This is a genomic window from Pseudoalteromonas sp. 78C3 (assembly GCF_002836695.1).
GTDB lineage: Bacteria > Pseudomonadota > Gammaproteobacteria > Enterobacterales > Alteromonadaceae > Pseudoalteromonas > Pseudoalteromonas arctica.
In genome coordinates, this window is the sequence record NZ_PJAV01000145.1 from 56,755 (window position 1) to 100,773 (window position 44,019).

A 44,019-nucleotide genomic window follows, 5' to 3' on the forward strand; every position below is an offset into this window, starting at 1 on the left:
CAAATGAAAGCTTTCTGCAAGCAAATAAAAACACCGCGTTTAATTTAAACGCGGTGTTTTTATTTGTAGGTGAGGTTTTATACCTCGCTTTTTATAAAGTTAAATTACATGAGCGCGAAATAAATTCGCACCTACAGATTTAGCGTATATTGTTGGGTTTGATGTTTATTGTAGGTGAGGTTTTATACCTCGCTTATTTATAAAGTTAAATTACACGAGCGCGAAATAAATTCGCACCTACAGGTTTAGCGTATGTTGTTGGGTTTGATGTTTATTGTAGGTGAGGTTTTATACCTCGCTTTTTTATAAAGTTAAATTACACGAGCGCGAAATAAATTCGCACCTACGGTTCGCGTTTACACTTTATTTGTAGGTGAGGTTTTATACCTCGCTTTTTTATAAAGTTAAATTACATGAGCGCGAAATAAATTCGCACCTACAAATATTCCACCTACGCCGACAGGCTAAGCATCACGCTCTTTGAACATCAAAAGCTATTACGTCTTTAATTTTCTCTTTATTTGTTGCGAGCATTACCAACCTATCAATCCCCAAAGCCACCCCTGCGCACTGTGGTAATCCATGCTCCAATGCTGCAATCAAGCGCGTATCCATTGGCACTTGCTTTAAACCGTTGTTAGCGCGGTATGTGTTATCTTCATTAAAACGTTTAGCTTGCTCACTGGCATTTGTTAGTTCGTTAAAGCCGTTAGCCAATTCCATATTTTTGTAATAAAGCTCAAAGCGCCCTGCTACGCGTGCATCATGTTCACAAATTTGTGCAAGTGCCGCTTGAGAAGCTGGAAAATGATAAACAAAACACGGTTTTTCTTGTCCTATTGTTGGCTCCACTTTCATACAAAATAATAATTGCAGTAAGGTATCTTTATGCGTTTCATTTTGGGCTATATCAGCAAACCCCTGCTCACAAGCAAGCTGCTTTAATTGCTCTATATTTGCGGTTAACGGGTCAAGCCCGAGTGCTTTTTCAAACGCTTGCTGATAGGTAAGTCTAGTTGCAGGCGCGACACCTAAAACAAGCTGCATTAGCTCATCCATTTCATCCATTAAAGCAAATTCATCAAAGCCTGGGCGATACCATTCCAGCATTGTAAATTCAGGATTGTGATGGCTACCGGCTTCTTCATTTCTAAATGCTTTACAAAGCTGAAAAATAGCGCCTGAGCCTGCTGCTAACAAGCGTTTCATGGCAAACTCTGGAGATGTTTGTAAAAACAGAGGAAGCCCACCAGCATGCCCTGGACCTACAAATTTGGTATTAAAACTAGCTAAGTGCACATCGGTTACACTGGCAGCACTTAAGCTTGGCGTTTCTACTTCTAAAACATCACGTACATAAAAAAATTCACGGATGCTACGTAATATCGATGCGCGTTGTTTTAGTGTTTCAATGCTTGCGCTTGGGGCCCAAAGATCTGCTGACATATTTTCTCCAAAAAAAATCCCAGCGTAAGCTGGGATTTTATAAACAATGTTAAAGCTTACTTAACACGGCTTACGTATTCACCGTTACGAGTGTCTACTTTAATTACTTCGCCAATTTGTACGAATAATGGAACTCGTACCACAGCGCCTGTGCTAAGCGTTGCTGGTTTACCACCAGTACCCGCTGTATCGCCTTTAAGGCCAGGATCTGTTTCAGTGATCTCAAGCTCAACAAAGTTAGGTGGTGTAACAGCAATAGGGCTGCCGTTCCATAATGTAATTGTGCATAAATCATTTTCAACTAACCATTTTACTGAATCGCCTAATGCTTTTTCGTCAGCAGCAATTTGCTCAAATGTTTCGTTGTTCATGAAATGCCAAAATTCGCCGTCTGTGTATAGATACGCTAAATCAGTATCCATTACATCAGCACCTTCAACTGATTCACCCGATTTAAAGGTTTTTTCAAGCACCTTACCAGAGATAAGTTTACGGATACGAACACGGTTAAACGCCTGGCCTTTACCAGGTTTTACCATTTCATTTTCTAAGATACTGCAAGGCTCGCCGTCCATCATAATTTTTAGGCCGCCCTTGAACTCGTTGGTGCTATAATTCGCCATCGTTTCCTCTATTTATATTTTTTCGAGTAATCTACATGCCAATGATACAAAGAAATGAAGCAAATTTGCATAAAAACTGGCAAAAAGAATTAGCAAATGTAGTTACCTGCCCAAAAACCTTGCTTGAAATGGTCGGTTTATCGAGCCAAGTCCATGAAAACGACCTAAAAGCCCGTAGTTTATTTCCGGTACGCGTGCCTATCCCTTTTATAAAAAAAATACGCAAAGGCGATCCAAACGATCCTCTTTTGCTACAAGTTATGCCACGCCATCAAGAATTTTTGACTAAATCGGGTTTTAATAAAGATCCCCTACTTGAGCAAGATAACGACCAACCAGGCCTTTTACATAAGTATAAATCACGTGTTTTGGTGATGTTTAAAACCGGCTGTGCTGTCAATTGTCGTTACTGCTTTAGAAGGCATTTTCCGTATCAAGAAAATCAGCTCAATAAAAAAAGCCTGCTAGAAACACTGAGCTATATAAAATCAGATTGCAATATAAACGAAGTGATTTTAAGTGGTGGCGATCCACTTATGGCCAAAGACGACGCAATAAGCTGGTTTTTAGATGAGCTTGAGCAATTACCACAAATTAAACGAATGCGAATTCATAGCCGTTTGCCAGTAGTTATACCTGCGCGAGTTACCGATGAGTTATGTGAGAGATTAGCAAAGTCGCCATTAAAAATTATTTTTATTAATCACATAAACCACGCCAACGAAATAGATGCTGATTTTAAAGCTGCCATGCAAAAGCTTAAACAAGCAAACGTAACGCTTCTAAACCAAGCTGTAATTTTAAAAGATGTGAACGATACGGTTGATGCGCAAATAAATTTAAGCGAAGCGTTATTTGACGCAGACGTATTGCCGTATTATTTGTATTTGCTAGATAAAGTTGAAGGGGCGAGCCACTTTGATATTAATGAAGCGCAAGCAATTGAAATAATGGCAGAGCTATTAAAAGCTCTGCCTGGATTTTTAGTGCCTAAATTAGTAAGAGAGATCGGTGGTCAAAAAAGCAAAACACCTATCGATCTTAAGCTAATTTAAAACAGCATTTAAACGTATATATTTACGTTGTTACCCAATGATGCTGTTACCGATTTAGCCGGTGTTTGCGCACTTGACGATTGTGCAGCACCTTCAATAAGTGCAAGAGCCGCCGCGCCATCTGCTAACTGCTGCTTTTTAGATAAAGCAGCGCTGTAAAGCTCACTGCCTTGGCCTGAGCCAGAAACAGCGGGTAAACTTGTGCCTGATATATTCATATAACAAACCTGACTTTTAAATGTAATCCAAGTATTATGTCGGCAATGCAGTGCAAAGCTTTAGGAAAACCATGGATTCTATTATTGAACAACTCAATGCCAACTTAAAAATTGTTTATCGTCAGGCACTTGATGCTGACAAAAAACTCGACGAGCTTCAACAGCAAGGTCACGGTAAGTTTAAAGCCTTATTTACTGCCGATTCAGGCTTTAGCTTTGAAGCTAAACGTTTTAAGCCTTACGTACTCGACGTAGCCGCTGATGTTGAAAGCTTATCTAACGATGGTTTTGAAGAAGAAAAACTGAAAACAACCGTTATTAAGTTACAACAAATACTCACGTTGTTAGCTACCTTTAAGTAATACCAATCAGCTTAAAAATAAAAATGCCGCTATTTAGCGGCATTTTTATTTTCAGTTAATCTAAACTTGGTAATATTTGTTCACCAAACCACTCTGTTAGTAAGCGTTTTTCGTAATAAAATGATTCGTCGCGGCCCATTTTAATTTTATCCATAAAGCCCATATCTTTAAGCTCCACATCAGTATCTTTACTTAGCACTGTACCGTCGTTATCGGTTAACGAATAATTTAACTTAATGCGTGGAAAGTAAATTGGTTTTACTACACGAATTTCGTCCATACCGCCATAACGCACATCACCTGCTAAATCTAAATCTGTAAACTCTACGTTTAATTTATAATCTTTTGGCAATTGCTCGGCTAGTTTAGCCATATGCTTTTCGAAACTTGCTGCCACACTTTTGTGATATGAGCTCTTTGTTTGGTTTGACGCTCGCACATCACGATAATCATTAAAGTCATGCCATTTAACAACAGACTCACCAGCATGGGCAAGCGCAGGTAATGCGATACACATTGTTGTTGCTATTTTTTTAACTAAATTCATATCTTTCTCCAAAGAGGTAGACCAATCACAAAAGTGTAGATTGGAGTAAACCTAGCATTAGCTATTACTAGACTCATTTTAGCACTTGTTTATTAACTATAACTTAATCTTACGTATAAAGTGTTACTTGTACTGAGTAAAATGTAATCAAAAGTGATTAATTTACCGTTATTAAAAAAAGATGTTATTTAAACTATAGAAATTACAGATAAAGCATGTAAATCACCTCTATTTATGGTGAAATTAACTCAATTGATAAAAGGTACCCACGGAGCTTTCATGACTATTTTAGTAACCGGTGGCGCTGGCTATATTGGCTCGCACACTGTTTTAGAACTTTTACAGCAAGGTAACGATGTTGTTGTTATTGATAATTTAAGTAACTCATCACAAGAATCACTTGCGCGCGTAAAGAATATTACAGGCAAAGAGGCCACTTTTTACCAAGGCGATATTCTCGATAAACCCTTTTTAGATTCAGTATTTGCAAAACACACGGTTGATAGTGTTATACATTTTGCGGGCTTAAAATCAGTAGGCGAGTCGGTTGCAAAGCCCATTGAGTACTATCAAAACAATGTACAAGGTACGCTTACGCTTGTTGATGCAATGCGCGATGCTGGTGTATTTAAATTAGTATTTAGCTCGTCAGCCACAGTATACGGCGACCCTGCAAGCTTACCAATTAAAGAAGACTTTCCTGTAGGCGGTACTACTAACCCGTACGGCACATCTAAGCTGATGGTTGAGATGATGCTACAAGATATCGCCAAATCAGATGAGCGCTTTGCGTTTGCTATTTTGCGTTACTTTAACCCAGTGGGTGCACATGAGTCGGGCTTAATTGGTGAAGATCCTAATGGTATTCCAAACAACCTTTTACCGTTTATCGCACAAGTAGCGGTAGGTAAATTAAAGCAACTCGCTGTATTTGGTGATGACTACGACACAGTTGATGGCACAGGTGTACGCGACTATATACACGTTGTAGATTTAGCTATTGGTCATTTAAAAGCGCTTGATAAAATTGCCAGCAGTACGGGTGCATTAGTTTATAACCTAGGTACTGGTAATGGTTACTCTGTACTACAAATGGTTAATGCATTTATTAAAGCAAGCGATCAAGCTGTACCTTATCAGGTTTCACCTCGCCGCCCGGGTGATATTGCAGCGTGTTATGCAGCGCCAGAAAAAGCACTTAATGAACTTGGCTGGGAAGCAGTGCGCGGTATTGATGAAATGATGCAAGATACCTGGCGCTGGCAGTCAAATAACCCTAACGGTTATAAGGGTTAAGTAAAACAAGCTTTGCGCTTACAATAAGTGCGCGGCATCAAGCCGCGCATACCGAGTATTTTAAACACCGAATTCAATTTTATGGCTGCGTCGTAGGCGTAGAGCTTACTCACGCGAAAAGCGCAGCTTTTAATTACTTATATCTAATATCCAATATTTAATATTTAATATTTAATAACGAGTATCTTCGTTATGTCTGCGCCCACTGTCTTAGCAAGTTATGATAAACCCCTGTTAATTGAATAATCTCTGGGCTATCTTCTACTTTGCTGCGCAAACTTTGAATCGACATATCTAAATCAAAGAGTAAACCACGTTTTTCGTCGCTGTTTACCATGCTCTGTAACCAAAAGAATGAGGCTAATCTGCGCCCACTTGTTACTGGCATTACACGATGTAAACTCGTTGAAGGGTACAACACCATACTGCCTGCTGGCAGCTTTACGCTATGTGAGCCATAAGTGTCTTCAATAACAAGTTCACCGCCCTCATAGTCTTCGGGGTCATTAATAAATAACGTCATTGATACATCTGTACGAATTTTTACTGGCGTACCCGGCACTTGTCTAATCGCATTATCTACATGCACTCCAAACGATTGCCCACCTTGATAACAGTTAAAAAGCGGAGGAAAAATTTTTGCGGGGAGCGCTGCCGACATAAACAAATTACTACGCGCAAGTGCTGCCATAATAATGTCGCCAAGCTCTTGGCATTCAGGGCTATTTTCAGGTAGCTGTAAGTTATTTTTTGCTTTGGTTGATTGATGCCCTGCGGTAATACTGCCATCGGCCCACTGCGCTTTAAGCAAAACCTCATGGCAATACGCCACTTCTTCTTTCGTTAATAGCTCTGGAATTTTAACTAGCATGTGCGCCCTCTCACATTTTCATCAAATAATTAAGGGCAGAGTTAACTCTGCCCTTTTATGCCGTACTTATTTTACTCTTAGAAAGAGTAGCTCGCTGTTAAGCTAAACTTACGACCATCACCTGGTACAAAGTGTCCACCACCTAACTGATCAACGTAATCTTTATCACCTAGGTTTTCACCATTAAACTGCAGGCTCAAATCTTTTGATATGTCATACGCAACCATCAGGTCAAAAATAGTATAACCTGGCGCACGAGAGCGTGTTGAAGTAGTCCCGTTGTAACGCTCACCTACATATTGCGCACCTAAACCAAACGATAATTTATCCGACATATCGTACGTAGTCCAAACACTCGCGCTATTTTTAGGCGTACGTGCAAGCTCGTTACCAATTTGAGTTGCGTCGTCGCCTAATGCTTTAGTTACTTCGCTATCTTGGTAAGTGTATGAAGCAATTACAGTCCACTCTTTAGTAATTAGTCCCGTTGCTGAAAGCTCTAAACCTTGTACGCGCTGTTCACCACCAAGTATTTCGTCACTTGAGCTATCTGCAAATGGGTCATCAGTACGGGCATTGGTTTTTTCAGTACGGAAAAGTGCAGCATTAGTTTGCAGGCGGCCATCCATTAGGCTCCATTTAGTTCCTAATTCATAACTGCGGCTTTCTTCTGCGTCTAAATCAGCTGCATTTGAACGCGTAGATACCGTTAGACTTTCCGCTGATGGATTGAATGAATTACCTGCGCCAAAATATACACTGCCATTTTCTGTAGGTTTATAAACTACAGCTGCATTCCAGCTAAATAAATCGTCACTTGTAGAAATTAAAGCGCTTGGATCATTGTAATCGTTGTGATAATCCGTAGTGAAGCTATCAAAGCGAATTCCGCCTGTAACTTCCCATTGCTTGTTAAGCGTCACTGTATCAAATGCATAAATAGCTTGGTTTTTAGCTTTAGCTTCAATGCTTGTACCGTCACGGCCGTACACACCCGTAAATGCAATTGTTGCATCAGGGTTGTATAAGTCGTTGCGTATTCCATCTTCAATTAGGTTATCAGGCGTAGTTGCAACAAAGTTATGGCGTGTAAACGTTTCGTTTGCAAGTTCAACACCCACTACTACGTCGTGAGTAAAGCCAGCAAACTCATAGTTACCAATTAAATCAACTTGAAGTGCAGCAAGTGAATTTTCAGTATCACGTGTTTTTTCATCTGCAAAGGTAATATCAGTGTCTGTTGTAACCGAGAAATAACGCGGTGCAGTTGTTACTGATTCACGTTTTACTTTACCTAAACGACCTTGCACACGTAACGTAGTATTTTGAGAAAAATCATACTCATAACGAGCTGTTGTTGAGTAGGCTTCAATATCTTCGTAATCACGATAAATATTACCGTAAAAGTTATCAAAATCGACAGGAGAAGGTGAGCGCGCGCTATCTGCAAGTTCAGCTACAGGCGTATCGCTGTAAACCCACGGAATGCCGTAATCTGGTAAATTATCTTGGCGTTGATACTCTAGGTTTAAATCAAAACGGCTGTTTGTACCAAGCCCTGTTGCAAATGCAAACGCAACAGCATTTGTTTCGTTTTCAACATGGTCACGACCTGCAACATCACCTTTATCAGTAAGAAGGTTTATACGTAGTGCGCTTGTGTCGTTTACTTGAATGTTAGTATCAAAACGACCACGGTAATCGTTTTCTGTGCCTAAACGTAGCGAAACGTCGTTAAAGCTGTCTAACTTCGCCTTTTTACTTTCTAAATTAACACTACCACCTGTTGCGCCACGACCAGAAACTGCTGAGCCAGGGCCTTTTGCAACTTCAACGGCTTCAATGTTGTAAATATCGCGTGTGTAACCTGCAACATCACGAATACCATCTACAAAAATATCATTTGTAGCACTAAAACCACGAATCGACATGCTATCGCCAGTAGGTGAGCCCCCCTCACCTGCTGCTAAAGAAATACCTGAAACATTACGCAAAGCATCACGTAGGCTATCTACGTTTCTGTCTTTCATTACCGCTTGGTTAATTGCCGTTACAGTTTTAGCTGTATCGAGTAGCGGTTGAGTGTATTTATGCGACGTTGATTTTTCAACAACATAGCTAGACTCAGTTTTAGTTTCTGCTTTAGTTACCGATAGTTCTTGGACATCCTGTGCACTTGCCCAAGTTGAAAGCGTTGCCGTAACAACCGCTGCAATTGGCTTTATGTAGGCATTCCCTTTATTCGATGGCTTACTCATGGTTACTCCGTAGTTTTTATTAAGCACTTAACTATTGTTAATTTAAGGTACATATTTAATTTCGGCGAAATCCTACCACTCAAACAACGCAATGTAAACGATAACTGTTATCAATTGCATTGTTATGTGAATTCCTATATTGTATACACACTCAAAAATTAACAGTAATTACGTCCCTGTAATTGCTTGTCGTAACTTTCAGGATTGTTGTTAAGTAATGCGAAGCTTAATTAAACCAATTAGCGTAGTTATCGCGCTTTGTAGCACCATGGCAGTAAAAGCCGACACTGTTAGTGAGCTAGAACAACTCGTTAATAAATGGCTACAAATAGAAAATCAAAACACAGAATTAAATACTCATTGGCTTGAACAAAAAAGCAGCATGGAGCAAACCTTAACGCTTCTAAATGCTGAGCAGCAGCAACTTAGCGAGCTTAATCAGCGTAGAAAAAAAAGCACCAGTGAGCTTGCCCAAAAACGCGAACAGCTTGTTACTAAGCAATCAGAACTTGAAAATGAGCAACAGCAATTAAATGATCAACTAGCGCGTATTTCTCAGCAATTACTTTCATTACAAGTGCAACTCCCCCCGCCACTTTTAAGTAGTTGGAAAAACACTGGTGATTTAAGCGACTCACAGCTCAGTACAACTGACAAATTACAAACAGCGCTAAAAATGCTGACTCTACTTAATGATTTTCAACAACGTATTTCAATTCACGAAATGGCTATTAAGCATCCTGACGGGCAAGAAGTGTGGGTAAAGCAGCTTTATTTAGGTGCAGCACAAGCATGGTTTGTAAGCGAAGATTTAAGTTACGTAGGTATTGGTTTTCCAAGTGACTTAGGTTGGCAGTGGGAATTTGACTCAAGCATTAATGCTGAGCAAGTTGCACTGGGTATTGCTGTACAGCAAAAAAAGCGCGCTGCTGATTGGGTAACACTCCCAATATTAAGTTATGTAAATAAAAACCAGCAAGGGGCTAAATAATGGCTACTAACAGCATAATTAAAGTATTTAGCGCCACAGTGTTACTTTTTAGTGCAAACATTTCTTTTGCAGCTAGCAGTGATGATGCTAAACAAAGTATTTTAAGTGATATAAAAACAGCGCAACGTACTCTAAATAAAACTCAAAATAGTATTTCAAAAGAGCAAGCTACCCTTGCAAAGCAAATTTTTACCAAGCAGCAATCGCTCAGTAAATTACGCGAACAAGCCGCAGTTAATCGCCGCCTAGCTGACGAAAACACATTAAGCCTCGATCAGTTACAAACCCGATTAGACACTTGGCAACAGCAGCAGCAATACCAATTAAACTTACTTAGCCGTTTTGTACGCCAAAATACCAGCAATAGTGCGAGCAGTAACGAGTCGACTAATAACCAAAACGAGTTATTAAGCCGCGTTATATCGCAAATTAATAATCAAGAACAGGCACTTTATCCACAGTTTAAAAAGCAATCGGTTGTGCTAAGTAATGGCGAATTAAGCCAAGCTAATACCCTTCAAGTCGGGCCTGTTGCATGGTTTAGTACGCAAACACCTAAACTTATGGGTTTATTAGATTTGGATGATGAATCTAATGCATTAAAAGTAGCGTTAGTACAATCAACAAGTGACGACAACCCACTCGATAATACTTTAAAGCAAAACGGTGTAGGCTCAACATTACTTACTTTTGATCCTAGTTTAACGCACTTAGTAACTAGCCAAGCCCAACAAGAAAGTCCGCTTGAACACCTAGAAAAAGGCGGTTTATGGGCTATCCCTATTATTTTATTTGCCTGCTTTGCACTAACCATTGCGCTATTAAAAGCCGCACAACTACTGCGTTTAAGTAAAATTAAAATGCACTCTCAAATGCAATTACAGCAATTTTTTAAAGCTGAAAATAGCAGTGAATTTGCAGGTATGCAGCAGCAGCTATTTAACTTAACGCTGCAAAGCGAAAAAGGCCAAGTACGAGACGATCAGTTATTTAATCAGTTAATTCACGATAAGCATAAACTCGATAACTTTATTGGCGCTATTGCCGTTACGGCTGCAGTAGCCCCATTACTCGGGTTATTAGGCACTGTTAGCGGCATGATCGAAACATTTAAAATGATGACTTTATTTGGCTCAGGCGACCCAGAAGTTGTATCGGGCGGTATCGCACAAGCACTTATAACAACCGAACTGGGTTTAGTCGTGGCCATACCTGCATTGGTATTAAATGCACTGTTATCGCGTAAAGCAAAAGCGTACTACAGCCAACTAGAAGGCTTTGCATTACAGCTTAGTCAACTAGAAAAAGGAGAAACCAATGTTTGAGAAAATCGTTAGTAACCCTATTTGCTGGTGTATTCTTTTACTCGCTTTATTTGTATACCAGCTGATTTTTCATGACTTGCTGCACCTTAAACAATACCAAGCGCAGCGTAAAGGTTACTGGCAAGAGGTAAGCTCTATTTTAACTGCCGCTCTTCCGCTACTTGGTTTATTAGGTACCATTGTTGGTTTACTTGATACATTTAAAGTAATGGCGCTGGGCCATAACGAGTTAATGAGTGACGCCATTGGTGATGCATTACTAACAACTCAATTGGGCCTTGTGTGCGCTATTCCCGCGTGGTTAATGCAAGCGTATTTAGCGTATTCGCAGCGTAATCCTAAATTACATACGTTAAGTAAACAGTTAGGGTAACACTATGCAATCACGATTAAAGCACAAGCTAGAGCAAGAAGCGGGGCAACATATTGATATGTCGCCGCTACTTGATGTGGTATTTATATTGCTAATATTTTTTATTGTTACAACCGTATTTGTACGCGAAAGCGGTGTTGAGGTTGATAAACCACAAGCCGTATCGGCCAGTCGTCTTGAGCAGCAAGTCATTTTTTTAGCAATAACCGACAACCAACAAGTATTTTTTGATGGTAGCCAAATTGGTGTTGCTGGTGTACGTAGTAGTGTCGAGCAAATGTTAAAACAGCAACAACGCCCTGTGGTAATTCAAGCTGATAAAACAGTACCTACAGAGTTACTTGTTCAAGTAATTGACGAAGCAAAGCTGGCAGGTGCGGCGAAAGTTAACTTAGCTACGAAGCAATAATATGCACACGATTGACTCGCCTCAAAAAACAAAAAACAATCGCCATCCACTTTTTGCATTTGGCCTTAGCCTCATTGTACTTAGTGCTGCATTACTGCTTTTATGGCTTGGGCAACTTGCTGAACATCATATACAAGACAAAGTGGTTGTACGTGAGATTGCCATGGTGGCACTACCACCGCCCCCTCCTCCATCGATATCGCAACAGCAAACAAGTGAGCCAATGCAAAGCTTAGCGGTAGAAGGTGCAGGCGCGTCTATTCAAGCCGTAAAAATTAAGATCAACAGTAATTTAAGTATTGTAAAACCCGATACACCTAGCGTAAAAGTAAGCGCGCCACAATGGCAATCAATGAGTGTAAATTGGGATGCATTTAGCTTAAATCAACTCGATGGTCTCCCCACTTTGCTTACTCCCGTCAAGGCCGTTTTACCAAAAAGCTTAACCCGCCGAGGTGTTGATGTATTTACTGTAAAACTCGATGTATTTATTGATGAAAGTGGCAAGGTAAGTTTAATTGAAGTAGTACAAAATCCATACCCTGAACTTAAACCAGCTATCGACAAAATTATTAAACAAAGCCGCTTTAGTGCACCTAAAAAAGAAGGTGAAACCGTACGCGCTCGCTTTATTTGGCCAATCGAATTTAAACCTTAAGCCTATTAAAATGAAAAACATGAATATATTTAAAACGCTAAAACCATTAACTCGCGCAGTTATCACTACTTTAATGTGCTCATTCCCTTTATTAGGTGTAACTAGCGTGCATGCAAGTGCCATGAGTACGCCTCTAAAAGTAACTTTATCGCCTAGCGATCCAACATGGCAGTTAACTATAAATAATAAATTACTGGGCCCTACAGAAGTTCTGATTGAGCCTAACGAGCGCGGTTTTGCTCGCCAAGTACAACCACTCTTACAAGCCGGTAATTACAGTGAAGTCGCTGCGCTATTTAAAGGCCGTGATATAAGCGAAGATAGCACTGCTTTAAACTTATTACGTGCACAAGTACTGCTTTCAACAAAAGACTTTAACAACGCTGAACTAGCTTACTTAGCGTGTTTAAAAGCCTCACCTGATTTAGTAAAAGCACACCAAGGTTTGAGCCTTTTATACATGCAACAAGCAAAGTATGACAAAGCACAAACACACCTAGTTCATAGTATTGAGCTTGGCCAAGCTGATGCACAAAGTTATGCGCAACTTGCTTATATACACGTGCAGCATAGCCAACCTTGGAGCGCAGTAGCGGCGTACCGCCAAGCGCTGATGCTAGCGCCAGAAACAAGCCAATATCAACAAGGGCTATTGTTTGCGTTAATTGAATCGGGTGATTTAAGTCAGGCAAATGCATTATTAAAAGAATTACTCAATAAAACCCCTGATAAAGCTGAACTTTGGTTGCAACGTGCACAAATAGCATTACAGCTTGATCAAAAAAAGCAAGCGCTTGCTGCTATTGAAGTGGCCCTAAAAATCAACCCTAAAGATACCAGCAACCAGCTTTTAGCAGCCCAGCTGCACTTAAGTGAAGGTAGCAGTGAACGCGCTGTTAGTTTATTAAAGCAAGGTTTAAAATACGCCACTAAACAGCAGCAAGTTGAGGTTATTAATACCACGATGCAAACTTTAGGCTGGCTTGTATCGGAGCAAAAATGGGATTTAGCTAAAGATCTAATAGGCAGCGCAAAAAGATTAACTAAGCAACTACCCCGTGATGAACAGGCCCAGTTTTCTGTATACAGCGCACAAATTGCTATGCAACAAGGTAATACTAAACGTGCTCTTAAAAGCTTAAATAACGCACTTAAAATAAACCCGAATTTAGGTGATGCCCTACTTAGTTTAGCGAGTATTTATCGCGGTAAAAGCCAACTTACCCAAGCAAAACTTATGTACGTTCGTGCACAAGCCCTACCTGATTACCAACTATCGGCATGGCTTGGATTATCGCAAATAGCGATTGATTCTAAAGACTACCCGAGCGCGCTAAAGCATCTTAGAAAAGCATTACAAGCTAACCCACAACGCCAAGACTTAATTACTAATATTCGCGCCCTTGAGAATATAGTGCGCCAAGAGGGGTAAGTTTAACACCGTGGTTAAACTTTCTTGTAGACACAGCTTGCTGGCGTGACGAGCAAAGCTCATAATTTCTATGCTTTAATGTTTTCTCATTTACTCCTCTTTGTGCAATAAGATCTTAAGTGATTTACTCACAAAGAGGTTTAGAGGGCGCTGCGCTTTAGAGAAGTAATAATACATAATTACTATTGTTTTATGTCTTCTCATTTACTCCTCTTTTACTTCTCTTTGTGCAATAAGATTTTAAGTTATTTATTCACAATGAAGCTAAAAGGGAGCTGCGCTTTAGAGAAGTAAAAATACATAATTACTATTGTTTTAATGTCTTCTCATTTACTCCTCTTTTGCTTCTCTTTGTGCAATAAGATCTTAAGTGATTTATTCACAAAGAGGCTTAGAGGGCGCTTCGCTTTAGAGAAGTAAAAATGCATAATTACTATTGTTTAATGTCTTCTCATTTACTCCTCTTTTGCTTCTCTTTGTGCGATAAGGTTTTAAGTGATTTATTCGCAAGGATTTTAAGAGGCATTGCATTTTAATAAGGCAATGAATAGCTATCAGCGCTTCTCACTTGAGCAAGCTCGTTTACAATATATTTTAAAGCGTTACCAATTTTGCATTTCGACTATGCGTGATTGTGTGCGTGCATATTCAAAGCTCAACTTTTTACCTTTATATAAATGTTCAATGTCGGTTTGCGCATTTATCACTAGCAATTTATGGCAATCGTAAAACTCATCTACTAAGGCAATAAAGCGCCGTGCTTCGTCGTCAAAAGTATGCTCATCAAGTGTTTGTTTTTCGCGTTGGTAGCTATCTTCTATACCGTGAACAATAACTTTACCCGTTGCTTTAACACCCATTTGCGGCACGTTCGATACATATAACACATCAAATTTGGTTGCTAAAAACATATAGTCGTTAGCACTGCGTGGGCCTGAGCATAGCGCCATAAAATCAATCATCAAGGCGTTATCGGCTCTTAATAAATAAGGTAAATCGCGCCCATGCACACTAATTGTATTGCTACATGTTACAACCGGATACGAAGCTAAAAACTCATTTTTAAAATCGTGATTTGATAAATTAATAAAATAGTGACGACTGTTTTTACCATATCTAAAGCGGTGATCATCCTCCCCTGCCACGTTAATTATATGGCAATGGTTATTAATTAAATCGATAGTAGGTAAAAATCGCGCCCGTTGCAGGCCGTTGTAATAAAGTTGCTCAGGCTTTGCGTTCGATGTGGCCACCAGCACAACACCTTGTTCAAACAATGCATTGAACAATCTGGCCATAATCATAGCATCGCCAATGTCGCTCACAAAAAACTCGTCAAAACACAATACACGAATATTTTTAGCCCACTGTTTTGCAATTAGGATTAGTGGGTTTTTTTGACCTTGTAGCTGCGAAAGCTGGGCATGCACTTGTGCTATAAAATGATGAAAATGCAGCCGCTGCTTTTGCTCAATAGGTAGGTTTTTATAAAATAAATCCATCAACATGGATTTACCACGCCCTACGGGTCCGTATAAATAAACACCTTTTATTAAAGGCGCTTTTTGCCACCATGATGTGTGAGCTTGAAGTTGCTCGCTTAGCGTATTTAAAGCTTCCACTGCATTTTGCTGCGCAGCATCAAAACACAGTTCACCTGTGTCTATTTTTGCTTGGTAAAGGCTTAAAATTTGTGTGCTGTGCACTGTCATGGTATTTCACTATCGGCTATAATCGCGCCCATTGTAGCCGACTAAAAATGTGAACCAAAATGAAATTCCCTTGCCGCTTAGATAAATTTATTAGCCACTTAGCCGAAATACCGCGTACCCAAGCTCGCGCGAGTATTAAGCGAAAAGAAGTAAGCGTTAATGGTGAAGTAATCACATCACATAATTTTCAGCTAGCCCAGCAAGATGAAGTACTGCACCAAGGTACGCCTTTGGTATTTTTAGGTAAGCGCTATTACATGCTAAATAAACCTGTTGGCTATGTATGCGCTAACAGCGATGAGCTTCATAAAACCGTTTTTGACTTACTTGATGAGCCAAATATGAGCGACTTTCACGTAGCAGGTCGCCTTGATATAGATACCACAGGTTTAGTTATTATTACTAATGATGGCGATTGGTCACATAAAATTACGTCACCTAAAAGCAATAAATTTAAAACCTACCTAGTAGAAACCCAAGAGCCGATTACCGATGAAGCCCTTGAGCAATTACGAACAGGTGTCATGCTGCATAACGAAAAAGATTTAACTCGCCCAGCTATAGCTGAGAGACTTGCTAATTACGGCCTGCGTTTATCAATAAGTGAAGGTAAGTATCATCAAGTTAAGCGTATGCTTTACGCGGTAGATAACAAAGTAGTTGAGCTGCATCGCGAGCAAATTGCGGAAATTACCCTAGATGAAAACTTGGCTAGTGGTGAATATCGATTATTAACAGCGCAAGAAATTAAGCTATAAAAGTGCTTTAAAGGAGCCTAAGTTTGGATATACTAGGGCGTGTTGAACTTTGTGGATTGAAATTTGTTCAATCTAGGGGCGATTTAATCGCGGCGCGAGGTTTGTAACCTAGTGGGCTAAGTAAAAATCGAGCAACAAAGAGTTAATCGCCCCTAGAAAGAACCCAAAGGGCAGAGCATGTTTGGCATTTATGCTGCGTTATCGCCTAATTATGGGGAATAACCACACTACATAGGCTCTGCCTTGCCTAAAAACCAAACATACTACTGCAAATTCAACCACCAACGTTCAACACGCCCTAACTAAAACAATATAGCCAAACTTTTACTTGAGCCTTTTAACTTGCTCCACTAAAATAGCGCCCTTCAAAATTACTAAGGTCGGCCGTGTTAGTTAACTACAACCCCCCTATGAGTCCGTATTTAACAATACTTTTTCAGGATGACGACTTACTTATAGTTAATAAGCCAAGTGAGTTATTAACTGTCCCAGGTAAAGATCCTAAACATGCCGACAGCTTAATTAATCGCGTTAATCGTGTTTTTCCAACAGCAAGAATAGTGCACCGCTTAGATATGGCAACTTCTGGCATACTGTGCCTTGCCATGAATAAAGCAGCGCACAGACATTTAAGTATGCAGTTTCAAGAGCGCGAAACAGCTAAACGTTACATAGCACGTGTATACGGACAACTTGAAGCTGAAACAGGATCAGTAGATTTACCCCTTATTTGTGATTGGCCTAATCGCCCAAAACAAATGGTTGATCACGACAGAGGTAAACCTTCGCTTACGCATTTCAAAATACTTGAGCGTGAAGAAAATGCAACCCGTGTAGAGCTAATCCCAATCACTGGTCGCTCGCATCAACTACGTGTGCATATGTTAAGCCTTGGTCATCCTATTTTAGGTGATAGACTTTACGCCCACAAAGAGGCACTTGCTGCCGCTCCTCGCTTACAATTACATGCACAAATGCTGAAATTAAAGCACCCCGTAACTGAGCAAGTACTTACTTTTGAAGCCGAATTAGAGTTTTAACAGGTTTAAATTTACTAGCTAATTCGCTCTATACATTAAACTTTTAGATAACCTTGCCGATACCTAACTAATTGTCATTAGTTAGGTGCGTTATGCTATTTCTACGGTTTTTAAAAGGGGCTTTTTATATACAGCTCAGCTGTGCCCTACTTTTAACTAACCCCATCAGCGCAGCTGAACATATTGCTCCACCTAATCTATCAAGCATTGAAAATAGCGACATTGAGCGACTACTTCCAAGCGATGAAATAAAGCCTATATTGGCGGGTGAAACAGAGTTTTTAAGCCTTTACAGCGAGTATATGAGTAGTAATTTTAGAGGTATCGTAATACTTATACCCGATTGGCACTCTTCACCTACCAATAATTCAGGTATGAGCTACTTGCGCAAAGAGCTTAATAATTTAGGTTACAGCACCTACGCAATGACAGTACCCGACATTGATTGGCAAGCAAGTAAAATGGCCGAAGCAATGCCCAGCGAAACCGAAGCTGCTCCTAGTAAAGCCGAGGAACCTGCATCACCCGACACAGCAACAAACGCCCAATCGCAGCCTGCAAAAATAAAAGAAGAACCTCATTACGTTAATGCAATTGAAAAAGTAACTGACGACATACTTGATAACTATAAAATAAATCTCATTTCTCGATTTAATGCGCTGTATCAAACCGCTATAGAAGATTCGAGTAATATAGTGGTTATAGCACAAGGCACGAGTGCAGGTGTGTTATTGGAGTACTATGCAGATTTTCCGGACGAGAGAGTTGAGGCATTTATCAGTTTAAGTAGTTACTTACCTAATACCAAGCGTAACGAAAGCTTGAGCCAAACAGCATCACTCGTTACACCCGCCTTACTTGATATTTACTATGCAAATGACAGCACAGACATTTTAATGAGCCTTAAAAATCGTCAGCGCTGGGTTGACCGAAATGCAAAATTTGATTACCGCCAACGCCAGTTGTTTGGCCTGCGCGATCAACCCGATCAACACGCACGCCTAACAAAAGAAATAGACGGCTTTTTACGCCGACTTTTTTAAATACTCATAAGCAGCTTGAATATCTTGGCTCTTTTTAACAGCCAGTTCCATCATGTGTTTTGGTAAACCTTGCGATACTAATTTATCTGGATGATGTTGCGACATAAGTTTACGGTACGCTACTTTTATATCACGCTGCGTTGCATCGCTACTTAAGCCTAATAACGCCAATGCTTGCGCACGGTTCATATTATTATTTGGCGGTACATGGTGGCCAGAACCCTCACGGTAACTACTACTTTGACCTTGGTTTTGTTGCTGCTGATTAAAGCGTTGTTGTTGCTTTCTAAAGTTAAACTCTGCTTGGTAGCGCTTTAATACAAATGCAAAGTGTGTTTTAGAAATGCCTAGCTGTTTACTTACTTCTGCTAATAATTGCTTTTCTTGTTCGGCTAGCACTCCATCAGAAAACGCCATTTGAATTTGTATTTCTAAAAATAACTGTATTAGATCGTTTCGTTTAGCAAAGCGTTCTTTAAAATCGTGTACTGTTTCTTTAAGTGAAAAGTCGCTCTCTTTACCTGACTGAAATGCATGTTGTGCTTCGCGGCGTTCTTCGCCCTTTAAGCCCATTTCATCCATAAACAAGTTAGCCGCTTTTATATGTACTTCGCTGACTCGACCGTTCGACTTCGCAATGTGCCCCATGACAGCAAAGCAGCTTGAAAAGAATAAAGCTTGGCGCTCGTGAACATCGTCACCACTAAATAAGCTAGAAAAACCGCCTGCTTTATCAAAGTTATTTTTTAAGCTTTTATCAAATAAATGACCTAGGTATAAACCTAAAATGGCACCAAATATTTTGCCAAACATAAAGCCAAAACAAAAACCGAGAATTTTTCCCCACATCTATAATACTGCCTTCTTAAAAATTGAGTTGTTACGCCTCAAGGCGCGTGTTTAATTGGTTTAAACGCTCTGGTGTACCAATATCATCCCACTGCCCTATATAGAGCTCAGTAGAGACTAAATGTTCATTTAGCTTTTCACGTAAAATAGGCCCTAAAGGGCGAATACCTTGCGTTAATCCTTTAAAAAAATCAGCCTGATAGCGGCCAATCCCCGAAAATGTATATTTTTGACTCTCGGCCGATAAATGGCTCAATGCAAAGTCGCCATCTGGGTTGTGTGGCGGGTTTTCTATAAGCACTATGTGCGCCTCACCGGGTTGTAAATGAATTTGCATTAGCGCACTTACATCATAATCGGTGTATACATCACCATTTACTACAATGAACGAGTCGCCCAACAGCGGTAACGCTTCAATTATACCGCCAGCCGTTTCAAGGCCACCTTCAACTTCTTGGCTATAAAGTATATTTACACCAAATTGGCTGCCATCTTTAAAGTAGTCTTTTATTTTATCACCTTGCCACGCAAGGTTTATTACAATATCGGTAATTTCGGCAGCTTTAAGATTATTTATATGGTGCTCAATAAGTGGTTTTTCTGCCACTTTTAACATTGGCTTTGGCATATTTTGCGTAAGCGGCATCATTCTTTGCCCGCGCCCTGCAGCTAAAATCATCGCTTTCATGAGCGCTCCTTTGCTAACTTTTCAGTCACTTTGGGCACTATGGTATTTTTTGTCCACTCACTCAACGCTTTTAGCTCTGGGTAATTTGCCGCTACTTCAATAATGTAATCAAGAGTCGGTAAAATATTATCTAAATAACCTGTTTTACCATCGCGCAAATATAATCGACAAAATATACCCGCAGCTTTTAAGTGGCGCTGTAACCCGGTTAAATCAAACCAATATTTAAACTCATCGAATGGAGTGTCAGCCAGTAAATTTTGAGCCGTAAATTCTTGATAAGCAAAATCAAGCAAGCTTGTTAACTCTTTTTGAGGCAGTTTAAAGTAGCAATCGCGTAGTAGCGATACTAAATCGTAGCAAAGCGGCCCGCGTACAGCATCTTGATAATCTATAATTGCCCACTGGCCGTTACTGTTCATAATATTACGGCTATGATAATCGCGATGAACGGTAACAGTGGGTTGCTCAAGCATCGCCTTTATTAATAGCTCTGAACTTGTTTTCCACATTATTTTTTGTTCGGCACTGAGTGACTCATTAATAAAGTCGCTTACTAACCACTGGCTAAATATATCAAGCTCTAGCTTTATAAAATCTTTGTTATACGCTTGCATAGCAGAAGCTGTGGGCGTTTTTGCCCACTGAGCACTTAAACTAATTAATGCTTGGTAATGCTCGGTGCGGTTTGCATCATCAAGCATGTCAGCTAGGTGCGTACTGCCTAAATCACTAAGAACAAAAAAGCCCTGTTTCTCATCACTTGCAATAATAGTGGGAAGTAAAAAACCTTGTTCAACAAACACCTGATTTAGCGAAATGTAAGGTTCGTTATTCACTTTTTTTGGATCTGAGTCCATCACTATTAAATGCTCATTATCGTGATTTAAACGGTAATAACGGCGAAAGCTAGCATCACCTGTGATCGCGTTTAAAGTATGCGACTTGGCATTAAGGTGTATGTTTATAAATTGTTGTAAATTCTCAAAGCGTGTCATTTTATAAGATATCTATTTTTCACTAAGTTAATTAGGTCAATTACTGTAATTGCCATTATTTTCCTTTATTATGTGTATATTATATTAAACACACAGTATTAAGGTCGATAAATGAGCAAAACCTGGGGCATATTGATGCTAAGCGTAGTTAGCGCACCATCGCTTGCCGAAACTGAACTGGCACACAACCTTTGTGGCATTTCAATGCAAACCAGAGCTTGGCAACCACTTGAAGGCCTTAACCTTGGTGAAGTTGATATTCAAGCTGATGATGTTGAGCTACTTGGCACTCAAAGCGCTGAATTTACCGGCAATGTTGATATTAACACCCTTAAGATGAGTTTGTCCGCACAAACTGCGTTGATAGACAAACAGCGTGGTTTATTAAATGCAACGGGGCCAATTACTTATCAAGATTACGTAAGTAAAGTAAACAGCACCGGATTAAATGCCGATTTAAATAATTCAGAAGTCAGTTTGTTAGGCGCCGACTACAGCCTAACCGAACAACAAGGTAAAGGCGGCGCTGAAAAGCTTACTGTTAATCAGTCTGGCCTATTACTCATGAATGCAAGCTTTACTACTTGCCCAAGTGACACCCCAGTATGGGAAATCGAAGCTGACGAAATAAACCTTTCGCGCGAAGAAGGTTGGGGCGAAACATATAACGCCGTATTACGCATTCTCGATACACCGGTTTTATATTTACCTTATTTTACATTCCCGCTAGATGAGCGCCGTAAATCGGGTTTACTTACCCCAACTATTTCAAGCTCTGATAAATACGGCCTTGAAACAATTACGCCGTACTATTTAAATATTGCACCTAATTTTGATGCCACTATTACGCCTCGTTATATGTCTAACAAAGGGCTGCAATTACAAACCGAATTTAGATACCTAACAGAGCAACATGAAGGCTTAGTAGGAATTGAATATTTAGATAGTGATGATTCTGAGCCAGACTTAAATGAACGCTATATGTTTCATTGGCAACAGCAAAGTTATCTGGGTGAAAACTGGCGCGCAAACGTTGATGTAACCAATGTAAGCGATGATAACTACATCACCGATTTAAGCTCAAATTACGCAAGTAAAACCGATACACAGCTGTATCGTACTGGCTCACTTACTCATTTGGGTGATACATGGCGCACCGATATTAAAGTACAAAACTTTGAAGTATTGGGCGATCACTTAGAGTCATACACTGCTATACCGCAAGTTAATTTTACGCAAACTGCCCCTTGGCGTTTTGATAATTTTGACTTTAGTGTGTCGGGCGAGATTAGCCATTTTACTAATGATTCATCAGAAGTGGCCATAGACAACGCAACTCGTGTACACGTAGAGCCAAAAGCACGCTACAACTACGCAACGCATGCGTGGTCATTTTTATCTGAAGTGAGCTTATTGCAAACTAATTATAAGCAAAGCGGAAACTTAACAGGCACGCAATACAGCGATACCGTATCGCGTACTATTCCTAAAGTACGTTTGTATTCTCAGCTTAATTTTGAGCGTGACGCATCTTACTTTTTTGAAGATGCTATACAAACGCTAGAGCCGCAAATTCAATATTTATATACACCTAATAAAGACCAGTCAGACATTGGCTTATTTGATACAACCAAGCTACAAGACGATTATTATGGTTTATTTAGAGACGTGCGCTTTTCGGGTGTTGACCGCATAGCAGCAGCGAATCAGTTTACTTTAGGTGCTACAACGCGCCTATTTGATAAAAAACAAGAAGAAGTATTTAATTTTAGTGCCGGCCAAATATTTTATTTAAGTGACGATGCCAAGCCAACAGAGCAAGGCTTAAACTCAGACACTAATTATAATGCACTATTTGCAGCTCAAACCATGTTACATTGGCACCGCCGTTGGTACCTCGCTGGAGGTATTCAATACGATACAGATGGCAAGCAAATGGTACAGTCAAATGTAACACTTGATTATAAAGGTGATAATAATCAGCTAGTACAATTGAACCATCGCTATGCAAATGATGTCTCAGGAAATACAATCGAGCAAGCAGGTGTATTTACAAGTATTCCTATTAGCGACGAATGGCAATTTATTGCAAGCTATCATCGAGATCTTGAAAACAACAGAAGTATCGAAGTATTGAGCGGATTACAGTATGAATCATGCTGTTGGGCTATCCAAATTACTGGGCACCGCCAAATTGAAACAGATTTAAATCAATCAATAGGCCAAGAACAAGCAACTTTTGATTCAGGTATTAGTTTGAATTTTGTATTAAAAGGACTTGGCAGTAAAAGCCGTTATGATGCACAAAAATTATTACAACAAGGTATTTTTGGCTATCGTAGACCGTATTTTCTTAGTAACTAGTATCACAACAGTACTATCAGCAAGAGTAGTAAAAAGAATATGAATTTAAAAAAATTATTAACATCAGCAGTTTTAAGTGCCAGCCTTTGTCAAAGTGCAATGGCCGCACCAGTAGAAATAGATAAAGTTATTGGCGTTGTAAACCAAGGCGTAATTTTAAAAAGCGAAGTAGACACCATTATTAATCGTGTTAAAAAGCAAGCCGAAGAACAAAACCAGCAATTACCAAAAGATGAAACTCTTCGTGTACAAGCTGTTGAGCGTTTAGTTAATCAAGCCCTTATGATACAAATGGCTGAGCGTATGGGGTTACAAATCTCAGACAGCCAACTCGATCAAACTCTTGCAAGCATGGCACAAGAGCAAGGCGGTACAATTGCCGATTTACGCCGTACTATTGAAGGTTCGGGCGAAAGCTTTCAAGCTTACCGTGAAGAAATTCGTAAAGAAATTACAACGCAGCAAGTAACACGTGCAAGTGTCGATCGCCGTATTTATATTAGCGAACAAGAAGTTGATAACCTTTTAAAAATTATGGAAACCCAAGGTCAAAGTGCTGAAGAGTACGACATTGGTCATATTTTAATAGATATCCCTAACGATGCGAGTGCAGACGAAATTGCTGGCGCAAAAACACGCGCAGATAAAGTTATTGAGCTATTAAACGATGGCCAAGAATTTAAGCGTATTGCTATTTCATCATCAAGCGGCTCTAAAGCACTTGAAGGTGGACAGCTTGGTTACATGGGCATTAACGAAATGCCGTCGCTTTTTGCTGAAGCAGTAAAAGGCCAAAAGAAAGGCGCTATTGTTGGCCCTCTTCGCTCTGGTGCTGGTTTTCATATCATTAAAGTACAAGATGTTCGTGGCCTACAAGTTGTAGAAACAACTGAAGTGCGTTCACGCCATATACTAATTAAACCTTCAATTATTTTAAGTGAAGAAAAAGCACGCTCTATGCTTGCTGGCTTTGCAAAAGACTTACGCGCAGGAACTGCTGACTTTGGAAAGTTAGCTAAAGAGTACTCAGAAGATCCAGGCTCTGCACTTAAAGGTGGCGAGTACGATTGGACAGATCCAACTACCTACGTACCTGCGTTTAAAGATACATTGCTTTCTCTTAAGCAAGACGAAATAAGCGAACCGTTTAGAACACAGTTTGGTTGGCATATTGTGCAGTTACTTGGTAAACGTGTAGCTGATAAAACTGAGCTAGCCAAACGTAACCGTGCTCACGGTATGTTGTTTAACCGTAAATTTAAGGAAGAAAGTTTTAACTGGCAGCAAGAAATGCGCGAGCAAGCTCACGTTGAAATTTTCCCTATAGACCAATAAATATGACCCTAAGAATTGCTATTACACCGGGTGAACCCGCTGGTATTGGCCCAGATTTGCTACTCACGCTTGCTCAGCAAGCGTGGGATGTTCAACTTATAGCGATTGCCGATGGCAAACTATTAAAAGAGCGTGCAAAACATTTAGGCTTAACAATAAACTTAATTAAATTTGATGATAATGCACCCGCCATCGCAGCACCTGCTGGCAGCTTGTATATTCATCAGGTTGATTTAGGTGCGGATGTAGAGCTTGGCGTACTAAATGACGGTAACGGCCAATACGTGTTAGATACCTTGCGTATAGCAAGTGAAAAAAACATGGATGGCACGTTCGATGCTGTTGTTACGGGCCCTGTTCACAAAGGCATTATTAACAAAGCGGGCATTTCATTTAGCGGACACACTGAGTATTTTGCGCAGCAATCAAATACTGCAGATGTAGTTATGATGCTTGCAACTGAAGGTTTACGCGTTGCACTTGTAACCACGCATATTCCACTTGCGTATGTATCGCGTGCCATTACTCCTGAGCGCTTAACTAAAGTAGCGGGTATTTTAAATCACGACCTACAAACTAAGTTTGGGATAGAAAAACCACGTATTTTAGTGTGTGGCTTAAACCCACATGCAGGTGAAGATGGCCATTTAGGCCGTGAAGAAATAGAAACAATCACCCCAACGCTTGAAATACTTAGAAGCGAAGGGATGAATTTAATTGGCCCACTACCGGCCGATACCTTATTTCAACATAAATACCTATCTGAAGCAGATGCAGTACTTGCTATGTATCACGATCAGGGATTACCTGTGCTAAAATACAAAGGATTTGGTAAATCGGTAAATATTACCCTTGGCTTACCATTTATCCGCACCTCAGTTGACCACGGTACTGCTCTCGATTTAGCAGGGACTGGTACAGCTGACGTTGGCAGTTTTGAATTAGCGATCCGCGAAGCAATTAAGCTCGCCCAAGAAAAAGCACAAAATCAATGACCGATAAAGTACATTTAGGACACCGCGCTCGTAAGCGTTTTGGGCAAAACTTTTTATTTGATGAATCTATCATCGATAAAATAGTCTCTGCGATTGATCCTAAACCAGAAGACAACTTAGTAGAAATTGGCCCCGGCCTTGGCGCAATTACTGAGCCAGTAGCCGACTTAAGCGGCCATTTAACTGTTGTTGAATTAGATAAAGACTTAGCACAACGATTAATTGAACACCCATTTTTGGGTCCTAAATTAACTGTTAACCAAGGCGATGCAATGACGTTTGACTTTGCAAGCTTGGTTCGCGATGACAAAAAATTAAAAGTGTTTGGTAACTTACCTTACAATATTTCGACACCGTTATTGTTTCACCTTTTTGAATTTTCAGATCATATTGAGCACATGCACTTTATGCTTCAAAAAGAAGTAGTAAAACGCATGGTAGCAGGCCCAGGTAGTAAAACATTTGGCCGCTTAAGCGTAATGACTCAATATTACTGTAATGCAATGCCGGTTGTTGAAGTACCACCTGAGTGCTTTAAACCAGCGCCAAAAGTTGACTCTGCTGTTATTCGTTTAATACCTAAAAAGCCAGAGCAACGTACAGCAAAAAGCGTTAAAATTTTAAACACTGTGTGTTTAGAAGCATTTAACCAGCGCCGCAAAACGCTACGTAATAGTTTAGGTAACTTACTTACCGCAGAAGAACTAACTAGCATTGGCATTGATATAACGCTGCGTGCTGAGCGCTTATCTTTACAACAATTTATTGATATAGCTAACTGGATTTATGACAACAAGCAGTAACATTGGATCGCCTGTAAAGGTATCTGTAGAAACATTTTACGTAGAAGGTCAATCTCAACCGGAGCTTGAAAAATACGTATTTGCTTACTCGGTAACAATTAAAAACCATAGTTTATGCAGTGCAAAATTACTGAGCCGCTATTGGTTAATTACCGACGCAAATGGCAAACAAGTAGAAGTTGAAGGCGAAGGCGTTGTTGGCGAAATGCCAGATATTGGCCCAGGCGAAAGCTATAAATACACCAGCGGTGCAATTTTAGATACACCTGTAGGCACTATGCAAGGCCATTACACGTTACGCAACGAGTTTGGCTCTGAGTTTCAGGCGCCTATTAATGTGTTTCGTTTGGCTTGCCCTAACATTTTGCATTAAGCACTTAGATGGCAGATTATGCGATAGGTGATTTACAAGGGTGTTTTAGTGAATTTAACACCCTTATACAACGGGTTGATTTTAACCCAAGTAAAGATCACCTATATTTAGTTGGCGACATAGTTGCTCGCGGGCCAGACTCCCTAGCCTGCTTAGACTATATTTACCAACATCAAAATAGCATGACCATCACTTTAGGCAATCACGACCTTCACATGGTTGCCTGCTACTTTCTTAACAAACCTACCAACCCAAAAGATAAACTAAACCCAATATTTGAAAGCCCAAAATTAGCGCATTACATCGCTTTTTTACAAACCCAACCATTGGCCTTAGAGCTTATAAAACATAACTGCTTTATATCTCATGCCGGATTAAACCCCGATTGGTCTATTGACTATGCGCTAAAACAAGCACAGTTTGCACAAAGCTGTTATCAGTCACACAATGCTAAAGCATTTTTTGAACACATGTATCAGCCTCACCCTATTGAGTGGTCAAGCAATCTTGATGACTTTGCAAAGTTTAGATACATAGTTAACTATTTTACCCGCATGCGCTTTTTAACAAGTGATAACAAACTCGAGCTTAATGCAAAGGGTGCAATAACCGATAGCCAAACACTAACCCCTTGGTTTAACCATCCGAATATAGCTAAAACTAAACACGATATTATTTTTGGCCACTGGGCCGCGCTTGAAGGTAGGACAGGTAATCCACGGGTTCACGCCTTAGATACAGGCTGTGTATGGGGTAACACCATGACCCTAATGGAGCTAAGTACTAAAAAAGTAATTATAGAAAAATCCCACCTTTCGTCTAAATAAACTGAAAAAAAACAATACATCTGTTAGATTTATCAATTAATAGTTAAAATTAGTTAAAGTAATTGATTTTAATTACTTAACTTATTGGTACAAACGCCGATAAGTCTTAATTGAAGTACTTTTGAGTGGAAATCTTATGAACCTGACAGTAAGCCAACGTATTTGGGGTGGTTTTATATTTATCACACTATTATTATTAATAATTGGTGGTAACTCCTTAATAAAAATTGCAAATATTGACCGTTCTACTCAAAAAGTGAACCAACTATCACTTCCAGCACTGAATAAAAGCTCAGAACTACAAGCCGAATTTATTTTAATGAGTAAAGCCGCTCAAGCGAGCTTTTACACTACTTCTGCAAATGAACTAGCCCCCATTAAAAAACAAGTTCTTGAGCAAAAGCAGTTATTCAATACCCTTCATCGCGAACTTCAAGACGTAGTAAAAAATGATGCAACGCTTAATCAAAGTAGCCAAAATGTAGAAAAAACCTACTTAAGCTTTTTAAGCACAGTTGAAAGCTTATTAGAAGATAAAAGCAAACAGCTAGCATTAAACAAAACATTAAAAGCACAATTAGAAAATATAGAGCTAAGTGCAGAAGATGCCAATTCTGTGGTACTCGATATTATTGATATTGATGGCTTTGAGCAAAACCACCCTCGTGCTTATCAAGCTGCAAACAATTTAGAAAATAACTTTATGTCAGTGGTAAGTAACAGCACTGATATGCTAACCGTTAAAACGCTTAATACTCTCGACATTGTTAAAAACGAGCAAACCTATTACCTAGAAGAAGTAACGCGTACCATTGCCTTAATTAAACCGGCTATAGAGCAAACTCACAGCGATTTATACTCAAGCTTAAAAGAAAATGTTGATACTTTAGAAAACAATATAAAAGGTAGTAGTGGTTTAGCTGCAAACAAAAAACGATTAATCGACTCTATTACGCTAACAGAGTCAGAGCTTGCACAGTCAGAGCAAGCCACCAAAATGGCACTTAACCAAATTGATGAGTTAGTTAATCAAGCAAGTGACGTTGCGTTTAAATTACAGCAAGGCGTGCGCAGCGACGTAGACTCAGCAAACTTATGGACGTGGGTTGGTATGATTATAGCCACTCTTTTAGCTGTAGCGATTGCTATTATTACTGTTAGCCGTATTACTAAACCACTTGCTGAAGTTAACCGAATTTTAGATATTGTTGCCAGTGGCGACATGACACAACGTTTAGACGACAGCGCTAAAGACGAATTTGGCGAATTATCTAAAAGTTGTAACACCCTAATTGATAACTTACGCAGCCTAATTAAAGGCATTATTTCGCGCTCTACTCAGCTAGCTGCAGCATCAGAACAAACATCTGCAATTACCGCAGAATCAAGCCAAGCAATTCGTAACCAACAAGCACAAGTTGAGCAAGCCGCAACGGCAACAACCGAAATGAGCAGTACATCGCAAACGGTTAGCAACAGCGCTCAACAAGCACTTAGCGAAATTAAAAACGCTGATAAAGAAGCTGAGCGTGTTAAAGGTATTTCGAATAACAACAAAGCAACGATTGAGCAATTAGCACGTGAAGTAGACGACGCCTCTCAAGTAATTAATAAGCTGCATCAAGATAGCGCATCAATTGGCAGCATATTAGATGTAATACGCGGAATAGCGGATCAAACTAACCTACTTGCACTAAATGCCGCAATTGAAGCTGCGCGTGCAGGTGAATATGGCCGTGGCTTTGCGGTTGTAGCAGATGAAGTACGCTCTCTTGCGAGTAAAACTCAAGAGTCGACCCAAGAGATACAATCAATGATTGAGTCTCTACAAACAGGCGCAGAAGCCGCAGTAACTGCTATGAGTAAAGGTAAGCAACGTGCGGTATCGTGTGTTGAGCAAACAGACCTAGCAAGTAGCGCTCTTGATTCAATTACATTTGCGGTTTCGCAAGCTCACGATGTAAGTGAAGAGATTTCGACCGCCGCACTTGAGCAACAACAAGTAGCGCAAGAAATTAGCGAACGCCTTGAGTCGATTGTAGCCATCGCAGAGCAAACAGCCGAAGGCGCAAACCAAACTAATATTTCAAGTTCAGAAGTGGCAAAACTGGCCGAAGAGCTTCGCTTGTCGGTAGACGAATTTAAAGTTTAGGTTTACTAAAACGATTAAAAAACCCCGATGGTACAATGTACCATCGGGGTTTTTGTTTATAAGACCTTTAGAAATGAGATGTAAAACCTTACCTACAACATATACACACCCTATCGATGCGAATTTACTTCACGCTCATCTAACTTAACTTTACCAAAGCGAGGTATAAAACCTCACCTACAACATATGCCTCCTGTAGGTGCGAATTTACTTCGCGATCATCTAACCTAACGTTACCAAAAGCGAGGTATAAAACCTCACCTACAATATATGTACCCTGTAGGTGCGAATTTACTTCGCGCTCATCTAACTTAACTTTATCAAAAGCGAGGTATAAAACCTCACCTACAATATATGCTTCCTGTAGGTGCGAATTTACTTCGCGCTCATCTAACTTAACTTTATCAAAAGCGAGGTATAAAACCTCACCTACAATATATGCTTCCTGTAGGTGCGAATTTACTTCGCGATCATCTAACCTAACGTTACCAAAAGCGAGGTATAAAACCTCACCTACAATATATGTACCCTGTAGGTGCGAATTTACTTCGCGCTCATCTAACTTAACTTTACTTCGCGCTCTCTTATTTTGAAACCTCTGCTACCTTTAAACAAAAGTACTGAAGGCCTGAAAAATGTATCGTTCAGATTTATTGCGAAAAGGCAGAGTATCATTAACAAATCGATTTTACTCAATCACACTAGTGGCGCACAAAAGAGAAAACATATTTATTTCTATGGATATTAATCGTTTGATAATCACAGAAATGAAAAAGATAGAAACGCAAGAAGCAGCTAAAACAATAGCATTTGTAATTATGCCAAATCATATACATTGGCTAATTCAATTAGGAAATAAAAAAACGCTGTCCGATGTAATTAAGTTATTTAAAGGCCGTTGTTCTAAAGTAACCCGTGACGATTTAGGTATGTATAAATTATGGCAACGTAACTACTATGATCACATGATTAGAAATGAAAATGATTTACTGAACAATGCTAGATATATCATTGCTAATCCTTTGCGGGCTAAAATTGTCGATAAAATTGCTTCATACCCTTACTGGGATTGTATTTATATAAAATAAAAAGTGAGGTATAAAACCTCACCTACAACATATACACACCCTATTGATGCGAATTTACTTCGCGCTCATCTAACTTAACTTTATCAAAAGCGAGGTATAAAACCTCACCTACAGCATATGCTTCCTGTAGGTGCGAATTTACTTCGCGCTCATCTAACTTAACTTTACCAAAGCGAGGTATAAAACCTCACCTACAACATATGCTTCCTGTAGGTGCGAATTTACCTCGCGCTCATCTAACTTAACTTTATCAAAAGCGAGGTATACAACCTCACCTACAACATATGTACCCTGTAGGTGCGAATTTACTTCGCGCTCAGCCAACCTAACTTCACCAAAAGCGAGGTATAAAACCTCACCTACGATATATGTACTCTGTAGGTGCGAATTTACTTCGCACTTATGTAATTTAACTTTACCAAAAGCGAGGTAATAAAACCTCACCTACAACATGCACACACCCTGTAGGTGCGCATTTACTTCGCGCTCATCTAACTTAACTTTATCAAAAGCGAGGTATAAAAACCTCACCTACGATATATATACGCCAATTACTAACCACTAATATATCGCTTTTTTCTTCCTTACTTAGGCATTTATTGCTAACCTCGCGTTAACGTTTTTACTTAAACAAATTTTTGCTAACGGAATAATTATGCTCAAAAAAATATCACTGTTTATCGGGATGGCAATCAGTGCAAATGCTGTTGCTAAAGGTGGCGTGTCACCTTATTTACCTTTAAATCAAGCCCCTGAACTTGAGCACCAAGTACAACGACTTTTAGCCGTAAGTAAAAACACACATATTATGAGCAAGCCTTATAAAGCTCACGATATTTATAGAGTGCTGCAAACAGTAAGGCATACTTACCCAGAACTATATCAAACACTTTCGTACCAACTTAGCCCTTACATTCAAAGCGACGCGGGTACATTTGCAAAAGTAACGCTTGCTGCTGGTACAAAAGATAAAACACTGCCTAACCAACGCGGCCAAACCACTAAAACCAACTTAATTGTTGAAGGCGGCGCTTACGCTAACTTCGGGCGTTACTTTGGTGTAAGTGTTGCAGGCATAGCCAACGAAGACGAAATATTACCTACACAAAGTTTTTTTTACCTTGGTAATAAATACGCGCAGTTAGATGTAGGTTACCGCGAACATTGGTACTCACCTTTTAACGACAGTGCCATGCTATTAAGCACACAAGCTAAAACAACGCCTTCTATAACGCTTAGTAATGTAGAGCCAATAACCAGCTTTAATATTCGTTACGATATGTTTATTAGTAAAATGACAGAGCAACGTGGGATATTAAAAACAGGCCGTATTGATGGTGTTGATCGGAGATTTGAACCAGGCAAACCTTATCTATTTGGTTTGCATACCAGCTTTGCTGCTACCGATAATTTAACAATAGGCTTAAGCCGCTTAATGCAGTTTGGTGGTGGTCCGCGTAGTGTTACGCTAAAAGACTTTGCAGAAGGCTTTTTCAAACCCGGTACTAAAGATAATATAACCAGATCAGATGCAGAGGAAGTTGATGCTGACTTTGAGCTTGGCGATCAACTAGGCTCAATTACATTCGCCTATAATAATAGTATTTATGCGCTACCGTTCGAGTTTTATGGTGAGGTAGCACTTGAAGATACATTAGGTGGTGGTAGAAATAACGCTTATAGTTTTGGTGTTTATTTACCTTTTGTTGCTAACAATCACAGCTTACGTTTTGAGCACAGTAACTGGCAAACTAGTTGGTATGCAAATAGTATATATCAAGATGGCAACCGTAACTCAGGCAACGTAATTGGCCACTGGGCGGGTGATGAACACGACTACACCGACTACACTCCGGCTAAATCAATGAGCGTAAACTGGCATTGGCAATTAAGTAAAATAGAAAGCTTAAATACCACTATTCGTATGCTTGAAAATAAAAACGAAGGCTATAAAACAAGTTACGAACTGCAAACAGCATACACTCGTAAGTTGAGTAAACCAATAATGGGTGCTAAAAGTTGGGGAGCTGAGCTGTATCAAGGAAAGGATGTATACGGGGAAACGTTTGCTAGATTAGGTGTATTTGCTAATTTTTAACACCCTGTAGGTGCGAATTTATTTCGCGCTCATCTAACTTAACTCTACAAAAAGCGAGGTATAAAACCTCACCTACAATATATTCACGCTGTAGGTGCGAATTTACTTCGCGCTCATCTAACCTAACGTTACCAAAAGCGAGGTATAAAACCTCACCTACAATATACACACCCTATCGATGCGAATTTACTTCGCGCTCAGCCAACCTAACTTCACCAAAAGCGAGGTGTAAAACCTCACCTACAATATATGGATCCTGTAGGTGCGAATTTACTTCGCGCTCATGCAGCCTAACTTCACCAAAAGCGAGGTATAAAACCTCACCTACAATATATGGATCCTGTAGGTGCGAATTTACTTCGCACTTATGTAATTTAACTTTACCAAAAGCGAGGTATAAAACCTCACCTACAATATATACACCCTATCGATGCGAATTTACTTCGCGCTCATGTAACCTAACGTTACCAAAAGCGAGGTATAAAACCTCACCTACAACATATGCACCCTGTAGGTGCGCATTTACTTCGCGCTCATCTAACTTAACTTTACCAAAAGCGAGGTATAAAACCTCACCTACAATATACATACCCTGTAGGTGCGAATTTACTTCGCGCTCATGTAATTTAACGTTACCAAAGCGAGGTATAAAACCTCACCTACAACATACACACCCTGTAGGTGCGAATTTACTTCGCGCTCATCTAACTTAACTTTACCAAAAGCGAGGTGTAAAACCTCACCTACAATATATACTCTGTAGTTGCGAATTTACTTCGCGCTCATCTAATTTAACTCTACAAAAAGCGAGGTATAAAACCTCACCTACAATATATGCACCCTATCGGTGCGAATTTACTTCGCGCTCATCTAACTCAGCTTTACCAAAAGCGAGGTATAAAACCTCACCTACAATATATGGATCCTGTAGGTGCGAATTTACTTCGCGCTCATCTAATTTAACTCTACAAAAAGCGGGGTATAAAACCTCACCTACAACATACACACCCTATCGATGCGAATTTATTTCGCGCTTATGTAACTTAACTCTACAAAAAGCGGGGTATAAAACCTCACCTACAATATATACACCCTATCGATGCGAATTTACTTCGCGCTAATGTGATTCATCACCGACAAAAAACATACTTCTACAATAACGCTTTTATTGAACTAGCTATATGCTCGGCTTGCTCTTGTGATGCTACAGAATCAGTTGACTCGACCATGACACGGATCAATGGCTCAGTGCCTGATTTACGTAGTAAAACACGACCAGTATCTGCCAATACTATTTCAGCTTCTGCTACTGCTTGTTTTACCGAATCAGTATTTAGAATTTCATTCGCATTATTTTTTGTTAAACGCACATTAAGAAGCACCTGAGGTAATTTTTGCATACCTGCTACGTAGTTCTTTAATGATTGCTTTTGCTGAATAAGCGCTGTTAACACCAATAAAGAGGCTACAATTCCATCACCTGTGGTTGCATAATCTAAATGTAGAATATGGCCTGAACCTTCACCACCAAGTTTCCAACCAGTATTTTTAAGCTGCTCTACAACATAGCGATCACCTACTTTTGCGCGCTTGAATGGTATATCCATTTTCTTAAGCGCTAGCTCTAACCCGAGGTTAGACATTAGTGTACCAACAACACCACCCTGCATTTTGCCTTGCAGCTTTGCTGCTTTAGCTAAAATATAAAGTATTTGGTCACCGTCAATCACAGCGCCACTATCATCAACAAGCATTAACCTGTCAGCATCACCATCAAGCGCAATACCTAAGTCCGCTTTATGTTCAAGTACAGCTGCTTGAAGGCTATCTAGATGTGTAGCACCACATTGCTCATTTATATTTAAACCATTTGGTTTATCGTTAATGCTAATAACGTCAGCACCTAATTCTGCATAAACATTAGGCGCTATGTGATATGCAGCCCCGTTAGCACTATCGACAACAATTTTTAAACCTTCAAGCGTTAAATCTTTAGCGAATATGCCTTTGCAAAATTCAATGTATCGTCCAGCAGCATCGTTTATGCGTCTTGCTTTACCCAAGCGCTCAGAGCTTACACACTGCATTGCGTTGTTATTTAATGCTTGCTCAAGTAAGGCTTCAATTTCAAGCTCTTGCTCATCGTTTAACTTCGTACCAGAATTATTAAAAAACTTAATACCATTATCGTAATATGGATTATGTGATGCACTAATAACAACGCCTGCATCCGCTCTAAAGGTTGATGCTAAATAAGCAACTGCTGGGGTAGGCATAGGGCCAACAAAAGCAACATTAACACCCGCAGCTGAAAGGCCTGCTTCTATGGCTGACTCAAACATATAACCACTGTTACGTGTATCTTTACCTATTAGAATCTCTTTTGTACCACTGGAGGCTAAAACAGTACCCGCGGCCCAGCCTAATTTCATTGCAAAATCAGGCGTGATAGGAAAAGTACCCACCTTACCTCTTACTCCATCGGTACCAAAGTATTTACGTGGCATAATTATTCCTTTTAAAATGTTAAATGCGCAGTGCACATATAATTAATATTTGTTAGCTCTATTATCTTAAAAACATAGCTTTATTACAAAAAGCAAAAAGCGCGAGCTAAACTCACGCTTTAAATTTCATTAAATATAAAAACTAAATACATAGCTTTAATTTATCAGAATATTGAATAAATTATTATCAACAACCTTACTCAGCCTGACCGTTATTTGTTACTTTAAAATACAATGTCACTCAACTTAGTGTGTAAAATAATAACTTAATTAATATTTACAACATTCTGCTTGTTTCCCTTGGTTAGATCCTTTTTTGCATTCCACACCAAATCACATATACCATCAGTTGGATTAAAACCAGTAGGTGCATCTAGCAACAATTGACGAATTGTTTCATGATCAAAGTTATGACACGCAATATCTAACGCTTCTATAAACACATTAAGCTCGGCTAAAGGTAGCATTACTTCACTGGCTGTCATTATGCGCTCGTGTGTTGTTTCACCCACGTTATTACCAATTAACAGTTCTTCATAAAGCTTTTCGCCTGGGCGCAAGCCCGTACACTTAATCTCGATATCACCATGTGGATTAGTGTCGCTTTTAACTTCAAAACCAGAAAGTCGTACCATTTTAGTCGCAAGATCTTTAATTTTAACTGGTTCGCCCATATCAAGTACAAACACATCGCCGCCTTTACCCATAGCGCCTGCTTGTATTACTAATTGAGCAGCTTCTGGAATCGTCATAAAAAAGCGTGTTATATCAGGGTGTGTAAGCGTTATTGGGCCGCCCTCTTTTATTTGCCTGCGAAATAGCGGCACAACAGAGCCACTAGAACCAAGTACATTACCAAAGCGAACCATACAAAAACGTGTTTTGTGCTTAACACCTTGCTCTTGCGTTAAGCCCTGCAGTACTAATTCGGCCATACGTTTAGTCGCCCCCATTACATTAGTAGGACGAACGGCTTTATCGGTAGATATAAGTACAAAATTTTCAACGCCAGCATTAACTGCAGCTTTAGCACAGTAATAAGTACCAAACACATTATTACGTACACCTTCAACAACGTTATGCTCAACTAACGGTACATGCTTATAAGCCGCTGCATGATAAACTGTATGCACGCCAAAGGTTTTCATTACTGTTTCAAGACGGTTAATGCGTTGAACAGAACCCATTATAGGAATTAACTCTAATTCTAAAGCATTATTACAAATATACTCGTTAAGCTCTTTTTCTATTGAATATAAAGCAAACTCACTTTGTTCAAATAAAATTAATTTAGTGGGTTGTTGTTTAACTATTTGCCTACAGAGCTCCGAACCTATAGAGCCCCCTGCACCAGTTACCATAACTACTTTTTTAGTTATATTGGCCGTCATTAAATCCATTTTAGGGGCTACGGGGTCACGGCCTAGTAAGTCTTCTACACCCACTTCTGTTATTTCAGCAAGCTTAGCTTTGCCCTCTACAACATCAGCCATTCCGGGGATTGAAAGTACCTTAATTGTTAATGGCTCTAATTGAGCTAGTATTTCTTTACGGCGGGCACGTGTTGAACTAGGTAGTGCTAATAAAACTTTGCTAACTTTACGTTTATTAATTAATTCGTAAATACCTTTAAAGCATACAACAGGTATACCCTGAATTATTGAGCCATGTTTAGATACATCGTCGTCAATAAATGCACTAACAAAATACTCAGGGCCAGCACCTAAAGCAGTGGCTAGTTGTCGCCCTGCTGAGCCCGCTCCATAAATAATCACAGACTCTTTTTTACTCGTAGTCATTTTGCCAATAACCGCACGTACCAATACACGGGCACCACCTACGGTTAGTAAACACAGCCAAGCAAATATAAACGGCATAGTACGGGGTATATCTATACCTATCAAAAAGGCAATTAAAACCAAACTAACTGTAGTTATAATGGTACCTAATACTATTGCCCATATGGCTTGAGAGTTCATGTATCTAAGTACTGCACGATACAAACCTAAACTTATAAATGTATATAAGCTTACAGGTATCAACACCGCTAATAAAAGCCAATTATCTAAACGCTGCAGTGGTTCAAAGCTATCAAGCCTTACAATAAGGGCTAACCAAAAAGCGATTACAATAAATAGCGTATCGATAAACAAAGTAATAAGGCGTTTTTTAGCGCGAGATGCATTTAAAATAGAGCGTATAAAGCTATCCACTGACAGTTCCTTTTATAATTAAGGTGCTAGGTTTCACAAATAATAGTTATGGCGAGTAATCTTCAGCTATCAGCCAAAATAATATACAACATAAAAAGCAGCAAACAAGAACAAATGAAAGGCCGCTAAACAGCTTTAATTTATAAAGCGTAGCGACCTCTTTACTTGTTATTAGGCATTTTATTTAACTAATTATATGCAAATCTATTTTGTTGCGAGACTAAAGACTTCTTTGATTACTTGAGTTGTTTTGGCTATTTCGGCTTCAGTAAGCGTTGGGTGTACTAAAAACATGATGGAAGTTTCACCTAGCTCTACGGCATTAGGTAAACGTTTTTCTGGGCGCCATGGTGTATTGTCAAATGCGTTTTCAAGATAAACTTCAGAACAACTGCCCTGAAAACACGGTACACCGCGCTCTACAATCGCATTAACAATACGGTCACGGTTCCAACCTTTTGCTAATTGCTCAGGCTTAACAAACATATAATGTTTATATTCTGCGTGCTCGCTATGCTCTGGCACTGACACTAAGCGAATACTACTAAAGCCACTTGCGGCTTCGTCTAGCTGAGCACCGTATGCTTGGCGTTTTGCTGTCCAATCACTCATACGTGTTAATTGTATGCGACCAAGCACAGCTTGCATCTCTGTCATACGCCAGTTGGTGCCAAAGCTTTCGTGCAACCATCTAAATCCTGGTGGGTGCTCACGGTTATAAATAGCATCAAAGCTTTTACCGTGATCTTTATAGCTCCACATAGTTGACCATAATTCTTTTGAGTTAGTGGTTACCATGCCGCCTTCGCCGCCGGTGGTCATTATTTTATCTTGGCAAAAGCTCCAAGCTCCAACATGACCGATACTGCCAACGGACTTACCTTTATATTTAGCACCATGCGCTTGGGCACAGTCTTCTATTACATAAAAGCCATGTTCTTCACTCAATGCCATTATGTCATCCATTTCAGCAGGCATACCCGCTAAATGCACAACAATAACCGCTTTTGTTTTAGGCGTAAGTACTGCTTTTATACTCGTAGCCGTAATTGCTTGGCTATTTAAATCAACATCAGCAAATACAGGTGCTGCACCAGCAGTAACAATGCTTGACGCAGATGCTAAAAAAGTACGCGGTGTAGTTATTACTTCATCGCCAGCGCCTACATTTAAAGCTTTAAGCGCTAAATCAAGTGCTAAAGTGCCATTACCCAAAGCAATTGCGTATTCACTATCAGCCCATGCGGCAAATTCTTTTTCGAACTCGCGGCCTTCTGTACCAGTCCAATAGTTTACTTTATTCGATAAAATTACACGACTTACAGCATCGGCTTCGTCTTGAGTAAAGCTAGGCCAAGGAGAAAATGGGGTATTTAACATGATGTTCCTATTAATTTATATAGAAAGGGGTCTTATTTATTAGGTACTGCAGGAGAGCCAAATGCAGTAACGTTATCCGGTATATTTTTTATAACAGTACTACCCGCACCAATCATACAATTGTCACCAATTACTATTAATTGTTTAATTTGGCTACCAATACCAACCCAACTTTTACTACCAATAATAACCCCACCCGCCAAAGCAGTATTAGGGCAAATATGAGTAAAGTCACCAATAGCACAGTCGTGCTCAATAATAGCTGAGGTGTTAACTATGCAGCCAATGCCTATATTGGCAAACGCATTAATAATAGCACCAGCAAAAATGACACTTCCCTGCCCTATTGTAGCGTATTGGCTTATAACAGCCGTGGGGTGAATTAATGTTATTAAATTAAAATTATTTTGCTGTAACAACTGTATTTTTTGCTGGCGAATATTGTTATTACCAATAGCAACAACAACGTCACTAGAGGTTGTGCTTGTATTGTTTAACGCTATTAAGTCGGCACAAGTACCATGTATAGGCCAATGTTCAATGTAAGTTTTACTTGGGTAGGCATCATCATAAAAGTTAACAATAAAACCAAGCTGCTCGGCAATATCGGCAATTACCTTACCGTGGCCGCTTGCGCCAACTATAACCAGCCTTTTAGTCATTACTAGAGCCTTTAAATGGCTCAATAGTTACATGGCCGTCAGCGTTGATGCCTTCGCGTACAAACACCTTTTTTACGGTAAGTAATAAAATTTTTAAGTCGAGAAAAAAGCTTTGGTTATCAACATACCAAACATCAAGTTTAAATTTTTGCTCCCAACTAATAGCGTTGCGCCCATTTACTTGAGCCCAGCCAGTTATACCTGGGCGCACATTATGTCGGCGCGCTTGCTCAGTGTTATAAAGAGGTAAATACTGCACTAATAAAGGCCTAGGACCTACTAAACTCATATCACCTTTAAATACATTAAATAAGCCTGGGAGTTCGTCTAAACTGGTAGAGCGTAAAAATGTGCCAAATTTTGTCATACGCTCATCATCAGGTAGCAAGTTGCCATGCTTATCTTTACCATCAAGCATGCTTCTAAACTTCATCATTTTAAATACATTGCCATTCAAACCAGGGCGATTTTGAGTAAATAAAATAGGCGAACCTAATTTAAAACGAATGAGTACAGCAACTACAATTATTACTGGTAACAAAGTAAGTAATGCGCCCATAGCCATTATAAAATCAAAAAAGCGTTTCATTTTTTAACCCCAGTAACCCAAGTTACCCATTTATCGGCTAAGTTATGGCGATTAAAATCACGCTTAGCCAAAGCTTGAGCTCTTTCACCCATTTCAGGTAATAATTCTTTATTATTTGCTGCACTTTCTAACGCGTCAGCAAATGCTATTGCGTTATCTGGTTCAATTGCATAACCGCAATTATTATCTTTAATCATACCGGCTAACCAACCTGGGTAATTATTAAGGACAGGTAAGCCCGCTGAAATATAATCAAAAAACTTGTTTGGCGATGTCCCGTAATAAAAAGCAGGGATATTCGCTAATAACTGTAAGCCTATATCAGCTCCTTTCATTAGCTCGGCCAGTTTGCTTTTATTAACAGGAGGGTGAAATATAACGTTATCCAAACCCTCTAGCTTAGCCCTAGCCTGTAGGCTCTCTTTCAACTTGCCTTGGCCAACAAAAACTAATTTAATATCATTACGATCACGTTTTTTTAGTTCAGCTGCTGCATCTAATGCTGCGTCTAAGCCATTAGCCTGCCCATGGGTGCCAGTAAATACAGCCATTAAATCTTTATCCTCTACTCCTTCAGGCCGCCAAGGAGTAACATCATCAGCAAATATAGTTAAATCACATCCATTTGGGACAATTTCAATTTTACTTGCTTTCACACCGCGTTTTTTAATACCTTCAACAATACCAGGAGACAATCCTATACAGCGATGAGCAGATCGATACGAACACCACTCAAGCATAGACATTGCAGCTAATACTAAAGGGTTTTTTATTACGCCCATCTCTTTTGGTAATTCAGGCCACAAGTCCCGAACCTCAAATACGAAAGGTTTGCCTCGTAACCAGCGCGCAAATATGCCAGGTATTCCAGCAGTTAAAGGGGTTGTAGTTGCAAAAAGCACGTCATATTTATACGTTAGCGCAATACCGATACTCTTAACTGCAAACTTTAAAAATGTACAGGCACGTTTCATTAAGCCATCTGTATTAGAATAAGCTAAATCAAATTCAATTATATGAATTCCATCTACCACGCCTTCTCTGCGACCTTTTATAAAATTTGGGGTTAAGCCTGTTTCTCCCCCTCCATAGCTGCCGCAAACCATAGTCACTTGGTGTCCATGTTTTAATAATCGCTGCGCCATTTCATATGAACGAATACCTGTAGAGCCGCTAGGTGTAGAAAAGTGTTGGTGAAAATATAAAGCATTCATAATTAAAATTTTACTTCCGTAGTCAGTATTCCAGGCTCGGCAACTTCTATTTCGAGTACTGGTATTTCAGATTCTTGGTGGTAATAACGGGATTCAAAACCGGTCGTTAGTTCAATGCGCATTATACTAATATTTGCTGAAATATTAATTGTGCAAAACTCACTAACAAGGCTACTTCCAACTAACTTCCAATCAACTGGGATAAGCCTAAAACGCAGTACTGCCTTTTGCTTAAACCCACTTACAATATCTTCTATAATAAGCAAATTTGGCTTTAAGATAATTGCACGTGTATGTTTGCAATCAAATCTATCCTCATAGCCTGCACTAATCTGCTGCTCACTACCTGAAACTGCGAGCTCCTTTTTAAGAGTGGTTTTTAACCAATTACCTAATAAAAAGCGGCTCAAGCGTGGCATTTGATCGTGCGAATCAAATTCAATTGTATTGTGGCTTTTTACTCCACCATAATAATCAATGTATTTTTGCCCAGCATTGTAGCTAAATGTACCACCATCTCGAAATACATTTTGGCCATTCAACCAAAAATCAATGTGCAATGCGTCACACTGGCTGGGTCTAAACTTAAACATAGGATAGTTAAAGTAAAGTGCGGCATTAGTCGTATTTAAATAAGCATAGCCACCATGCGTAAAGTCTTTTGCAACTTTGCTTGCTACACATTGACTAGGTATTTTTAATTCTAGCCATTCAAGTGGAGCATTAAAATCACCGCTAAAATTATACGTTAGTTTATTAGCAAACAATGTGCTGGCAAGCTGAACACTCGGCCTAAAGTCTCTATAATCAGTATTTGTTAACGGAATTAAGCGCGCCCCATCGTTAGCACCAAGATTTGGAGTGTCTCCCGTTTTAGAGTCTGTAAAATAAAATAACCATTTGGTAGCAGCTTCTAATTTTACATATAAAAGCTTCGAAAAATGAGTCAAGTTGTGTTTTAGACGCCACGCTTCTGCCAAGCTATAAGTATCGAGCATCACTCTATGGTAATTTACTGAGTACTGACTAAAACTTCCGTCTGTTTCAATTAGTTTATTAGCTCTGTTTTCAAGCCACTTTAAACCTTGTTTTTGCCATTTAACACCGTCATTATCACCATTTAATACAAGCCACGAACCACCAATATAAAGTGCTGCTGCTTCAGAAGTCCCATGGTTGTTGTCTTGAGCAATTGCATACATGATAGTTGGTGAAATGCGTTTTAAATGTGCTTTAACTAAACTCAATAATGCAGGGGTCGTGTTTTTAGTTTGTTTAAGCAACAGCGAAGCCAAAGCCAAATGCATCACTCTTATTGACGCCTCTTGTCCACACTTCCAATTAACCCCATAATAAGTAGGGTTACTTTCAATCCAATCAACTAACCATGCGTTTATTTTTTTTAACGCGCTTTCATCACCAGTTTCTACTTGCTGAGCGAAACAGATAGCCCAATCAAAGCGCGATGCTTCCCAAACTCCTTTGATGTCACCTAATTGGTCATTAAAATCACCAATTAAGTACCAAGGCTTATCAGAAGGTGCTAATTCGCTATTTAAACAGCTTTGATGCCAGTTAGGAATCGCTAAATCTTCTTTTTCAACTCCACAGTAAGCATGTTTACCGTTCCACTGAGCATTAAGCGGGGTATATGATATAGAACCTGTATACTGAGTAAATAAGTCACCCTGCTTAATTTCACTAGTGACCCTTTGCAATTTATTAAGGCCTATTTTTATACTAAGTTTATATATAAAAAGTCGAGCGAGGTTCGTTAAACCTAATTTAAATAATGTAGCAATTAACAAATTATTATTCCTTAATGTCTTTGAAAGATAGTAACGAGCCAATTAAAATTGGAGTTATCGACACAACAAATAATGAATAAGAAAAAAAAGATTCTAAAAAAAGAAATAACACAGCAAGGTAAACCACCTTGTCAGTATCAGCTCTGCCTTTAATCTTAGAAGTAAATAGTAGTTTTAAAAAAAAGTAATATACAAATAATGTATAAAATATTCCGTATTTAGATAATAAACCTACAGGAGTGAAGTGGGCATTTGTAACATCTTTCATCTCCCCAGAGCTAAGCATTAGTTCATATGTATAACCATTACCCATACCAAATAAAAAATCACTAATTTCCATTTCAGAAAAAATCGCAAATACTTCATCGAACCGACCTGCACTTAACTTATTAATTGACTCAAAGTCACCATTAAATAATAGTCCAATTGAATACACGAAGCGCCTAACCGATATATTATTTGGATCATTACTTATAAAAAAAGTTACGCCAGCAATAATAAAACAAGCTATCATTATAAAAACAAGCTTCATTTTATAATTGACAAACCTGTACGAAACACAAAATACAATTATTGCTGAAATTAATTGAGCCCTTTTCCCGTACGCTATTATAAGAAAAAAAGATAGTACAAATAGGATAGGGTTAGAGAATAAATAA

39 protein-coding genes are annotated in these 44,019 nt (G+C 39.4%); 21 read left to right on the forward strand and 18 right to left on the reverse strand.

Annotated elements, in window-relative coordinates; translation table 11 throughout:
- Nucleotides 1–471: 471 nt before the first annotated feature.
- A complete protein-coding gene (gene epmA / locus CXF76_RS10770) occupies nucleotides 472–1,446 on the reverse strand; it encodes an elongation factor P--(R)-beta-lysine ligase (RefSeq protein WP_101163639.1) in 975 nt (324 codons plus the stop codon).
- 56 nt (nucleotides 1,447–1,502) lie between these two features.
- Nucleotides 1,503–2,069 (reverse strand): elongation factor P, encoded by a 567-nt coding sequence (gene efp / locus CXF76_RS10775; protein ID WP_010555265.1) that lies wholly within the window; start codon nucleotides 2,067–2,069, stop codon nucleotides 1,503–1,505.
- A gap of 41 nt (nucleotides 2,070–2,110) precedes the next feature.
- Here efp and epmB point away from each other — a divergent pair, with 41 nt between their 5' ends.
- Nucleotides 2,111–3,124: an EF-P beta-lysylation protein EpmB gene (epmB, locus tag CXF76_RS10780; protein WP_024589784.1), complete on the forward strand. Its 1,014-nt coding sequence runs from the start codon at nucleotides 2,111–2,113 to the stop codon at nucleotides 3,122–3,124.
- Between the two features lie 8 nt (nucleotides 3,125–3,132).
- Here the strand turns inward: epmB and CXF76_RS10785 are convergent, their stop codons facing one another.
- On the reverse strand, nucleotides 3,133–3,342 hold the full coding sequence (locus CXF76_RS10785; RefSeq protein WP_002960797.1) for a hypothetical protein: 210 nt from the start codon (nucleotides 3,340–3,342) through the stop codon (nucleotides 3,133–3,135).
- A gap of 71 nt (nucleotides 3,343–3,413) precedes the next feature.
- Here CXF76_RS10785 and CXF76_RS10790 point away from each other — a divergent pair, with 71 nt between their 5' ends.
- A complete protein-coding gene (locus CXF76_RS10790; protein WP_007585044.1) occupies nucleotides 3,414–3,704 on the forward strand; it encodes a hypothetical protein in 291 nt (96 codons plus the stop codon).
- Nucleotides 3,705–3,759: 55 nt separating this feature from the next.
- Here the strand turns inward: CXF76_RS10790 and CXF76_RS10795 are convergent, their stop codons facing one another.
- On the reverse strand, nucleotides 3,760–4,251 hold the full coding sequence (locus tag CXF76_RS10795; RefSeq protein WP_010555263.1) for a DUF3016 domain-containing protein: 492 nt from the start codon (nucleotides 4,249–4,251) through the stop codon (nucleotides 3,760–3,762).
- Nucleotides 4,252–4,530: 279 nt separating this feature from the next.
- Between CXF76_RS10795 and galE the strand changes: the two genes are divergently transcribed.
- Nucleotides 4,531–5,547: a UDP-glucose 4-epimerase GalE gene (gene galE, locus CXF76_RS10800; protein WP_024589785.1), complete on the forward strand. Its 1,017-nt coding sequence runs from the start codon at nucleotides 4,531–4,533 to the stop codon at nucleotides 5,545–5,547.
- 190 nt (nucleotides 5,548–5,737) lie between these two features.
- On the opposite strand, the gene CXF76_RS10805 is transcribed toward galE, so the two are convergent.
- Complete coding sequence (locus CXF76_RS10805; RefSeq protein WP_007585050.1) at nucleotides 5,738–6,418, reverse strand: Fe2+-dependent dioxygenase; 681 nt, start codon at nucleotides 6,416–6,418, stop codon at nucleotides 5,738–5,740.
- A gap of 77 nt (nucleotides 6,419–6,495) precedes the next feature.
- Entirely contained in the window at nucleotides 6,496–8,676 is a 2,181-nt protein-coding gene (locus CXF76_RS10810) for a TonB-dependent receptor (protein ID WP_101163640.1), read from the reverse strand.
- A gap of 217 nt (nucleotides 8,677–8,893) precedes the next feature.
- Between CXF76_RS10810 and CXF76_RS10815 the strand changes: the two genes are divergently transcribed.
- From CXF76_RS10815 to CXF76_RS10840, 6 genes are read left to right on the forward strand one after another with little or no spacing between them, the layout of a single operon-like run.
- Nucleotides 8,894–9,667, forward strand: coding sequence for a DUF3450 family protein (locus tag CXF76_RS10815; protein WP_010555261.1), 774 nt, complete (start codon nucleotides 8,894–8,896; stop codon nucleotides 9,665–9,667).
- Complete coding sequence (locus CXF76_RS10820; protein WP_024589788.1) at nucleotides 9,667–10,992, forward strand: MotA/TolQ/ExbB proton channel family protein; 1,326 nt, start codon at nucleotides 9,667–9,669, stop codon at nucleotides 10,990–10,992. The genes CXF76_RS10815 and CXF76_RS10820 overlap by 1 nt, the downstream gene beginning before the upstream one ends.
- On the forward strand, nucleotides 10,985–11,365 hold the full coding sequence (locus tag CXF76_RS10825; RefSeq protein ID WP_002960812.1) for a MotA/TolQ/ExbB proton channel family protein: 381 nt from the start codon (nucleotides 10,985–10,987) through the stop codon (nucleotides 11,363–11,365). The genes CXF76_RS10820 and CXF76_RS10825 overlap by 8 nt, the downstream gene beginning before the upstream one ends.
- 4 nt (nucleotides 11,366–11,369) lie before the next feature.
- A complete protein-coding gene (locus tag CXF76_RS10830) occupies nucleotides 11,370–11,774 on the forward strand; it encodes an ExbD/TolR family protein (RefSeq protein WP_024589789.1) in 405 nt (134 codons plus the stop codon).
- Between the two features lies 1 nt (nucleotide 11,775).
- Nucleotides 11,776–12,432 (forward strand): energy transducer TonB, encoded by a 657-nt coding sequence (locus CXF76_RS10835; RefSeq protein ID WP_010555258.1) that lies wholly within the window; start codon nucleotides 11,776–11,778, stop codon nucleotides 12,430–12,432.
- Between the two features lie 19 nt (nucleotides 12,433–12,451).
- The gene (locus CXF76_RS10840) at nucleotides 12,452–13,864 is read left to right on the forward strand and encodes a tetratricopeptide repeat protein (RefSeq protein ID WP_101163667.1); all 1,413 of its coding nucleotides are present in this window, start codon (nucleotides 12,452–12,454) and stop codon (nucleotides 13,862–13,864) included.
- A 602-nt stretch (nucleotides 13,865–14,466) separates the two neighbouring features.
- Here CXF76_RS10840 and zapE read toward each other — a convergent pair.
- Entirely contained in the window at nucleotides 14,467–15,576 is a 1,110-nt protein-coding gene (gene zapE / locus CXF76_RS10845; RefSeq protein WP_101163641.1) for a cell division protein ZapE, read from the reverse strand.
- A 59-nt stretch (nucleotides 15,577–15,635) separates the two neighbouring features.
- Between zapE and rsuA the strand changes: the two genes are divergently transcribed.
- The 3 genes from rsuA to CXF76_RS10860 all read left to right on the forward strand — a co-directional run bounded on the left by rsuA (nucleotide 15,636) and on the right by CXF76_RS10860 (nucleotide 18,417).
- The gene (rsuA, locus tag CXF76_RS10850) at nucleotides 15,636–16,334 is read left to right on the forward strand and encodes a 16S rRNA pseudouridine(516) synthase RsuA (RefSeq protein WP_024589792.1); all 699 of its coding nucleotides are present in this window, start codon (nucleotides 15,636–15,638) and stop codon (nucleotides 16,332–16,334) included.
- Between the two features lie 386 nt (nucleotides 16,335–16,720).
- Entirely contained in the window at nucleotides 16,721–17,374 is a 654-nt protein-coding gene (gene rluA / locus CXF76_RS10855) for a bifunctional tRNA pseudouridine(32) synthase/23S rRNA pseudouridine(746) synthase RluA (RefSeq protein ID WP_101163642.1), read from the forward strand.
- 92 nt (nucleotides 17,375–17,466) lie between these two features.
- The gene (locus CXF76_RS10860; protein ID WP_101163643.1) at nucleotides 17,467–18,417 is read left to right on the forward strand and encodes a DUF3530 family protein; all 951 of its coding nucleotides are present in this window, start codon (nucleotides 17,467–17,469) and stop codon (nucleotides 18,415–18,417) included.
- Here CXF76_RS10860 and djlA read toward each other — a convergent pair.
- The 3 genes from djlA to CXF76_RS10875 are packed head-to-tail and all read right to left on the reverse strand — an operon-like array spanning nucleotide 18,400 to nucleotide 20,952.
- Nucleotides 18,400–19,266, reverse strand: coding sequence for a co-chaperone DjlA (gene djlA / locus CXF76_RS10865; protein WP_007585079.1), 867 nt, complete (start codon nucleotides 19,264–19,266; stop codon nucleotides 18,400–18,402). The two genes, CXF76_RS10860 and djlA, sit on opposite strands and share 18 nt — an antisense overlap.
- A gap of 31 nt (nucleotides 19,267–19,297) precedes the next feature.
- Nucleotides 19,298–19,954 (reverse strand): N-acetylmuramate alpha-1-phosphate uridylyltransferase MurU, encoded by a 657-nt coding sequence (gene murU, locus CXF76_RS10870; protein ID WP_101163644.1) that lies wholly within the window; start codon nucleotides 19,952–19,954, stop codon nucleotides 19,298–19,300.
- A complete protein-coding gene (locus CXF76_RS10875; RefSeq protein ID WP_101163645.1) occupies nucleotides 19,951–20,952 on the reverse strand; it encodes an aminoglycoside phosphotransferase family protein in 1,002 nt (333 codons plus the stop codon). Before CXF76_RS10875 ends, murU begins: the two co-directional genes overlap by 4 nt.
- Nucleotides 20,953–21,063: 111 nt before the next feature.
- Between CXF76_RS10875 and lptD the strand changes: the two genes are divergently transcribed.
- From lptD to CXF76_RS10925, 9 genes are all read left to right on the forward strand, one after another.
- On the forward strand, nucleotides 21,064–23,316 hold the full coding sequence (gene lptD / locus CXF76_RS10880; protein ID WP_101163646.1) for an LPS assembly protein LptD: 2,253 nt from the start codon (nucleotides 21,064–21,066) through the stop codon (nucleotides 23,314–23,316).
- 39 nt (nucleotides 23,317–23,355) lie between these two features.
- A complete protein-coding gene (surA, locus tag CXF76_RS10885; RefSeq protein ID WP_101163647.1) occupies nucleotides 23,356–24,651 on the forward strand; it encodes a peptidylprolyl isomerase SurA in 1,296 nt (431 codons plus the stop codon).
- A 2-nt stretch (nucleotides 24,652–24,653) separates the two neighbouring features.
- Nucleotides 24,654–25,646 (forward strand): 4-hydroxythreonine-4-phosphate dehydrogenase PdxA, encoded by a 993-nt coding sequence (gene pdxA / locus CXF76_RS10890; RefSeq protein ID WP_101163648.1) that lies wholly within the window; start codon nucleotides 24,654–24,656, stop codon nucleotides 25,644–25,646.
- A complete protein-coding gene (rsmA, locus tag CXF76_RS10895) occupies nucleotides 25,643–26,449 on the forward strand; it encodes a 16S rRNA (adenine(1518)-N(6)/adenine(1519)-N(6))-dimethyltransferase RsmA (protein WP_002960838.1) in 807 nt (268 codons plus the stop codon). The genes pdxA and rsmA overlap by 4 nt, the downstream gene beginning before the upstream one ends.
- The gene (apaG, locus tag CXF76_RS10900) at nucleotides 26,433–26,822 is read left to right on the forward strand and encodes a Co2+/Mg2+ efflux protein ApaG (protein ID WP_002960839.1); all 390 of its coding nucleotides are present in this window, start codon (nucleotides 26,433–26,435) and stop codon (nucleotides 26,820–26,822) included. The genes rsmA and apaG overlap by 17 nt, the downstream gene beginning before the upstream one ends.
- Nucleotides 26,823–26,830: 8 nt before the next feature.
- Entirely contained in the window at nucleotides 26,831–27,649 is an 819-nt protein-coding gene (locus CXF76_RS10905; RefSeq protein WP_101163649.1) for a symmetrical bis(5'-nucleosyl)-tetraphosphatase, read from the forward strand.
- 136 nt (nucleotides 27,650–27,785) lie between these two features.
- Complete coding sequence (locus tag CXF76_RS10910; RefSeq protein ID WP_101163650.1) at nucleotides 27,786–29,801, forward strand: methyl-accepting chemotaxis protein; 2,016 nt, start codon at nucleotides 27,786–27,788, stop codon at nucleotides 29,799–29,801.
- A gap of 635 nt (nucleotides 29,802–30,436) precedes the next feature.
- On the forward strand, nucleotides 30,437–30,889 hold the full coding sequence (locus CXF76_RS10915) for an REP-associated tyrosine transposase (RefSeq protein ID WP_101163651.1): 453 nt from the start codon (nucleotides 30,437–30,439) through the stop codon (nucleotides 30,887–30,889).
- A gap of 655 nt (nucleotides 30,890–31,544) precedes the next feature.
- Complete coding sequence (locus CXF76_RS10925; RefSeq protein WP_101163653.1) at nucleotides 31,545–32,987, forward strand: capsule assembly Wzi family protein; 1,443 nt, start codon at nucleotides 31,545–31,547, stop codon at nucleotides 32,985–32,987.
- A gap of 1,151 nt (nucleotides 32,988–34,138) precedes the next feature.
- Here CXF76_RS10925 and glmM read toward each other — a convergent pair.
- From glmM to CXF76_RS10970, 8 genes are all read right to left on the reverse strand, one after another.
- Nucleotides 34,139–35,494: a phosphoglucosamine mutase gene (glmM, locus tag CXF76_RS10935; RefSeq protein WP_101163655.1), complete on the reverse strand. Its 1,356-nt coding sequence runs from the start codon at nucleotides 35,492–35,494 to the stop codon at nucleotides 34,139–34,141.
- 266 nt (nucleotides 35,495–35,760) lie between these two features.
- Nucleotides 35,761–37,707, reverse strand: a complete 1,947-nt coding sequence (locus CXF76_RS10940) for a polysaccharide biosynthesis protein (protein WP_101163656.1) — start codon at nucleotides 37,705–37,707, stop codon at nucleotides 35,761–35,763.
- 204 nt (nucleotides 37,708–37,911) lie between these two features.
- Nucleotides 37,912–39,087, reverse strand: a complete 1,176-nt coding sequence (locus tag CXF76_RS10945) for a DegT/DnrJ/EryC1/StrS family aminotransferase (protein ID WP_101163657.1) — start codon at nucleotides 39,085–39,087, stop codon at nucleotides 37,912–37,914.
- 32 nt (nucleotides 39,088–39,119) lie between these two features.
- Nucleotides 39,120–39,749 (reverse strand): acetyltransferase, encoded by a 630-nt coding sequence (locus CXF76_RS10950; RefSeq protein ID WP_101163658.1) that lies wholly within the window; start codon nucleotides 39,747–39,749, stop codon nucleotides 39,120–39,122.
- Entirely contained in the window at nucleotides 39,742–40,338 is a 597-nt protein-coding gene (locus CXF76_RS10955; protein ID WP_101163659.1) for a sugar transferase, read from the reverse strand. The genes CXF76_RS10950 and CXF76_RS10955 overlap by 8 nt, the downstream gene beginning before the upstream one ends.
- Nucleotides 40,335–41,552: a glycosyltransferase family 4 protein gene (locus CXF76_RS10960; protein WP_101163660.1), complete on the reverse strand. Its 1,218-nt coding sequence runs from the start codon at nucleotides 41,550–41,552 to the stop codon at nucleotides 40,335–40,337. The genes CXF76_RS10955 and CXF76_RS10960 overlap by 4 nt, the downstream gene beginning before the upstream one ends.
- 2 nt (nucleotides 41,553–41,554) lie before the next feature.
- A complete protein-coding gene (locus CXF76_RS10965) occupies nucleotides 41,555–43,270 on the reverse strand; it encodes an alginate lyase family protein (RefSeq protein WP_232785116.1) in 1,716 nt (571 codons plus the stop codon).
- A 94-nt stretch (nucleotides 43,271–43,364) separates the two neighbouring features.
- A partial coding sequence (locus CXF76_RS10970) for a hypothetical protein (protein ID WP_232785117.1) occupies nucleotides 43,365–44,019 on the reverse strand: 655 nt, incomplete at its 5' end.

What these genes read in the sequence shown, in the direction of transcription:
- epmA (WP_101163639.1), bottom strand. Translation starts at nt 1,446, where the DNA reads ATGTCAGCAGATCTTTGGGCCCCAAGCGCAAGCATTGAAACACTAAAA.
- efp (WP_010555265.1), bottom strand. Translation starts at nt 2,069, where the DNA reads ATGGCGAATTATAGCACCAACGAGTTCAAGGGCGGCCTAAAAATTATG.
- epmB (WP_024589784.1), top strand. Translation starts at nt 2,111, where the DNA reads ATGATACAAAGAAATGAAGCAAATTTGCATAAAAACTGGCAAAAAGAA.
- CXF76_RS10785 (WP_002960797.1), bottom strand. Translation starts at nt 3,342, where the DNA reads ATGAATATATCAGGCACAAGTTTACCCGCTGTTTCTGGCTCAGGCCAA.
- CXF76_RS10790 (WP_007585044.1), top strand. Translation starts at nt 3,414, where the DNA reads ATGGATTCTATTATTGAACAACTCAATGCCAACTTAAAAATTGTTTAT.
- CXF76_RS10795 (WP_010555263.1), bottom strand. Translation starts at nt 4,251, where the DNA reads ATGAATTTAGTTAAAAAAATAGCAACAACAATGTGTATCGCATTACCT.
- galE (WP_024589785.1), top strand. Translation starts at nt 4,531, where the DNA reads ATGACTATTTTAGTAACCGGTGGCGCTGGCTATATTGGCTCGCACACT.
- CXF76_RS10805 (WP_007585050.1), bottom strand. Translation starts at nt 6,418, where the DNA reads ATGCTAGTTAAAATTCCAGAGCTATTAACGAAAGAAGAAGTGGCGTAT.
- CXF76_RS10810 (WP_101163640.1), bottom strand. Translation starts at nt 8,676, where the DNA reads ATGAGTAAGCCATCGAATAAAGGGAATGCCTACATAAAGCCAATTGCA.
- CXF76_RS10815 (WP_010555261.1), top strand. Translation starts at nt 8,894, where the DNA reads ATGCGAAGCTTAATTAAACCAATTAGCGTAGTTATCGCGCTTTGTAGC.
- CXF76_RS10820 (WP_024589788.1), top strand. Translation starts at nt 9,667, where the DNA reads ATGGCTACTAACAGCATAATTAAAGTATTTAGCGCCACAGTGTTACTT.
- CXF76_RS10825 (WP_002960812.1), top strand. Translation starts at nt 10,985, where the DNA reads ATGTTTGAGAAAATCGTTAGTAACCCTATTTGCTGGTGTATTCTTTTA.
- CXF76_RS10830 (WP_024589789.1), top strand. Translation starts at nt 11,370, where the DNA reads ATGCAATCACGATTAAAGCACAAGCTAGAGCAAGAAGCGGGGCAACAT.
- CXF76_RS10835 (WP_010555258.1), top strand. Translation starts at nt 11,776, where the DNA reads ATGCACACGATTGACTCGCCTCAAAAAACAAAAAACAATCGCCATCCA.
- CXF76_RS10840 (WP_101163667.1), top strand. Translation starts at nt 12,452, where the DNA reads ATGAATATATTTAAAACGCTAAAACCATTAACTCGCGCAGTTATCACT.
- zapE (WP_101163641.1), bottom strand. Translation starts at nt 15,576, where the DNA reads ATGACAGTGCACAGCACACAAATTTTAAGCCTTTACCAAGCAAAAATA.
- rsuA (WP_024589792.1), top strand. Translation starts at nt 15,636, where the DNA reads ATGAAATTCCCTTGCCGCTTAGATAAATTTATTAGCCACTTAGCCGAA.
- CXF76_RS10860 (WP_101163643.1), top strand. Translation starts at nt 17,467, where the DNA reads ATGCTATTTCTACGGTTTTTAAAAGGGGCTTTTTATATACAGCTCAGC.
- djlA (WP_007585079.1), bottom strand. Translation starts at nt 19,266, where the DNA reads ATGTGGGGAAAAATTCTCGGTTTTTGTTTTGGCTTTATGTTTGGCAAA.
- murU (WP_101163644.1), bottom strand. Translation starts at nt 19,954, where the DNA reads ATGAAAGCGATGATTTTAGCTGCAGGGCGCGGGCAAAGAATGATGCCG.
- CXF76_RS10875 (WP_101163645.1), bottom strand. Translation starts at nt 20,952, where the DNA reads ATGACACGCTTTGAGAATTTACAACAATTTATAAACATACACCTTAAT.
- lptD (WP_101163646.1), top strand. Translation starts at nt 21,064, where the DNA reads ATGAGCAAAACCTGGGGCATATTGATGCTAAGCGTAGTTAGCGCACCA.
- surA (WP_101163647.1), top strand. Translation starts at nt 23,356, where the DNA reads ATGAATTTAAAAAAATTATTAACATCAGCAGTTTTAAGTGCCAGCCTT.
- pdxA (WP_101163648.1), top strand. Translation starts at nt 24,654, where the DNA reads ATGACCCTAAGAATTGCTATTACACCGGGTGAACCCGCTGGTATTGGC.
- rsmA (WP_002960838.1), top strand. Translation starts at nt 25,643, where the DNA reads ATGACCGATAAAGTACATTTAGGACACCGCGCTCGTAAGCGTTTTGGG.
- apaG (WP_002960839.1), top strand. Translation starts at nt 26,433, where the DNA reads ATGACAACAAGCAGTAACATTGGATCGCCTGTAAAGGTATCTGTAGAA.
- CXF76_RS10905 (WP_101163649.1), top strand. Translation starts at nt 26,831, where the DNA reads ATGGCAGATTATGCGATAGGTGATTTACAAGGGTGTTTTAGTGAATTT.
- CXF76_RS10910 (WP_101163650.1), top strand. Translation starts at nt 27,786, where the DNA reads ATGAACCTGACAGTAAGCCAACGTATTTGGGGTGGTTTTATATTTATC.
- CXF76_RS10915 (WP_101163651.1), top strand. Translation starts at nt 30,437, where the DNA reads ATGTATCGTTCAGATTTATTGCGAAAAGGCAGAGTATCATTAACAAAT.
- CXF76_RS10925 (WP_101163653.1), top strand. Translation starts at nt 31,545, where the DNA reads ATGCTCAAAAAAATATCACTGTTTATCGGGATGGCAATCAGTGCAAAT.
- glmM (WP_101163655.1), bottom strand. Translation starts at nt 35,494, where the DNA reads ATGCCACGTAAATACTTTGGTACCGATGGAGTAAGAGGTAAGGTGGGT.
- CXF76_RS10945 (WP_101163657.1), bottom strand. Translation starts at nt 39,087, where the DNA reads ATGTTAAATACCCCATTTTCTCCTTGGCCTAGCTTTACTCAAGACGAA.
- CXF76_RS10950 (WP_101163658.1), bottom strand. Translation starts at nt 39,749, where the DNA reads ATGACTAAAAGGCTGGTTATAGTTGGCGCAAGCGGCCACGGTAAGGTA.
- CXF76_RS10955 (WP_101163659.1), bottom strand. Translation starts at nt 40,338, where the DNA reads ATGAAACGCTTTTTTGATTTTATAATGGCTATGGGCGCATTACTTACT.
- CXF76_RS10960 (WP_101163660.1), bottom strand. Translation starts at nt 41,552, where the DNA reads ATGAATGCTTTATATTTTCACCAACACTTTTCTACACCTAGCGGCTCT.